The sequence below is a fragment of the Pseudomonas ficuserectae genome, from assembly GCF_024584585.1.
GTDB lineage: Bacteria > Pseudomonadota > Gammaproteobacteria > Pseudomonadales > Pseudomonadaceae > Aquipseudomonas > Aquipseudomonas amygdali.
Genome location: NZ_CP085684.1, coordinates 5,840,430 through 5,898,100, shown reverse-complemented (window position 1 = coordinate 5,898,100; position 57,671 = coordinate 5,840,430). Strand labels below are relative to the sequence as shown.

49 protein-coding genes and 3 pseudogenes (2 of these 52 cut by a window edge) are annotated in these 57,671 nt (G+C 58.1%); 37 read left to right on the top strand and 15 right to left on the bottom strand.

Annotation, left to right across the window (positions count from 1 at the left end; all coding sequences use genetic code 11):
- Together LJU29_RS26530 and LJU29_RS26525 are read left to right on the top strand one after the other, a co-directional pair.
- Positions 1 to 20, top strand: the end of a protein-coding gene (locus LJU29_RS26530; RefSeq protein ID WP_054078085.1) for an IS5-like element ISPsy2 family transposase. 961 nt of this gene lie to the left of the window's left edge; the window shows 20 of its 981 coding nt (coding positions 962-981); its start codon lies off the left edge, out of view; its stop codon occupies positions 18 to 20.
- Between the two features lie 78 nt (positions 21 to 98).
- Positions 99 to 434 carry a type II toxin-antitoxin system RelE family toxin gene (locus LJU29_RS26525; RefSeq protein WP_257111422.1) on the top strand — a complete coding sequence of 112 codons (336 nt, stop codon included), beginning with the start codon at positions 99 to 101 and terminating at the stop codon, positions 432 to 434.
- A gap of 225 nt (positions 435 to 659) precedes the next feature.
- Here the strand turns inward: LJU29_RS26525 and LJU29_RS26520 are convergent, their stop codons facing one another.
- Positions 660 to 914 carry a hypothetical protein gene (locus LJU29_RS26520; RefSeq protein WP_257111421.1) on the bottom strand — a complete coding sequence of 85 codons (255 nt, stop codon included), beginning with the start codon at positions 912 to 914 and terminating at the stop codon, positions 660 to 662.
- Between the two features lie 190 nt (positions 915 to 1,104).
- On the opposite strand from LJU29_RS26520, the gene LJU29_RS26515 reads away from it, so the two are divergent.
- Both LJU29_RS26515 and LJU29_RS26510 read left to right on the top strand, forming a co-directional pair.
- Positions 1,105 to 2,255 (top strand): IS3-like element ISPsy29 family transposase gene (locus LJU29_RS26515; protein ID WP_257111420.1). Its coding sequence is split into 2 segments (ribosomal slippage): positions 1,105 to 1,339 and positions 1,339 to 2,255, totalling 1,152 coding nucleotides; the frame shifts between segments, so codons are not numbered across the junction.
- Between the two features lie 420 nt (positions 2,256 to 2,675).
- Positions 2,676 to 3,413: a hypothetical protein gene (locus tag LJU29_RS26510; protein WP_005746662.1), complete on the top strand. Its 738-nt coding sequence runs from the start codon at positions 2,676 to 2,678 to the stop codon at positions 3,411 to 3,413.
- Positions 3,414 to 3,423: 10 nt separating this feature from the next.
- Here LJU29_RS26510 and LJU29_RS29800 read toward each other — a convergent pair.
- From LJU29_RS29800 to LJU29_RS26485, 5 genes and pseudogenes are all read right to left on the bottom strand, one after another.
- A pseudogene (locus tag LJU29_RS29800) lies at positions 3,424 to 3,533 on the bottom strand (GNAT family N-acetyltransferase); the annotation flags it as partial.
- A 112-nt stretch (positions 3,534 to 3,645) separates the two neighbouring features.
- Positions 3,646 to 3,936: a type II toxin-antitoxin system RelE family toxin gene (locus LJU29_RS26500; RefSeq protein ID WP_005747800.1), complete on the bottom strand. Its 291-nt coding sequence runs from the start codon at positions 3,934 to 3,936 to the stop codon at positions 3,646 to 3,648.
- Positions 3,926 to 4,165, bottom strand: coding sequence for a type II toxin-antitoxin system RelB/DinJ family antitoxin (locus LJU29_RS26495; protein WP_257111419.1), 240 nt, complete (start codon positions 4,163 to 4,165; stop codon positions 3,926 to 3,928). Before LJU29_RS26495 ends, LJU29_RS26500 begins: the two co-directional genes overlap by 11 nt.
- Before the next feature lie 143 nt (positions 4,166 to 4,308).
- Entirely contained in the window at positions 4,309 to 4,782 is a 474-nt protein-coding gene (locus LJU29_RS26490) for a GNAT family N-acetyltransferase (RefSeq protein WP_002551443.1), read from the bottom strand.
- A 100-nt stretch (positions 4,783 to 4,882) separates the two neighbouring features.
- Positions 4,883 to 5,431 (bottom strand): GNAT family N-acetyltransferase, encoded by a 549-nt coding sequence (locus tag LJU29_RS26485; RefSeq protein WP_016982663.1) that lies wholly within the window; start codon positions 5,429 to 5,431, stop codon positions 4,883 to 4,885.
- 159 nt (positions 5,432 to 5,590) lie between these two features.
- On the opposite strand from LJU29_RS26485, the gene LJU29_RS26480 reads away from it, so the two are divergent.
- Positions 5,591 to 6,085, top strand: coding sequence for a hypothetical protein (locus tag LJU29_RS26480; RefSeq protein WP_004667254.1), 495 nt, complete (start codon positions 5,591 to 5,593; stop codon positions 6,083 to 6,085).
- Positions 6,086 to 6,118: 33 nt separating this feature from the next.
- Here the strand turns inward: LJU29_RS26480 and LJU29_RS26475 are convergent, their stop codons facing one another.
- The 4 genes from LJU29_RS26475 to LJU29_RS26455 form a co-directional block, all read right to left on the bottom strand.
- Positions 6,119 to 7,393 (bottom strand): OprD family porin, encoded by a 1,275-nt coding sequence (locus tag LJU29_RS26475; protein WP_005759645.1) that lies wholly within the window; start codon positions 7,391 to 7,393, stop codon positions 6,119 to 6,121.
- A gap of 671 nt (positions 7,394 to 8,064) precedes the next feature.
- Positions 8,065 to 9,171: an agmatine deiminase gene (gene aguA / locus LJU29_RS26465; protein WP_005759649.1), complete on the bottom strand. Its 1,107-nt coding sequence runs from the start codon at positions 9,169 to 9,171 to the stop codon at positions 8,065 to 8,067.
- Between the two features lie 5 nt (positions 9,172 to 9,176).
- Positions 9,177 to 10,055, bottom strand: coding sequence for an N-carbamoylputrescine amidase (gene aguB / locus LJU29_RS26460; protein ID WP_004654103.1), 879 nt, complete (start codon positions 10,053 to 10,055; stop codon positions 9,177 to 9,179).
- 481 nt (positions 10,056 to 10,536) lie between these two features.
- Complete coding sequence (locus tag LJU29_RS26455; protein ID WP_257111418.1) at positions 10,537 to 13,449, bottom strand: aminotransferase; 2,913 nt, start codon at positions 13,447 to 13,449, stop codon at positions 10,537 to 10,539.
- A 240-nt stretch (positions 13,450 to 13,689) separates the two neighbouring features.
- On the opposite strand from LJU29_RS26455, the gene rfbB reads away from it, so the two are divergent.
- The 5 genes from rfbB (at position 13,690) to LJU29_RS26430 (ending at position 19,222) form a co-directional block, all read left to right on the top strand.
- Complete coding sequence (gene rfbB / locus LJU29_RS26450; protein WP_257111417.1) at positions 13,690 to 14,772, top strand: dTDP-glucose 4,6-dehydratase; 1,083 nt, start codon at positions 13,690 to 13,692, stop codon at positions 14,770 to 14,772.
- A gap of 80 nt (positions 14,773 to 14,852) precedes the next feature.
- Positions 14,853 to 15,398 (top strand): dTDP-4-dehydrorhamnose 3,5-epimerase, encoded by a 546-nt coding sequence (gene rfbC / locus LJU29_RS26445; RefSeq protein WP_004654097.1) that lies wholly within the window; start codon positions 14,853 to 14,855, stop codon positions 15,396 to 15,398.
- A 164-nt stretch (positions 15,399 to 15,562) separates the two neighbouring features.
- Positions 15,563 to 17,380 (top strand): sensor histidine kinase, encoded by a 1,818-nt coding sequence (locus LJU29_RS26440; protein WP_054996741.1) that lies wholly within the window; start codon positions 15,563 to 15,565, stop codon positions 17,378 to 17,380.
- A complete protein-coding gene (locus LJU29_RS26435) occupies positions 17,377 to 18,762 on the top strand; it encodes a sigma-54-dependent transcriptional regulator (protein ID WP_257111416.1) in 1,386 nt (461 codons plus the stop codon). Before LJU29_RS26440 ends, LJU29_RS26435 begins: the two co-directional genes overlap by 4 nt.
- Positions 18,749 to 19,222, top strand: a complete 474-nt coding sequence (locus tag LJU29_RS26430; protein ID WP_005759662.1) for a YiiD C-terminal domain-containing protein — start codon at positions 18,749 to 18,751, stop codon at positions 19,220 to 19,222. The genes LJU29_RS26435 and LJU29_RS26430 overlap by 14 nt, the downstream gene beginning before the upstream one ends.
- A gap of 169 nt (positions 19,223 to 19,391) precedes the next feature.
- On the opposite strand, the gene cysQ is transcribed toward LJU29_RS26430, so the two are convergent.
- Complete coding sequence (gene cysQ / locus LJU29_RS26425) at positions 19,392 to 20,234, bottom strand: 3'(2'),5'-bisphosphate nucleotidase CysQ (RefSeq protein ID WP_005759664.1); 843 nt, start codon at positions 20,232 to 20,234, stop codon at positions 19,392 to 19,394.
- The gene (gene nudE / locus LJU29_RS26420) at positions 20,231 to 20,797 is read right to left on the bottom strand and encodes an ADP compounds hydrolase NudE (RefSeq protein WP_003372295.1); all 567 of its coding nucleotides are present in this window, start codon (positions 20,795 to 20,797) and stop codon (positions 20,231 to 20,233) included. The genes cysQ and nudE overlap by 4 nt, the downstream gene beginning before the upstream one ends.
- Before the next feature lie 96 nt (positions 20,798 to 20,893).
- Here nudE and yrfG point away from each other — a divergent pair, with 96 nt between their 5' ends.
- From yrfG to LJU29_RS26395, 5 genes are all read left to right on the top strand, one after another.
- Complete coding sequence (yrfG, locus tag LJU29_RS26415; protein WP_257111415.1) at positions 20,894 to 21,571, top strand: GMP/IMP nucleotidase; 678 nt, start codon at positions 20,894 to 20,896, stop codon at positions 21,569 to 21,571.
- A gap of 41 nt (positions 21,572 to 21,612) precedes the next feature.
- On the top strand, positions 21,613 to 22,494 hold the full coding sequence (locus LJU29_RS26410) for a LysR family transcriptional regulator (RefSeq protein ID WP_054996740.1): 882 nt from the start codon (positions 21,613 to 21,615) through the stop codon (positions 22,492 to 22,494).
- 103 nt (positions 22,495 to 22,597) lie between these two features.
- Entirely contained in the window at positions 22,598 to 23,434 is an 837-nt protein-coding gene (fdhD, locus tag LJU29_RS26405; protein WP_257111414.1) for a formate dehydrogenase accessory sulfurtransferase FdhD, read from the top strand.
- Complete coding sequence (locus LJU29_RS26400; RefSeq protein WP_044310331.1) at positions 23,431 to 25,767, top strand: FdhF/YdeP family oxidoreductase; 2,337 nt, start codon at positions 23,431 to 23,433, stop codon at positions 25,765 to 25,767. Before fdhD ends, LJU29_RS26400 begins: the two co-directional genes overlap by 4 nt.
- Before the next feature lie 210 nt (positions 25,768 to 25,977).
- Positions 25,978 to 26,439, top strand: a complete 462-nt coding sequence (locus LJU29_RS26395) for a glycine zipper domain-containing protein (RefSeq protein WP_057423837.1) — start codon at positions 25,978 to 25,980, stop codon at positions 26,437 to 26,439.
- Between the two features lie 58 nt (positions 26,440 to 26,497).
- On the opposite strand, the gene LJU29_RS26390 is transcribed toward LJU29_RS26395, so the two are convergent.
- On the bottom strand, positions 26,498 to 28,426 hold the full coding sequence (locus LJU29_RS26390) for a RecQ family ATP-dependent DNA helicase (protein ID WP_057454588.1): 1,929 nt from the start codon (positions 28,424 to 28,426) through the stop codon (positions 26,498 to 26,500).
- A gap of 175 nt (positions 28,427 to 28,601) precedes the next feature.
- Here LJU29_RS26390 and LJU29_RS26385 point away from each other — a divergent pair, with 175 nt between their 5' ends.
- From LJU29_RS26385 to LJU29_RS26285, 21 genes and pseudogenes are all read left to right on the top strand, one after another.
- Complete coding sequence (locus LJU29_RS26385; RefSeq protein WP_057424285.1) at positions 28,602 to 29,423, top strand: hypothetical protein; 822 nt, start codon at positions 28,602 to 28,604, stop codon at positions 29,421 to 29,423.
- A 1,164-nt stretch (positions 29,424 to 30,587) separates the two neighbouring features.
- Positions 30,588 to 31,337, top strand: a complete 750-nt coding sequence (locus LJU29_RS26380; protein ID WP_003401916.1) for a hypothetical protein — start codon at positions 30,588 to 30,590, stop codon at positions 31,335 to 31,337.
- A gap of 68 nt (positions 31,338 to 31,405) precedes the next feature.
- Complete coding sequence (gene tssB, locus LJU29_RS26375) at positions 31,406 to 31,939, top strand: type VI secretion system contractile sheath small subunit (RefSeq protein WP_003318241.1); 534 nt, start codon at positions 31,406 to 31,408, stop codon at positions 31,937 to 31,939.
- A gap of 14 nt (positions 31,940 to 31,953) precedes the next feature.
- A complete protein-coding gene (gene tssC / locus LJU29_RS26370) occupies positions 31,954 to 33,456 on the top strand; it encodes a type VI secretion system contractile sheath large subunit (protein ID WP_003343625.1) in 1,503 nt (500 codons plus the stop codon).
- 25 nt (positions 33,457 to 33,481) lie between these two features.
- Positions 33,482 to 33,964, top strand: coding sequence for a type VI secretion system baseplate subunit TssE (tssE, locus tag LJU29_RS26365; protein WP_003420335.1), 483 nt, complete (start codon positions 33,482 to 33,484; stop codon positions 33,962 to 33,964).
- On the top strand, positions 33,964 to 35,796 hold the full coding sequence (tssF, locus tag LJU29_RS26360) for a type VI secretion system baseplate subunit TssF (RefSeq protein WP_057422458.1): 1,833 nt from the start codon (positions 33,964 to 33,966) through the stop codon (positions 35,794 to 35,796). The genes tssE and tssF overlap by 1 nt, the downstream gene beginning before the upstream one ends.
- Positions 35,760 to 36,830 carry a type VI secretion system baseplate subunit TssG gene (tssG, locus tag LJU29_RS26355; protein ID WP_257111413.1) on the top strand — a complete coding sequence of 357 codons (1,071 nt, stop codon included), beginning with the start codon at positions 35,760 to 35,762 and terminating at the stop codon, positions 36,828 to 36,830. Before tssF ends, tssG begins: the two co-directional genes overlap by 37 nt.
- Positions 36,827 to 39,430 carry a type VI secretion system ATPase TssH gene (gene tssH / locus LJU29_RS26350; RefSeq protein ID WP_257111412.1) on the top strand — a complete coding sequence of 868 codons (2,604 nt, stop codon included), beginning with the start codon at positions 36,827 to 36,829 and terminating at the stop codon, positions 39,428 to 39,430. The genes tssG and tssH overlap by 4 nt, the downstream gene beginning before the upstream one ends.
- A gap of 25 nt (positions 39,431 to 39,455) precedes the next feature.
- Positions 39,456 to 40,211 (top strand): type VI secretion system lipoprotein TssJ, encoded by a 756-nt coding sequence (gene tssJ / locus LJU29_RS26345; protein WP_122270795.1) that lies wholly within the window; start codon positions 39,456 to 39,458, stop codon positions 40,209 to 40,211.
- Positions 40,208 to 41,551: a type VI secretion system baseplate subunit TssK gene (gene tssK / locus LJU29_RS26340; RefSeq protein ID WP_005759700.1), complete on the top strand. Its 1,344-nt coding sequence runs from the start codon at positions 40,208 to 40,210 to the stop codon at positions 41,549 to 41,551. Before tssJ ends, tssK begins: the two co-directional genes overlap by 4 nt.
- Complete coding sequence (icmH, locus tag LJU29_RS26335) at positions 41,548 to 42,261, top strand: type IVB secretion system protein IcmH/DotU (RefSeq protein ID WP_002551418.1); 714 nt, start codon at positions 41,548 to 41,550, stop codon at positions 42,259 to 42,261. The genes tssK and icmH overlap by 4 nt, the downstream gene beginning before the upstream one ends.
- Before the next feature lie 38 nt (positions 42,262 to 42,299).
- Complete coding sequence (locus LJU29_RS26330; RefSeq protein ID WP_257111411.1) at positions 42,300 to 46,220, top strand: type VI secretion protein IcmF/TssM N-terminal domain-containing protein; 3,921 nt, start codon at positions 42,300 to 42,302, stop codon at positions 46,218 to 46,220.
- 31 nt (positions 46,221 to 46,251) lie between these two features.
- Positions 46,252 to 47,175 carry a type VI secretion system-associated protein TagF gene (tagF, locus tag LJU29_RS26325; protein WP_005759706.1) on the top strand — a complete coding sequence of 308 codons (924 nt, stop codon included), beginning with the start codon at positions 46,252 to 46,254 and terminating at the stop codon, positions 47,173 to 47,175.
- Positions 47,172 to 49,664, top strand: coding sequence for a type VI secretion system membrane subunit TssM (gene tssM, locus LJU29_RS26320; RefSeq protein WP_057401784.1), 2,493 nt, complete (start codon positions 47,172 to 47,174; stop codon positions 49,662 to 49,664). The genes tagF and tssM overlap by 4 nt, the downstream gene beginning before the upstream one ends.
- Positions 49,665 to 49,819: 155 nt before the next feature.
- Positions 49,820 to 50,338, top strand: a complete 519-nt coding sequence (locus tag LJU29_RS26315; RefSeq protein WP_002551414.1) for an Hcp family type VI secretion system effector — start codon at positions 49,820 to 49,822, stop codon at positions 50,336 to 50,338.
- 92 nt (positions 50,339 to 50,430) lie between these two features.
- Positions 50,431 to 51,528 (top strand): type VI secretion system protein TssA, encoded by a 1,098-nt coding sequence (tssA, locus tag LJU29_RS26310; protein WP_002551413.1) that lies wholly within the window; start codon positions 50,431 to 50,433, stop codon positions 51,526 to 51,528.
- 177 nt (positions 51,529 to 51,705) lie between these two features.
- Entirely contained in the window at positions 51,706 to 52,131 is a 426-nt protein-coding gene (locus LJU29_RS26305; protein ID WP_257111410.1) for a DUF2628 domain-containing protein, read from the top strand.
- Between the two features lie 152 nt (positions 52,132 to 52,283).
- A complete protein-coding gene (locus tag LJU29_RS26300; protein WP_257111409.1) occupies positions 52,284 to 52,616 on the top strand; it encodes a hypothetical protein in 333 nt (110 codons plus the stop codon).
- Positions 52,617 to 52,704: 88 nt separating this feature from the next.
- Positions 52,705 to 52,959, top strand: coding sequence for a PAAR domain-containing protein (locus tag LJU29_RS26295; RefSeq protein WP_257111408.1), 255 nt, complete (start codon positions 52,705 to 52,707; stop codon positions 52,957 to 52,959).
- 50 nt (positions 52,960 to 53,009) lie between these two features.
- A pseudogene (locus LJU29_RS26290) lies at positions 53,010 to 54,329 on the top strand (phospholipase D-like domain-containing protein); the annotation flags it as partial.
- 63 nt (positions 54,330 to 54,392) lie between these two features.
- Positions 54,393 to 55,373: an IS5-like element ISPsy2 family transposase gene (locus LJU29_RS26285; RefSeq protein WP_054078085.1), complete on the top strand. Its 981-nt coding sequence runs from the start codon at positions 54,393 to 54,395 to the stop codon at positions 55,371 to 55,373.
- A 394-nt stretch (positions 55,374 to 55,767) separates the two neighbouring features.
- Here the strand turns inward: LJU29_RS26285 and LJU29_RS29795 are convergent, their stop codons facing one another.
- Together LJU29_RS29795 and LJU29_RS29965 are read right to left on the bottom strand one after the other, a co-directional pair.
- Positions 55,768 to 55,899 carry a hypothetical protein gene (locus LJU29_RS29795; protein ID WP_495629045.1) on the bottom strand — a complete coding sequence of 44 codons (132 nt, stop codon included), beginning with the start codon at positions 55,897 to 55,899 and terminating at the stop codon, positions 55,768 to 55,770.
- A 635-nt stretch (positions 55,900 to 56,534) separates the two neighbouring features.
- Positions 56,535 to 56,848 (bottom strand): annotated as a pseudogene (locus tag LJU29_RS29965) (DUF6861 domain-containing protein); the annotation flags it as partial.
- 670 nt (positions 56,849 to 57,518) lie between these two features.
- Between LJU29_RS29965 and LJU29_RS26275 the strand changes: the two are divergent.
- Positions 57,519 to 57,671: the beginning of a DUF5118 domain-containing protein gene (locus tag LJU29_RS26275; RefSeq protein WP_257111407.1), read on the top strand. 669 nt of this gene lie beyond the right edge of the window; only the first 153 of its 822 coding nucleotides appear in the window; its start codon is at positions 57,519 to 57,521; its stop codon lies off the right edge, out of view.

The window sequence follows — 57,671 nt, the reverse complement described above, 5'->3', positions numbered from 1 at the left end:
CAGGAGAGGTGCGCGTGTAATGCAGGAAATGGTTACCGCAAAAGGCTTTGCAGCGGCCGAAAGAGCTAAAAAGCGAAGATAATTGAGCAAATTTCGACATGCATCGTTTTTTGAAAAGTGCTGAGGACTCGGTAGCCGGAAAACATCCGGCTACTTCAGACCTTCCCTTGGCCTGGACGATTGATTACACCGACACGGCCGCAACACAGTTGCGGAAGCTCGACAAGCAGTCAGCGAAGCGCATTCTTGACTTTATGGATGAGCGGGTGTCCAGCAGGGACGATCCTAGAACTACTGGCAAGGCGCTAACAGGCCCATTGGGTGGTTTGTGGCGGTATCGCGTAGGAGACTTCCGGGTAATCTGCGAGATACAGGACGGCGCCTTACGGATACTGGTTGTACAGCTTGGCAACCGTCGAGAAGTTTACCGCTGAAACCAACGTAACCCACTGTCGCGTCCAGTTGAAGTACACCTCAACCCGGCGTCAGGTCGCTCACCGGCACCGCTTCAGACTAGGGCGATTTACTGTATTTCCTGACGGATCGCCGTCAACGTCTATGACCTCAACCTGACAAAATTCACGCTAGCGTACGATTTTTTCCGTTTTCTCTATTCGCCCCTTAATACCCCACCAGCGATCGACAGCGGTGGTACGGCATTAGTGAACATGCTTGCCTCCGTGGCGACGCAAATGAGAAATCGTCTGATAGTTTGCGCGGAAAAGTCGTTCATGAAAGCCACCACCCCGCATCAGCTCTTCTCGATGCTCGGCTACAAATCCTAGCCTAGCTAGCTCAATATCATCACCGAAAGCCACAGCCCGATTAGCGGATCTCATCAATGCGTTAGCTTGCTGTAACCGCAGAATGTCAAACCGGTAATCCGGTGCGCGGATAAAATGAATAGCTCCCATGACTAACCTCCATATTTTACAATTTAACGCAATAACTCGGTTACTTACTGAGCCTTACGATTGCCGCTTTCACCTCAACAAGGATCTCTGCATATTCTTTTGAATGCATGCCACCGCTTTCCTTGAACTGAATCGCCCCGGGTTTCGTAGACACCTCCATGCCTTAAACTGAGGCCAATCAGGAGGTGCCATGAGCAACCCACGTTATTCCGAAGAATTCAAAATCCAAGCGGTCAATCAAGTGACCGAAAAGAAGCTGCCTGTCGCTGATGTGGCGGCGCGTCTTGGCGTGTCGACGCATAGCCTCTATGCCTGGATAAAGCGCTACAGCAAACCTCAGGCAGAACGGCAGCAAGACGATGATCAGCACGCTGAACTGCGTCGTCTGCGAGCGGAACTCAAGCGGGTCACTGAAGAGCGAGACATCTTAAAAAAGGCCGCCGCGTACTTTGCCAAGGAGTGCGGCTGAAGTACGCCTTTATCAAGCAGCGCGCGGGCGACTACTCCATTCGACGGCTTTGCCTGACGCTGAAAGTCCATCCCAGTGGTTATTACGCTTGGTTGTCTGAGCCGCAATCTGCACGCGCTAAAGACGACCAGCGATTGCTGGGTTTGATCAAGCACTCGTGGCTGGAGAGCGGCGGAGTTTATGGCTATCGCAAAATCCATGACGACCTGCGCGAGGTCGGTGAAGATTGTGGTCGGCATCGTGTGGCGAGGTTGATGCGTCTTGAAGGTCTGCGCTCTCAGACAGGGTATCGACGTCGCCCTGGAAAGTACGGCGGTAAGCCAGCGGTCGCCTCACCCAATTTACTGAAGCGCGAGTTCGATGTCGTGGAACCCAACAAGGTTTGGGTCACCGACATCACCTACATTCGTACGTATGAAGGCTGGCTGTATTTGGCGGTGGTGCTGGATCTGTTTTCTCGTCAGGTCGTTGGCTGGTCAATGAAGTCGCAGATGACCAGTGATTTGGCCATTGATGCGTTATTGATGGCGGTTTGGAGGCGAAAACCGAAACAAGAGGTGATGGTTCACTCCGACCAGGGCAGCCAGTACAGCAGCTCCGATTGGCGCAGTTTTTTGAAGGCAAACAATTTGGTTGCCAGCATGAGCCGCCGAGGCAATTGTCATGACAACGCCGTGGCTGAGAGCTTTTTCCAGCTTCTGAAACGGGAACGAATCAAGCGGAAAATCTACACCTCACGGCAAGATGCTCGTAGTGATGTGTTCGATTACATCGAGATGTTCTACAACCCAAAACGCCGCCATGGTTTCAACAATCAGCTGTCACCGGTAGAGTTTGAAAAACGTTACGCAATGAGCTTGCAAGGTGTCTAGAGAATCCGGGGCGATTCATACACAAGCATTTGAACAAGCCACATTCAGCGATGCCCCACTGTATGAGCGCACAGAAGATATTCCGATTGATGGCTACAAGATAAAGAGCCGTTGATCTTGCCTACGTGATCCGCTTGGTATGCATGTCATACCCCAAGCGCCTTACGAAAAGTGGATGCGCTCGGTGATGACGTCAGATTGCAGCAATCCACGTAATTCAAACCTCCCTTCAGCGTGACGGAGGTTTCCTGTAAGCATGGCCTTGAGCAGGTCACGATCCATCAAGGGCTATCGGGAAAGAAAAGCTAACGAGGCAAAGCTCACTGTAACAACCTGAACACATTACCCCAGCCATTACCCTAAAGCTCCCCCCCACTCCGTCGATACCCTCCTTACACCCCGCAATCATGGATCGATGAAATGGTTATCTCACTAACCCCCGGCAACAACACCTCTCCCACCATCACCCTGCCCAATTCCGGCATCACGCTCACGCCGCAGCCGCTCACCGACGCGCAGAAAGAAGCGCTGAAGAACGCTGCCGCTAACACGCCTGCCGTTGTTTACCACCCGAGTACCGAAGTGCCTGCAACCACTGAGCCGATGGAAGCAGTTGATACCTGGATAGGCCGTTCGCAGTCGCCTGACTTCCCGCAGAAGGCGGCGCAGCACAGTAACTCTACAGAGGCGTTGAAGACTTCGTACGAGGCGTTCAAGTCGACGCTGGCGTCTGTCTATCCGGATCTGGCCAGCAAGAAGTTTGGCTTCACGATTGAGGCAAACGGCAATCTGAAGGCGACCAACAGTTCCGGTGAGTTGAGCGATGCGGACACTCAGCAATTGAACACGCTGCTGAATGCGTCCAGTGGGCTGAAAGCTGCAGCCGCCACCTACCGGGAGACGGCTATCGATATGGTCGATGCCGATTCACCGTGGAGCGGCAGTTATCTGGGACGGTACAACCTGACCAAAGAGAACTTCGCCAGCTCGCTGGATCTGGGCGCGTTGTTTATTCCCAAGACGTCGACGCCATCGAAAGATCAGATCGACGGCATGTTCTTCAATCAACTGGCGTACAAAGGTGAGCTGCACACCCAGGAAACGGAAGCGGCGATGCTCGCTGCACGTGCGGCCAAAAAGGCCGCCACTGAGGGTTGATCAACACCAGTCAGCGACTGGTCAGCCGTTGCGGGCGGACATAGTAGTTATCCAACTCGCCGCTCTCAACGAGCTGAAAACCGTGCCGATGTAGAAGCGGTTGGAGTCGCTTTCTTCAAGGCGTCGGTGCGGAATCTTGATTCGGTTGCAACTGGCGAAGCATCAAAATGATGTAGGGACTATCCAGCGACAGGCGGCATGCTCAGTCAGGACGCAACAACGCGGCCCTGATTTACCTACCCAGCCGTTCCGTCGCCTTGCGATAAACCTCTTCCCGTTCACGCTTGTCTACCGCAACCACGAAGACCACAACCTCTTGGTCAATAACCTGATAAACCAGCCGATAGCCGCTACTGCGCAGTTTGATTTTGTAGCAGTCAGGCAATGCATGCAGACGATTGGCTTCAACACGCGGAGCAACCAGAATCGTAGCCAGCTTTTTCTTGAGCTGCTGACGCACGGTATCTCCTAATTTGTGCCATTCCTTTAGAGCCCGCGCATCGAATTCGAGGTTATAGGTCATCCAGTGAAACCTTGACCCGCTGCGGAGCTGCAAGGCGCTCGCGCACAGTTGCCAACAGCGCTTCGTCTTCCTCTGTCATCAGAACCGTCTTGAAGGGTAGCTGACCACGCTCAGCTACGTACTGCAGGGTTTGGCGCAGCAACTCCGAGGGGGTGACGCCAAGCTTTTCCAGCTCGAGGTAAGCACGCGCTTTGAGACCGTCGTCGATACGAACGTTGATAGACGCCATGTGGGCATCCTCCAGTGTAATGACATTTGTATTTACAGTGAGGCAAAGTGGCCATTTTTGCAAGCAGCTGTAAAGATCATTTAGATCCCTACGCTCTCGCTGATCAGCCAAAAACGACAACTGCGGATTAATATTCCAACCCGTCAGCACATCGGCAGACGTTGCGGGCGGAGGTAGTAGTTGTCGAACTCGCCGCTCTCAACGAGCTGAAAACCGTGGCGAATGTAGAAGCGGTTTGAGTCGCTGTCTTTCAAGGCGCCTACCCGTACTGTCGAGGCGGTTGCGTCTGCTTGCGCGAACACCTGCCGAAGCACTGCAGAACCAATGCCCTGCCCTTGAAAGGCGGGCTTGATGTATAGGTGATCCAGCAACAGGCCATCGCTGGTCGGTTTGACGACCATAAAGCCGACCTTGCTGCCGTCTACCTGGATGTAGTGTGTGCATGGCGCAGAAAACCCTTCACGAAAACGCTCTCGGGCGCGCACCGGGTCGAACCGGCCAACGCGCTCGAGGCTTTCGCGCATGGCTTCGATACGTATGGCCACCAAGGTTTCGAAGTCTTCGGGTTGGACCATTACCAGGGTAATGTCGGGCTCGGTCTTGCGGGTCAACGGCATTCGGGTCGCCCTCTGTTTATCGGGAATATCACTGGGCTCGTGGTTTTGGCAACAGATTAGTGCCCGGTCGGCCTCTACGTCAGATGTTCGAAGTGGCTGTTTACAGCCCCCGCGCCGACCACTCCTCCCGCGTCATCTCCCAGACTTCCACTTCGAACCGCCCGCTGACGAACTCACCCTCGTGCGTGCTCACTATGCGCATGCCTTCGTTGATCGAAATACGCCGCGAGGCCTCATTCGGGGCTGCTTTGGGTACCTGCATCACGGGCATACCCATTACTTCGAACCACTGTCGATTGACCACACGGCAGGCGTCTTTCATGTAGCCATTGCCTTGCCAGTCCGGGTGTAGCCAGAAGCCGCGGTTGTTGCCGCGGTGGGTCATGAGGGTAATGCTGCCGATGATCTCCTGGGGCGCGCTGTGTAGGCGGATCATCCAGTGCCACTCGGTGCCGCTTGCGATGGCTGGCAGCGCAACGTCCTGAATGTAGCGCAGCGCACCGTCCTCAGGGTAAGGCCAGGGAACGCGGTTGTTCAGGTACTGCACGATTTCCCATAGCGGGAAACGCTGCTGGACAGCTGGCGCATCCTCTAGCTTCAGGGGCGTCAGCAGTAGGCGGTCTGTGTACAGCGTGGGGGTGTTAGTCATGACTATGTCCCTCTCCGTCGAACAGTGCTCACAGGATGAATGGTCCCGTATGCCGGGGATTAAGTCGAACTGCTTGATGCACAAGGGAGTCTATCCAGCATCTTTTACAAATCGGTAACGCCAGTGCCCAGAATCATTACGGATCAGACACCCCAAAGCGTGGTGGATGAGCAGCAGGTCAAATTGTTTGGCTCGCCCAAGGAACGGCTGGATTTCTATCGACGCGAAATTCATTACGAAACCACCAATCTGTCCAACCGCACCAACGCCTATTTATCAGCACAGTCGTTTCTGGTGATTGCTTACGCGTCGTCCATGGCGAACATGAACACTGAATGGGGCGCGATGTTCACGCTGGTGGTGCCGCCGATGCTGGCCTTGCTGGGGCTGCTCAGCACGCTGTTCGCCTGGCCGGGTATTCGGGCGGCTTGCGACATCATCCAGCACTGGCATCACAAACAGTCTCAGTTGCTGCTCAGCGAGCCCGTCATCGGGCTGACCTATGACGACTCACCGCTGTTCAGCGACTGGGAATCCAGCGAAACAGGGCCGAAAAAGTCCTTGCTGTTCTCCAAGCGCAGCCCTTGGCTGTTCAGCTTTTTCTGGATATTCCTCGGCGGCTTCGCGGTGTTTGTGCAGTTGATTGCGGATTGAGGCGGCCTTTTTTGCCAGGCCGCCTCCCTCACATCAAAAAACGTTGATCGGGTAGTCGACGAAGATACGCGTCTCGTTGCCTTCGCTGTTGTACGCCAACGCATCATCCGAGACACGCAGGAACGAGTTGCGCAGGCGGATCGAGAGGTCCTTGGCCGGGCCGCTCTGAACCACGTAGGTCAGCTGACTGAAGATCTCGCGTTCGGTGCCATCGCCGCTTCCAGGCGTGCCGTCGTCGATATTGTCGCCGCGTACATAAGCCGCTTTGTAGCTCAGACCGGGCAGGACCAGGCCGGACAGGTCGACGCCGTAGGCAGCCTGCCAGGAGCGCTCGTCCTTGCCGTTGAAGTCGGACCAGTAGGAGTTGGCGAGGTAGATGGTGTTGCCGCCATCACCAAAGCCGCCATCGTTGCGATAGCCACCGTAGGCGTAGCCCATGTCGCCGGTGCTGCGCTGGTGTGCGAGGGTGAAGGAGTGGATGCCCACAGCCCAGGTAGCGGCCAGGCTCCAGATTTTGTTGTCACGCGCATCGCTGGTGGTGAAGTCCCTGTCCAGCTTGGTCTTGTAGCCGTTGAAGTCGAGGGTCAGCGACTGATCTTGCGGCAGAGCAAAGACGTAGTTCAGGTTGACGTACTGCTTCTTGAGCACGTCTTCGTTGTCAGAGGCGTAGAAAGCGGCACTGAATGCATCGGTGAACTTGTAGCTGGCACCGTAGACGTTGATGCTTTTCAGATCACCGCTGTCGCGACCCTCAGCACTTTTACGCGCCTCCTGGGTGAAACGCCCGGCAACCACTTCAAGCCCGTCGATCTCTTTAGAGGTGATCATGGTGCCGGTGTAGCTTTCCGGCAGCAGACGGGAATTGTCATAACTGAGTACCGGCAACTGAGGCATCTGGTCGCCGTACTTGATAACAGTATTGGAGATACGGGCCTTTACCGCCGCACCTGCACGGGACAGGTCATCGGCAGCAGCGCCGCTGTCACCCTGCTTGAAAAAGTCGATGCCGCCATTGCCGCTGCGACCCTTGCCGCCATCCAGACGGATGCCGTACAGGGCAAAGGCATCAACGCCGACGCCCACAGTGCCCTGAGTGAAACCGGACGCGAAGTTGCCCATGAAAGCCTGGCCCCATTCGGACTTGTCTTCACGGTCGTTCTTGTAGTCGCGATTGATGTAGGCGTTACGCAGATTGACGATCAGCCTGCTGTCTTCGACGAAACCCTTTGAGTCTGTCTGCCCTTCGGCCATGGCCTGACTGGCGCTGATGATGCCCAAAGCGAGCATGCCCATACGTTTGTTAAGCATCTTGTCTTCCTTTTCTGCGAATTGACACGCGCTGCAGCGACAGCCAATGGCTATCGGGGCCTCCAGCCTCTGAACAAGCAGTATAGAAGGCGACACGAATTCATCGCAGTGGACTGCTGATGCACGTACAGGATTGAGCCGCAGACGGTGGGACGCGAATCCTAGTCCCGACGCATGGGGGTGTCAAACACGCAGATGGCCGGCCTAGAGCGGCTCAGCCAAGTTTGCCGGAGCAATCAACACGCTCGGTCAACACGCGGAGCAACGCTTCGAGCTCGGCCTCGTTGAACAGGCCTGCCGGGTAACGCTGTAACAACATTGCGCGAACATCCGGTCTGGATTTCGCGGGCCTGGTCGTCCTTAACCAATCCGCCACTAGCTGGCGGGCCTCGTTACTGAGAGAAGCAGAAAAACCACGAGCACGCTGCTGGTTCATACCTGCGTTCATAACAAAAACCTCTTGATTTCATGAGGGGCTAAATCTACTCACGCCATATGACAGTCAAGCTAAGAAAACGAACGTTTACCAACCTGCTTCAGAGGTAGCGCTCTGCGCATCTGTTACAGGATGTTACTCGACAGGTAAAAACAAAAAGCCCATCGGGTGATGGGCTTGATACAGCAAGAACGGGACCAGTTGCCCCTTATCGGATGTTACTAGTTATTTCTAACTAGGCCTTGTGAGGGGCCGGTTGCTGCTGCGTCAGGCAGTGAATATTGCCGCCACCGAGCAGTAATTCGCGGCCAGGTGCCATCACCACTTCGTGCTCTGGAAACAGTGTTTGCAGGAGCTCCCGGGCCTTTTCGTCCATCGGATCGTCGAAACTCGGCGCAATGATGCCGCCATTGACGATCAGGAAGTTCACATAGGACCCGGCCAAACGCACTGAAGGGTTGCGTTCCTGACTGCCGTGCACCTGATCGACGCCTGCAGATTCTTCTTCTGTGGCGAACAATGGTCCGGGAATCGGCATTTTATGAACGATAAACGCGCGCCCCTTTGCATCCAGTGTGTTTTCCAAAATACTCAGCGCCGCATGGCAACGTGAATAGTTGGGGTCTTCGGGATCATCGGTCCAGGCCAGTAACACCTCACCCGGACGAATGTAGCAACAGAAGTTATCCACATGCCCATCGGTTTCATCGTTGAACAGACCATCTGGCAGCCAGACAACTTTATCCACAGCCAGATAATCACCGAGGATTGCTTCGATCTGTTCGCGGGTCAGGTGCGGGTTGCGGTTGCGATTGAGCAGGCACTCTTCGGTAGTAATCAGCGTGCCTTCGCCGTCGACGTGAATCGAGCCGCCTTCCAGCACGAAGCCTTCGGTGACGTAACGCGGGCAGCGCTCGATTTCCAGTACCTTCCTGCCCAGCTGAGAGTCCAGGTTCCACGGCGCATACAACCCGCCGTCGAAGCCACCCCAGGCATTGAATTCCCAGTTCACACCGCGCACTTCGCCACGGTCGTTGATGACGAACGTCGGGCCGCTATCGCGCACCCAGGCGTCGTTGCTGCTCATTTCCACAACCCGGATGTTCGGCATGTCCAACCGCGCACGAGCGTTGTCGTACTGCGCGGCAGACACGGCCACGGTAACCGGCTCAAAGCGGGCGATGGCCTTGGCGATCGCAACGTGGGCGGCCTGGGCGGGCTTGCCGCCCAGGCGCCAGTTGTCCGGGCGCTCGGGCCAGACCATCCAGACCTGGGTTTGCGGTGCCCATTCGGCCGGCATGTGGAAACCGTCGGCGCGTGGCGTGCTATTGAGCGTGGTCATGGCGATCAGGACTCCAGCGAACCGTCGAGGGTCTTCACCGCGCCGTACAGGTTCGGACGGCGATCACGGAACGTGCCCCACGCGCTACGGATGTGCTCCAGCTCGTCCAGGTCGAAGCTATGGACCAGCACGCCTTCTTCGGTTTCGTTGAGCTCGGCGACTTTTTCACCGAACTGGTTGGCGATGAACGACGAGCCGTAGAAGGTGATGTCGTAGCCATCCTGCTCTTCGTTGCCGATACGGTTGCTGGCGATCAGCGGCATCAGGTTCGCGCCGGCATGGCCTTGCTGCACGCGCTGCCAGTGATCGCGCGAGCTGATGGTTTTGTCGTGTGGCTCGCTGCCGATGGCGGTCGGGTAGAACAGAATTTCTGCGCCCTGCAACGCCATGCTGCGTGCGCACTCCGGGAACCACTGGTCCCAGCAGATGCCAACGCCGATTTTCGCGTAGCGGGTCTGCCAGACCTTGAAGCCGGTGTCGCCCGGGTTGAAGTAGTACTTTTCGTGGTAGCCGGGGCCGTCCGGGATGTGGCTCTTGCGGTAGATGCCCAGGTTGGTGCCGTCTGCGTCGATGATCGCAATGGTATTGAAACGTGCACGGCCGGCCAGCTCGAAGAAGCTGATCGGCAGTACAACTTGCAGCTCTTTGGCGAGCTTCTGGAAATGCTTGATTGCGACGTTGGATTCGATAGTAGTCGCCAACTGCAGATAGTCCGGGTTCGGCTTCTGGCAGAAGTACGGGGTTTCAAACAGTTCCTGAATCAGGATGATCTGTGCGCCCTTGGCGGCAGCTTCACGCACCAGCTTTTCAGCGGTCTCGATGTTGGCTTCCAGATCCCAGGAACAGGCCATCTGGGTAGCAGCGACAGAAACGATACGGCTCATGAAAATATCTCCAGGGGCGGATGCAAAGGACTTATCACCATAGCAGACGAGCGATGACGATCATGAACGCCTTTATAGCGGATAAAAATCGGTATTAAAAGCTAAAATTTTGTTACGCTCACTATATTTTATTATTTTTGCCGATATTAATCGACTTAAAATCCATCAAAGTGCCCATTCCCCAAGCTGAGTGTGACGCGGAGCGTCACGAACGGCATTCCCACGCTGGAGCGTGCGGAACGATGGGCCCCCGGGCACCACCTATCGTACCCATTCCCTCGCTGGTACATGCGGAACGATGGGTGCCCGGGCACCACCTATCGTGGCCATTCCCTCGCTGGTGCATGCGGAACGATGGGTGCCCGGGCACCACCTATCGTGGCCATTCCCCCGCTGGTGCGTGCGGAACGATGGCCCCCCAGGCACCACCTATCGTGCCCATGCTCCGCGTGGGTATGCCGTTCTGGACGCTCTGCGTCCTCTATTCCAGTTCGTGGAGCACCTTCGATACGTTATCGACGAAAAAATCCACGCTTTGCCAGGTGGTGCACATCGGGGGTTTGATTTTGAGGATGTTCAAGTGGTCGCCAGTCGGCTGCATGAAGATGCCCAGTTCACGCAGGCGCTCGCAAAGCTGCGCGGTTTCTTCCGTGGCAGGTTCCAGGGTCTGGCGGTCGCGGACCAACTCCATGCCCAGATAAAAACCCATGCCATGCACCGCGCCCACCAGCGGATGTTTGTCGGCCAGGGCCTGCAGCCGCGCCTTGAAGTGGTCGCCCACGATTCGCGCGTTGTCCCAGAGTTTCTCCTCCTCCATGACATCCAGCACCGCCATGCCGATTCGGCAACTAACCGGACTGCCACCGGATGACGAGAAGAAATAGCCCTCGGCCTCCAGCGCCTCGGCGATCTCACGACGGGTAATGACCGCGCCCAACGGATGGCCGTTGCCCATGCCCTTGGCCATGCTGATGATATCCGGCACCACGCCCTGCTCTTCGAAGCCCCAAAAGTAATGACCCAGACGGCCATAACCCACCTGCACCTCATCGGCAATGCACACGCCGCCCGCAGCGCGAATCTTCTGATACACCTGTTGCAGATAGCCGGCAGGCAAGGAAATCCCGCCCGCATTGCCATACACCGGCTCGCAGATGAAGCCCGCCACCTGCCGTTGCTGCTTTGCCAGCGTGACGAGTACCTGATCGATACTGCGTACATACTCCGGCGCACTGTCAGCGCCACGAAACGGCCCGCGATAGGTATTGGGTGCGGTGACCGGATGCACCCAGTCCGGGCGGGTACTGAGTGCCTGCGGGTTGTCGGCAATTGAGGTGGAAATGGCGTCAGTCGCCACCGACCAGCCGTGATACGCCTCCAGCACACTCAGCATGTCGCGGCCGCCGCTGTAGGCCCAGGCCAGCCTGATTGCCAGGTCGTTGGCCTCGGTGCCGCTGTTGACCAGAAACACGCGGTCCATGCCCTTGGGTGCCAGCTTGAGCAAGCGCTCGGAGAACTCGGCAATCGCCGCGTAATGAAAGCGCGAGTTGGTGTTGAGCAGCGACCACTGACGAGCCGCTTCATGGGCCATGCGCGGGTGGCCGTGGCCGAGGACCGCGACGTTATTGAGCATGTCCAGATAGGAACGGCCCTGCATGTCGATCAGGTGATTGCGCCAGCCACGCTCGATCTGCGGCGGAGCCTGATAGTAGTGTTTTTGCGAGCGGGCGAAGCTGGCATCACGCCGCGCCAGCAATTGCGCGGCGTCTGCGAGCGCTGGAGCGTCACAATCAAAACCGAGCAAGGTAGACGGCGACGGGCACACGGTGCGCCAGGCTGCCGCCCAGGCAGGTGTGGTGAACAGCGGCGGGCTGAGGTCTGCCGTGGTGCACAGTTGCAGCAACAGCGAACCACCGCCCTGCCCGATCAGCGCGCCTGCTGACACTTGATCAGCCAGTGAAGCATCCGGCAGCACGCCCCACAGCTTCAAACTTATACCCTCGCCGACCAGCAGCAATGCCGCATCTGCGGTCAGCCGCAGAGTGCCGTTGAACGGTGCATGCAGCGCCGTTTCGGCGGGCACATGCAATTCAACGTGCAGGGCGAAAGTTTCGGGCTCCTTCGCGCTGTCAGGCAAGGTGCGCGACAACCGGTATTCCCCAAAGCGGCTGGCCGCCAGGCCATCGTCACCCGCAGCCTGGGAGAGCAGGTATTCGTCAATGCCACTTTGCTCCCAGTTGCCTGCCACAAAGTGCTCACTGAGCACACCCAAATCCACCACTGTCGGCTTGAGCCCTTGTAGAGCGGGCAGCATCGGCTGGTAAGCGGGCTGTCCGGCAGGCGGAAACTCCACACCCACGGCCTGCAGAATCGCCGCTTCCATCAGCGCCATCGGCACCGAAGTGGCGACGTCGAAGATGTTCCATTCCCCGGCAAGGTTGGCCTGGATGTACGCGTTGTCCGACTCGATGCTGGCCTGCTGTTCGCTGCTGAGCACCAGCACTGCGGATCGAGCGACGATCAGCGGCCAGAGCGCCTGCAATTCTTCGGTTTTCAGCGGATTGAGGGCGTGGTAGGCGCGAATGGCTGGCAGGATGTACAGCGGGTCGCCGTCGGCATGGTGCAGCAGCGCCGCGCAGGTCACCGACAGGTCGGCCACTCGCCAGGTGCTGACCAGATCGCCGAAGTCGATCAACCCCTGCAATTGCCATTGGCGCTGTGCATCACGCAGCCAGACCACGTTGTGCTCGGTGATGTCCAGATGCACCGCCTGTATCGGCAGCGCTGCTATCAATGGCAACAAACGACGATGAGCCTGTTCATCAGCCTCGATGACACAGGCGCGAGCGTCGGCGTCCTTGATCACCGGCAGCAGGTGCTTGATCAGCGCGTGAGCGTGGCGCGGGTCCCATTGCAGAATGCGCTCCAGGCCAGGATGCTCGAAGCCTGCCAGTGCCAGATCTACACGGGCACACAGTTCGCCCAACCCGACCACCACCTCATGGCCCAGATGCCCGGCGTGCCCCGGTGACTGCCCATCAATGAATTCAAGCAAGCGCACGTGCATCGCCTGCCCGTCGATCCTGATGGATAACAATTGCCCGCCGTCATTGGCGCCAACCACGCCGGGCACGCCAACGGCGCTGTGGTTGCTCAGGTGTTGCAGCGCCGCGTGCTGGGCGTTCAGTTCAGTGCTCGAATAGGCCCCGTGGCAGATTTTCAGCACATAACGCCGCGTGTCGGTTTCAAGCAGAAAGTTGCGATCCTGTTGGCTGCCCAGCGCTTTCAGCGTGCCGCTCAAGCCGTAATGCTGCGCGAGCAATTGCAGCGCCTGATCCACGCTCACCTCGGGACAAGGCAGACTGGACCGGCGGATGAGCGTGGCAAGCGGCATGGAGAACCTCGATCTTGTTGGAAGGCCCGGGCTCGACGAGCAAGGCGTCATGGGCAGTCGCGCAACTATAAGGGCATTGACGGGGGATTGCTCTGCACTCCCCATCAGCACGAGTACTTCAGTGTTGGAAGCCCGCCAGAGTTTTATTCAACCGCCTGCTCGGGTTTAATGGCCTTATCTCGCCATATGCGCTCAAGCGCTATGCTGCTATTACGTCAAAACACACAAGAAGGTCAGTTAATGCGAATACTCGTTACCGGGGGCGCAGGTTTCATTGGTTCTGCACTGATCCGCCACCTGATAAACAACACCGAACACGAAGTTCTGAACTTCGACAAACTGACCTACGCGGGCAATCTTGAATCCCTGCAGTCGATTGCGACCGACACGCGCTATGAGTTCGTTCAGGCCGATATCTGCGATCAGGCCAGCGTCAGCGCGGTGCTGGAACGGTTTGCACCACAGGCGATCATGCACCTGGCGGCCGAGTCCCATGTCGACCGTTCCATTGATGGCCCGGCCGAGTTCATTCAGACCAACATCGTCGGCACCTACAGCCTGCTGGAAGCCACGCGCGCTTACTGGCTGAAACTGCCGGAAGCTGAACGTCAGGCGTTCCGTTTTCACCATATCTCTACCGATGAGGTGTATGGCGACCTGCACGGCGTCGATGATCTGTTTACCGAAACCACGCCCTATGCGCCCAGCTCGCCCTACTCGGCGAGCAAGGCGGCGTCGGATCATCTGGTGCGCGCCTGGCATCGCACCTACGGCCTGCTTGTCGTGGTAACCAACTGTTCCAACAACTACGGGCCGTTCCACTTTCCCGAAAAGCTCATCCCGCTGGTGATTCTCAACGCCCTGGCGGGCAAGCCGCTGCCGGTGTACGGCAATGGCCTGCAAGTGCGCGACTGGCTGTATGTCGAGGATCACGCACGAGCACTGCTCAAGGTCGTGACCGAAGGCAAAGTCGGCGAGACGTACAACATCGGCGGTCATAACGAGCAGAAAAACATCGACGTCGTCCGCGGTATCTGTGCGCTGCTCGATGAGCTGGCCCCGCAGCACCCGACGGGCGTCGCGCAATACAGCGACCTGATCACCTACGTGGTTGACCGTCCGGGCCACGACCAGCGCTATGCCATCGATGCCAGCAAAATCGACAACGACCTGGGCTGGACGCCCGAAGAGACCTTCGAGTCCGGGCTGCGCAAGACGGTGCAGTGGTATCTGGACAACCTGGACTGGTGCCGCAGGGTTCAGGACGGCAGTTATCAGGGCGAACGACTGGGTTTCACCGACCCAAAGGACCTGATTGCCTGATCACCCTACTTTTCGGCAGACGCGCGTGAGTGCAGACTGTCGAGCTGCCACCATTTATTGAAGATTGCAGGGGAAGCCACGTGAACGTAGTAGCGACAAAATTGCCGGAAGTCCTGATTCTGGAACCCAAGGTATTCGGTGATGAACGAGGCTTCTTCTATGAAAGCTTCAACGCCAGGGCTTTTCAGGCTGCTACTGGCCTGACCCGTGAGTTCGTGCAGGACAACCACTCGCGTTCGCAGCAAGGCGTGCTGCGCGGCCTGCATTACCAGATCGAAAACGCCCAAGGCAAACTGGTGCGCGTCACCGTTGGCAAGGTGCTGGATGTGGCCGTAGACATTCGCCGCAGTTCGCCGAACTTCGGTCAGTGGGTCGGCGTTGAGCTGTCCGCTGAAAACGCCAGGCAGCTGTGGGTGCCGGAAGGTTTTGCGCATGGGTTCGTAGTACTCAGCGAGCATGCCGAGTTTCTCTACAAGACCACCGACTACTACACGCCGTCAGCTGAGCGTTGCATCGCCTGGAACGACCCGGACCTGGCCATCGACTGGCAATTCGACGGCCAGCCCAATCTGTCGGCCAAAGACCAGCAAGGCAAACGCCTGAAAGAAGCCGATCTGTTTCCCTGAACACATGACCACAGGCCACCCGGCGCAATGTCCGGGTGCCTGACGAGTCGGCGGCGGGCATAATACGCGCCTGATGCCCACGTCAGGATCGACAGGGTGTTTCTGTTGCCTGTACCGGCCTTGTCGCCGGCAGGCATCGCCAACCCTTCGGCGACGGCCAATCGATGACCATGACTTCTGCTGCTCTGCCGCCCCGCCCTCGCTGGCGCAGCCTTGCCCTTCTGGCACTGTGCCTGGCACCGCTGCTGTGGCCGCTGGAGCATCTGGCCGAACGTTATTACCGCAGCGTGCTGGCCAACCAGAACCGCCAGACCCTGGACCTGTACGTCGCCAACCTGCTCGGCACCCTGCACCGTTATGAAACCCTGCCGCAGATTCTCGGCGACCTGCCCGCCTTGCGCGGCGCACTGGCCGCACCGAGCGACGTCACCACCCTGAAAAACGCCAATCGTCTGCTCAGCGAGATAACGCGCCAGACCGGTGCCGACGTCATGTACCTGATGGACGCCAACGGCCTGACCCTGGCCGCTTCGAACTCGGAGCAGAAGGACAGCTTCATCGGCCGAAACTTTTCCTTCAGACCCTATTTCATCGATGCGCTGGCAGGCAGAACCGGTCGCTTCTTCGGCCTTGGCACCACGTCGGCCAAGCGTGGCTACTTCTTCGCAGGCCCGGTGCGCGACGGTGATCGGGTGATCGGCGTGCTGGTGATCAAGGTCGACCTGGACCACACCGAAACACTGTGGGGCAAGACGCCCGAGCAATTGCTGCTGACCGATCAGAACGGCGTGGTAATCCTGACCTCCAACCCGGAGTGGCGCTTTCGGGCGACCCGCGACCTGACCGATGACGAGAAAAAGGCCATTGTCGCGATCCAGTCCTACCCGACCCGCGACCCGCGGCCTCTGAGGATTGATGAGCACGCCTGGCTGACCCAGACCCAGGCCATCGAAGAAACCGGCTGGAACGTGAACATTCTCGCGCCTCGCGCCCTTGTCGACCGCCAGGTACGCACGGTGGTGGCAATTGGCGGCGCAGCGCTTCTGGTGCTGATGTTGTTGCTGGGGCTGATGATGCAGCGTCGTCGCCATTATCTGGACCGAATCGCCTTCGAAGCCAAGGCACGTCGCGAGCTGGAAATGCGGGTTATCGAGCGCACCAGCGATCTGGAAGGGCTCAACAGTCGTCTGCGCCAGGAAGTGCTGGAGCGCGAACAGGCGCAGCAGGAACTGGTGCAGGCGCAGGACGAACTGGTGCAGACCAGCAAGCTGACCGCGCTGGGCACCATGTCGGCGAGCATCAGCCACGAATTGAATCAGCCCTTGGCCGCCATTCGCAGTTACGCCGAAAACGCCGAAGTGCTGCTTGATCATCAGCGTACCGAAGACGCGCGCGGCAACCTCAAGCTGATCAGCGAGCTGACCGGGCGCATGGCCTCGATCATTGCTCACTTGCGCGCTTTCGCCCGCCGAGACCGGCACGCCCCTGAAAGCGTGGCGCTACAACCGGCGCTGGACGATGCGCTGGCGTTGCTGGCCAAGCGGCGGCGCGCCATGGAAGTCGAGCTAATCCGAGACCTGCCGGACGCAACGCTGTGGGTACAGGCCGGTGAAACCCGTCTGCGTCAGGTGCTCGGCAATCTGATCGCCAACGCGCTGGACGCCCTCACCGAAAAAGGCCCGCCGCGCAGGCTGTGGATAAGTGCCGAGCAAACTGCCGAGGGCGTCAATCTGTACATTCGTGACAACGGCCCCGGATTTTCTCAGGAAGCACTGGCGCGGGCCCGCGAGCCATTCTTCACGACCAAGACCCGCACCCAGGGCCTTGGCCTGGGTCTGGCCATCTGCGATACGCTGATGCGCGCGCTGGGTGGCGAATTGCTGTTCGCCAACCATCCGAGCGGCGGCGCAGTGCTTACCCTGCGCCTGCGTGCCGGCGCTTCCGGGGCCAATCTTCAACCGCCAGAGGACCTTTCCGCATGAGTTCGGACACAGCCATCGACAGCCAGATTCAGGTGGTGCTGATCGACGACGACTCGCACCTGCGTCAGGCACTTCGCCAGACGCTGGACCTGGCTGGACTGAACGTTCTGTCGCTGTCCGAGGCAACCGGGCTGGCCGAACGCATCGGCCGCGACTGGCCAGGCGTGGTGGTCAGCGATATCCGTATGCAGGGCATGGATGGCCTGAAGCTGCTCGACCAGCTTCACGCACAGGACCCCGACCTGCCAGTGCTGCTGATCACCGGTCACGGCGATGTGCCGCTGGCGGTCAAAGCCATGCGCGCCGGAGCCTACGATTTTCTGGAAAAGCCCTTCGCCAGCGATGCCATGCTCGACAGCGTGCGCCGGGCTCTGGCGCTACGCCGTCTGGTGCTGGATAACCGCAGCCTGCGCCTGGCCCTGAGCGATCGCCAGCAATTGAGCACACGTCTGATCGGTCAGTCACCGTCGATCCTGCGTCTGCGTGAACAGATCGGAGCCTTGGCCGGGACTCGCGCTGACGTGTTGATCCTTGGCGAAACCGGTGCGGGCAAAGAAGTGGTGGCCCGCGCCCTGCACGATCTGTCCAACCGTCGCAGCGGCCCGTTCGTAGCGATCAACGCCGGCGCGCTGGCTGAATCGGTGGTGGAAAGCGAGTTGTTCGGCCATGAACCCGGTGCCTTTACCGGCGCGCAGAAGCGACGTATCGGCAAGTTCGAGTTTGCCAACGGCGGCACGCTGTTCCTCGATGAAATTGAAAGCATGAGCCTGGATGTCCAGGTCAAACTGCTGCGCCTGTTGCAGGAACGCGTGGTCGAGCGAATGGGCAGCAATCAGCAGATCCCGCTGGATATCCGCATCATCGCGGCGACCAAGGAGGACCTGCGTCAGGCAGCTGATCAGGGCCGCTTCCGGGCGGACTTGTATTACCGGTTGAACGTGGCCTCGCTGCGTATCCCGCCGTTGCGCGAACGTGGCGAAGACGCGCTGATGCTGTTCGAGCATTACGCTGATGCTGCGAGCATGCGCCACGGCATTCCCAAGCACGAACTCAAGCCCGGCCAGCGCGCGCTGTTGCTGCGTCATAACTGGCCGGGCAACGTCCGGGAACTGCAAAACGCCGCCGAACGCTTTGCGCTGGGTCTCGAGCTGGAGCTGGAGGGCGGCGATGCAGAGCAGGCGCCACCGCCGGGCGGCGGCTTGAGTGATCAGGTGGAAAGCTTCGAACGGGCCTTGATCGCCGCCGAGCTGGCTCGCCCGCACAGCTCGGTTCGCAGCCTGGCGGAAGCGCTGGGTGTGCCGCGCAAAACCCTGCACGACAAACTGCGTAAACACGGCCTGACGTTTGGCGACAGCAGCGGAGCTTCCGATGACAACGATTGAGCCTGAACATGACGCAGCCCGCGAACTTGAGCAGGTGCTGCACCACGACATTCCGCTGACCCGCGAAATGGGCATGCGCGTGATTGACTGGCACAACCAGACACTGCGCCTGCACCTGCCACTGGCACCCAACGTCAATCACAAGAACACGCTGTTCGGCGGCAGCCTGTATTGCGGCGCAGTGCTGGCGGGCTGGGGCTGGCTGCACCTGCGGCTACGCGAGGCCGGGATCAGCGATGGGCATATTGTGATTCAGGACGGGCAGATCAGTTATCCACTGCCGGTACGCACCGACGCCATCGCCCGCTGTGATGCGCCAGAGCTGGCGCTGTGGGACAAGTTCATCACCACCTACCAACGCCGAGGCCGCGCCCGCATGACCCTGCACACCAGCATTACCGCGCAGGACAGCGAAGAACAGGCTGTTCGTTTTGTCGGGCAGTTTGTATTGCACCGGTGAAGCTGCGCGCAGTGGATGCACTGGACGCAGACCTGTGGGAGCGAACTTGTTCGCGAAGGCGTCGTTTCAAGCACTGGATTTGCTGTGGATTCACCGGCCCTTTCGCGAGCAAGCGAAGCGTCGCCCGGTTCGCTCCTACGCTCGCCGGGCAGAGGCCTTGAAGCCGGCCTCAGGACTGCGCAAGCACCAGCAGTTTGTCGCGCCATTCGGCGTTGGCAGGCAACGCCAGGAAGAACGGATTGAGCAGCGATTCACGCGCCGGGTAGCTGAATGGCTGGCCGTCCAGTTGCAACACTTCGCCTCCTGCACCTTCAAGCACGCCCTGCGCCGCAGCGGTGTCCCATTGCGAGGTCGGAGCCAGGCGTGGGTAGCAGTCGGCGGCGCCCTCGGCCAGCAGGCAGAACTTCAATGAGCTGCCGATGTTGGTCAGTTGCAAATGGCCCAGCCCGTTCGACAGGCCGGCGAGCAAATGCTCCTGCTCCGGGCTGGAGTGGCGGCGGCTGGCGACCACGGTAAAGGTCTGCCCTTCGCCAGGCTGTGTGCGCACTGCGATCGGCTGGATGTGACCGACGCCATCGCTGCGCCAGGCACCCAGCCCGGCACCGCCGAAGTAGCAGCGGTTATTGGTGGGCATCGAGACCACGCCGAATACCACGCGGCCACGCTCGATCAGCGCGACATTGACGGTGAACTCTTCACTGCCGGAGATGAACTCCTTGGTACCATCCAGCGGATCGACCAGCCACCAGCGCTCCCATTTCGCTCGCTCGCTGAACGGGATGTCGGCGTCTTCTTCAGAGAGCACATGAATGCTCGGATCAAGCGCCTGCAAGCCCTCGACCAAAACCTGGTGGGCTGCCAGGTCGGCGGCGGTCACTGGCGAGTCGTCGGTCTTGGTGGTGACGGTGACATTGGCTCGCCAGAACGGCAGGATCACCTCGCCCGCCAGGCGGACCAGTTCAATCACCGGGGCGAGCAGCGGATGTGGCAGGTTGTGCAACGAATCGGTCATGGCTGAAATAATCCACGCTGGGTCAGCAGGTCACGTGTGAGGTATAGCGCGGCCAGCGCCCGGCCTTCGCTGAACTGGGCATTCTGGGCAAGGCTCGACAGCTCGCGCAGGTTGATCCGGTCAACCCGGATCGGCTCGGGCTCGTCGCCCTCCAGCCGCTCTTCGTATAGGTCGGTGGCCAGCACCACCTGAATTTTCTGGCTCATGTAGCCAGGGGACAGCGACAGCTCGGTCAACAGCTCCAGCTCACGCGCACCGAAACCGGCCTCCTCCTTGAGTTCACGGTTGGCAGCCGCCAGCACGTCTTCGCCCGGCTCGATCAGGCCCTTGGGCAGGGACAGCTCGTAGGCATCGGTGCCGCCGCAATATTCTTCGATCAGCACAGCGTGATCGGCATCGAGCATGGCCACGATCATCACCGCCCCGGGGCCCGTGCCTTTGCTGGCCAGACGCTCATAGGTCCGCTCGACGCCATTGGCAAAGCGCAATTGCAGCTCTTCAACGCGGAACAGACGACTACTGGCGACGATTGCGCGGGCAAGTACGGTAGGTTTCTGACGCATGACAGGCTCCTTTACATGAACGAGGTACTATACCGAGCTTTTCCCGATGTCTGTGTCGGATATGCTTACCCGCTCTCAACCCCTGACGAGGCCAGAATGCTTTCCATGCCCTGGAGCGAAATCGATACCGTCCTGCTGGATATGGACGGCACGTTGCTCGACCTGCATTACGACGAACACTTCTGGATGCAGCACCTGCCGCAGCACTACGCCGAACTGCACGGCGTCAGTTTCGCCATGGCCTGGCTGGAGTTAAAGCCGCTGTTCGAAAACAACGCGGGCACGCTCAATTGGTACTGCCTGGATTTCTGGAGCGCCGAGCTTAAACTGTCGGTTCGCGACCTGAAACGCGAAATTGCGCACATGATTGCACTGCGCCCGGACGCCGAGACCTTTCTCGCCGCCATCAAGCAAGCGGGCAAACGGGTGATCATGATCACCAACGCGCACCGCGATTCGTTGTCGCTGAAGATGGAGCGAATCGAGCTGGCGCCTTATTTCGAGCGCCTGATCAGCTCTCACGATTACGGCTTCCCCAAAGAGAGCCAGCATTTCTGGGACGCCTTGAAGGCCGACACCGCGTTTGACCCGGCACGCAGCCTGTTTATCGACGACACCTTGCCGATCCTGCGCAGCGCCCGCCACTTTGGTGTAGCCCATTTGCTGGCCGTCAGCCAGCCCAACAGCCAGAAAGGCCCCAAAGACACCGAAGAGTTCGCTGCGGTGGACGATTATCGGGAGCTGATCAAGGGCGTGCTCCATCCTTCAGCCTGAACGCGTAGAATCGGCTGTCTGGACGGCCCAGCGGAGTGAATATGGACATCAAGCAACTTAAGTTTCTGATCGCCCTCGATGAAACGAGGCACTTCGGCCAGGCGGCTGCGCGCTGCAACATCACCCAGCCGACGCTGTCGATGCGCCTGCGCAATCTGGAAGAAGAGCTTGGCTTGCCACTGGTCAATCGCGGCCAACGCTTCGAAGGCTTTACCGCACCAGGCGAACGCGTATTGGCCTGGGCACGCACGGTACTGGCTGCCTACGACGGTCTGCAGGCTGAAGCGGCCGCCTGCCGCGGTCATCTGGTCGGGACGTTGCGCCTGGGCGTGGTGCCGCTGTCGAGCTTCGATCCGCTGCCATTGCTGCACCGGCTGCACCAGCTGCACCCCAATCTGCGCTTCGAGCTGTCGTCACTCAGCTCCGAGCAAGTGCTGGAACAACTGGCAAGCAATCGTATCGATCTGGGCGTTTCGTACCTGGAACGGCTGGACACCGAACGCTTCGACTCGCTGACCCTGGACGACACGCGCATGGGGCTGCTGTATGACCGTCGGCACTTTACCTTTGGTGACGAACCGTTGAGCTGGGCCGATCTGGTCGAATTGCCGCTGGGCACTCTGACCAGCGGCATGCATTTTCGCCAATCGATCGATCACAACTTCCATAGCCGCGGCCTGCAACCCAATCCGCTGATACAAACCGATGCCGTTCATCAGTTGCTGCAAGCCGTCCATGGCGGTTTTTGCTGCGCGATCATGCCGCTGGATGGCGGTCTGGAAACGCTCACCGAACATTTGCGCCTGCATCCGATTGCCGACTCCCGGACTTTGGCCCGGCTGGGGTTGATCATGCGCCGCAGTGCGCCACGTTCGGCACTGGCTGAAGCCTGCTTTGCACTGGTAGCAGAAATACCGCGCTAGAGCGTTGATCGACGTCATCTATCGGGACATCAGCACTAGCGATTAGACGATTTCCAATAACGGGCCTAGTCTTGCAGATGTCATTCTGCCGGTATTTCAGCCCATGCCCGTTACACGCAAGGTCAGCTCGGCGTCCTTTGCTACGCCAGCCCCCGAAGCAAGCCAGTCTTACAGCTACTCGAATCTCGAGGGCACGGACTCTGCACGTAACGAACTTGCTGAAGAAGTGGCGCTGGCGATTGCCTACAACGGCATCAGCCAGGCGGTCATGCTGGTCAGCCCTACTGATCTGGAAGACTTTATCGTCGGCTTCAGCCTGGGCAGCGGCATCATTGCCTCGCATGACGAAATCTACGACTTCAAAATCAGTGGTTGCGGCTCGGCGATGCAGGCCGAGGTCGAGATCGCCAGCCGCGCCTTCTGGGAACTCAAGCAGCAGCGTCGGCAACTGGCTGGCACCAGCGGTTGCGGACTGTGTGGCGTTGAAGCCGTCGAGCAGGCACTGCCTGACCTGAAGGCGCTGCCCGGCGCGCCCCTGCCCCCGATCGAATGGCTGGAAGGCCTGCGTCAGCGCATCGGTGAGTTCCAGCCGCTCGGCCGCCATTGCGGCGCCGTACATGCGGCGGTGTTCATGGACGGTAACGGCCAGCTGTTGCTGGGACGTGAAGACATCGGCCGCCACAACGCGCTGGACAAGCTGATCGGCGCATTGATCCGTCAGGACATCCCCTTGGCAGGCGGCGTCGCCATCGTGACCAGCCGCTGCAGCCTGGAACTGATTCAGAAAGTATTGCGCGCCGGCATGCAGACCCTGGTCAGCCTGTCTTCGCCCACCGGCCTGGCCCTGCAATGGGCCCGCCGTCACAACCTCAATCTAATTCACCTGCCGCAGAAAAGTGCGCCGCGGGTCTATAGCCCTGCGATGGAGATTCAAGCGTGAGCACTCATCATCAAGCCGACAAGACACCAACCCCCCGCTACAAGCCGTACAAAGGTGCGGCAGGCGGCTGGGGCGCACTGATCAGCGTGACGCAACACTGGCTGGGCAGTGACAACGCGCTGAAGAACCTGCGCATGATGCTCAAGACCAACCAGAACGGCGGTTTCGACTGCCCGGGCTGTGCGTGGGGTGATTCGCCGGAAAGCGGCATGGTCAAGTTCTGCGAGAACGGCGCCAAGGCGGTGAACTGGGAAGCGACCAAGCGTCGTGTCGACCCGGCCTTCTTTGCCCGCTACAGCGTCAGCTCGTTGATGGAGCAGAGCGATTACTGGCTCGAGTATCAGGGCCGCCTGACCGAGCCGATGAGCTATGACGCGGAAACCGACCGTTACAAGCCGATCAGCTGGGACAACGCGTTTGCGCTGATCGCCAAGCACCTAAAGAACCTGCCCAGCCCGAACATGGCCGAGTTCTACACCTCCGGCCGCGCCAGCAACGAAGCGGCGTACCTGTATCAGCTGTTCGTGCGCGCTTATGGCACCAACAACTTCCCTGACTGCTCGAACATGTGCCACGAGGCCAGCGGCGTAGCGCTGTCGCAAAGCGTCGGTGTCGGCAAGGGCACCGTGACGTTCGAGGATTTCGAACACGCCGATGCCATCTTCGTCCTAGGTCAGAACCCCGGCACCAACCACCCGCGCATGCTCGAACCATTGCGTGAAGCGGTACAGCGCGGCGCCCAGGTGGTGTGCGTCAACCCGCTCAAAGAGCGTGGCCTGGAGCGTTTCCAGCATCCGCAACACCCGGTCGAAATGCTCACCAACGGCGACCGCCCGACCAACACCGCTTACTTCCGCCCTGCCCTGGGTGGCGACATGGCGCTGTTGCGCGGCATGGCCAAGTTCCTGCTGCAATGGGAGCGCGAGGCGCAGGCCAACAACGCACCTTCGGTGTTCGACCACGCGTTCCTCAACGAACACACCGAAGGCGTGCTCGAATACCTGGCCGCCATCGATGACACGTCCTGGGACGCCATCGTCGAGCAATCCGGTCTGCCGCTGAGCGACATCGAACAGTCGGCACGCATGTACGCCAAAGGCAAGAACGTAATCATGTGCTGGGCGATGGGGATTACCCAGCACCGTCACTCGGTGCCGACCATCCAGGAAATCGCCAACCTGATGCTGCTGCGCGGCAACATCGGCCGTCCGGGTGCCGGCCTGTGCCCGGTGCGCGGTCACAGTAACGTGCAGGGTGACCGCACCATGGGCATCAACGAGCGCCCACCGGTGTTCCTGCTCGATGCCCTGGAAAAACGCTTCCAGTTCAAAGTACCCCGCGAAAATGGTCACAACGTCGTCGAAGCCATTCACGCCATGGCCGAAGGTCGCGCCAAGGTGTTCATCGCGCTGGGCGGCAACTTCGCTCAGGCCACCCCGGACAGCCATCGCACTGCCGAAGCCCTCAGCAATTGCGACCTGACCGTACAGATCAGCACCAAGCTGAACCGCAGTCACCTGTTCCACGGCAAGGACGCGCTGATCCTGCCGTGCTTCGGCCGTACCGACATCGACATCCAGGCCAACGGCCCACAAGCCGTCACCGTGGAAGATTCGTTCAGCATGGTTCACGCTTCCAACGGCCAGTTGAAGCCGTCCTCGAAGCAAATGCGTTCCGAGCCTGCGATCATCGCCGGTATCGCCAACGCTACGCTGGGCAAGGCGCCTGTGGACTGGTTGTGGCTGGTCGAGGACTACAACCGTATTCGCGACCTGATCGCCGACACCATCCCCGGCTTCAAGGATTTCAACGAGCGCGTCAAGCACCCGGGCGGCTTCTACCTGGGTAACGCTGCTGGCGCACGTCGCTGGAACACTGCGTCGACCCGCGCCAACTTCAAGTCCAATGCGCTGCCGCTGACTCTGATCAATGAACACGTCAGTTCAACCGGGCAGATCCCGGACCTGATCATGCAATCCATGCGCTCACACGATCAGTACAACACCACCATCTATGGCCTGGACGACCGCTATCGCGGCGTCAAAGGTCAGCGTGACGTGCTGTTCGTCAACGAAGCCGACATCATCCGCCTGGGCTTCCAGCCGGGGCAGAAGGCGGACCTGATTTCGATCTGGAGCGATAACCGCGAGCGCCGCGTCAAAGGCTTCACGTTGCTGCCATTCGATATTCCGGCCGGTCAGGCTGCCGCCTACTACCCAGAGGTCAACCCGCTGGTGCCGCTGGAAAGCGTGGGCGATGGCAGCAGCACGCCGACCTCGAAGTTCGTTGCCATCCGCCTCGAGCGCTCTGCAGAGTCGGCACGCATCCTCTAACGTCCCTGAAAGACGCCCACAAAAAAAGCCCGTTTCTCTGGAAACGGGCCTTTCACAAGTAACCTCAGACTCTCATTTCCGACTTAAGTTCCTTAGCAAAAAACAATAACTTAGCAGTTTGTGTGGCAATCGTGTTACTCGTCGGAATTGCATTGCTACATTCTTCACTTGACACCAAGATCGCGCCGTCATCCCTATGAGATTCCATACATGAAGTATTCCTCGATACTGTTGTTGTCTCTTACCTTGATCAGCGGTGCAGCCTCTGCAGGCAACCTCGAATCAGGCGCAGGCGGAGCATTGGGTGGGGTACTAGGCTCGGTCGTCGGTCAACAGCTCGGCGGCAGCACCGGTTCAGCGATTGGCGCTGGCCTGGGTGGCGCAGCCGGCGGTGCGGTCGGTGCAGACCGTCGCAACCGTACAGAAGCAGCCATTGGCGGCGGTCTGGGCGCAGCAGGCGGTAACGTCGTAGGCCGCAGCGTTGGCGGCAGCACCGGCAGCCTGATCGGCTCGGCGGTAGGCGGCGGCGGTGGTGCCGTACTCGGCAACTACATGGGCAACGAAAGCCGCAGCGATGATCGTCGTTATCGCGGTGGCCGTGATGATCGCCGCTACTATCGCGATCATGACCGTCGTCCGAAGCACCACGGCCATCGTCGTCATCGCGACTGATACAGCCGTTATTTACTGATGAATCAAAACCGGCCGCTCTTGAGCGGCCGGTTTTGTTTTAGAGCATCGCCTGCACCCATGCCCTCACCTGCGCATACGGATAATCCTCCAGCAAGGCAAAACCGCTGGTGGCGCGAGCCTTGAGCCTGGTGAACAAGGGCACGCTGATACCGCACAAAAAGCGCGTCAGGCATTCGGCGCTGGGCGGCTGAGCAGTGAAGTCCTGGTGCTTGTGGATAAAATCACCGCACACCTGCTGAAAGTCCCGGTTATCCAGAGGTTCCAGCGCAGGTGGCTGTGGAAGATGGGCGATCTGGCCGTGGCAGACCGAGCAATGGCCGCATTGCTCGGGCGCATTGTAATCGCCGAAGTAGCGTGCCAACCGATGAGTCAGGCACTGATCACTGGAGAACACCTCAAGCATTGCATGAATGCGCGCAACTTCAGTGGCCTCGTGGTGGGCGAAATAATCGTGCAGCTCGACGCTCAGGGCCTGCGGGTCAAAGTCACTGCGCAACACGCTGTAGACCTCGGTCATCTGCTTACTTTCCAGCTCGATCCAGCCCTTTTCCTGAAAGTAATCCAGCGCCTTGACCACCCGCCCACGCTCGGCACCGTATTGCTGGTACATCGCGTCGAAGTTGACCGTGGCCCAGGTACGCGCCCGGCTGGACGTATCGATCAACGCCTGAACGAATTCGCGCCGCTCACCCTCGAAACGCGCCATCAGGTCGTGCGGCTGAAGCAGAAACTTGAAGCGGTACTCGGCGAAGTAAGCGTAACGCGGTGCGATGATTCCGCGCAGTTCCAGCTGCACCAGCAGGGTCTTCAACGGCAATTGACGGATATTGCTGAGATCAGCCAGCGGCCCGAGCAGAAACTCCCACTGCCCGTCATGGCGTGCATCGAGCAAATCCTCCAGCACACGGGCAATCCCCTCGCGCTCCGGCGTGTCGCCATACACAAAATTTTCCAGCACATTGAGGCTGTCGCGGTTGGCCAGCACCAGACAATCCGAGGCACCACCATCGCGCCCTGCCCGGCCGATTTCCTGGCTGTAGTTCTCGATGGATTTGGGCAGGTCGAAATGCACCACATTACGGATGTCGCTTTTGTCGATACCCATTCCGAACGCAATGGTCGCCACGATGCAGTTCAGGCTGCCGCCCATGAAACGCTTCTGAATCGACTCGCGCTGATCGTTGGGCAGCCCGGCATGGTAAGCACTGGCCGGCAGACCATTCTGTTCAAGGTGCACCGCGACATGCTCGGCGGTCTTTTGCAGCGTCACGTAAACGATTGTCGGTTGGCCGTGCCGCTCATTGAGCCACTCGACCAGCAGCCGCCTTTTGTCACGCCCGCTGACCGGCTTGACCCACAGGTGCAGGTTGGCGCGGTAGAAGCCGGTGGTGATGACATCCTCGGGGGCAATGGCGAATTTGTCCTGCATGTCGGTAATGACCTGCGGTGTCGCGGTCGCCGTCAGCAGCAGTGCCTGAGGGATGTTGAATTCGCGCTGGTAGTCCGGCAGCTTCAGATAATCAGGCCGAAAGTTATGCCCCCACTCCGAAATACAGTGCGCCTCGTCGACCACCAGCAAGGAAATCGGCACCTGGGCGATGAAGTTGCGGAAACGCTCGTTCTTGAGGCGCTCGACCGAGATCATCAGGATCTTCAGCTCTCCGGAACGCGCGCGAGCCATGACGTCGGCGACATCATCGCGGCTTTGTGCCGAATCAATGCTTGCTGCGGCAATGCCGTGGCGGTGCAAAAAGGCAAGCTGATCCTGGATCAGCGCCAGCAACGGCGAAACCACCAGCGTCAGATTGGGCAGCAGTAGCGCAGGCAATTGGTAACATAGCGACTTGCCTGAGCCCGTCGGGAAAATTGCCGCAGCCGAGCGTCCGGCCAGCACGGCGCTGATCGCTGCCTCCTGGCCTGGCCGGAACTGCGTGTAACCAAAAACCTGCTCAAGACGCTGGTGCATTCGCGGTTCATCCATCAGTCAAACAAAACGGTCCCAACCTTAGCGCGACAGGCCAAATGCATACACCACCAAAGCGTTACAGAAACACGGCGCGTGGCCGATAACGTTGAGATTTCATGCCTGCTGCGTCAGCAGGCGCGGCGCTCACCTTCATACCGCTTGATCTGGAGCAGGAATGGATTCCACACAGCAACCCGAAGACGACGGGATCATCCGCATTCAGCGCCTTGTGCCGGGCCAGGTCGATGTCGTTCTGGGCGCGCATCCAAGCCGTAAACTTAGCGCTCGACCGGGCAAGTCGCGGCCCTACTGGCTCTGGCTGGCAGGCCTTATCGTTGCGGGTTGCCTGGCCGGGCTGGTCGTGTCTCATGGGCGAAGCCCGAAGGTGGCACTGGCACCACCTGTCGAGCGACCTGCACCTGAACCAGAGACCACCGTGATCGACAGCGAACCGATAATGGTGGCAAGCCCCGCACCCGCGCCGTCGATCCATGCGCCTGACCTGTTACCTGTCGCCGCAACCCGGGAACAGCCAGCCGCCGTGCAGCCGCTGGATAACTGCATGAAAAGCGGCAATGTCATCGATGAGAGCGTATTGAACTGTCGCTTTGGCCAGGTTCCTCGACCCGCTCAGGCAGAACCGGCGAAAGGCATGGTGTCCGCAGACTACATGGCTGACTTCAAAGCCAACGCTGCTCGCAACCCTGCTCGCTCGGCCCGTCCCTACAGCGTTGCGACGGCCTCCATCCGTGAATGGGACGGCAGAAACCGCTATCGGGCGCAGTGGCGGGTTTACGGCAACACCATCGACGGCGACAGCGTCTGCGAAAACTTCGCCATTCGCTCATTCGAACGGCGCGAGTGTCGCAAGGCTGCGCAGGTCAACTTCAAGGAGGAATGCCGGGAGTGGACCAAACGTGCTGCCCGAAATCGCGACGAGGACAGTAAAAATGCCGAGCAGCGTTATTGTGAAGTGGCGGCGACTTTCTCGCCTTAGCAACACATTGAACCCCTCTGGAGCAACTGTTTCGCCGCTAAAACCGGTTTTTTGATGCGTACGTTCACGGCCATCCACATACAAAACCTTACACATGTATAGCCAAAGGCTTACACGCAATAGGGAAGGTTGGCTATTTTTCACCTGCTATCAGCGCCGTAAGATTGGATCCAACAACTGGCGAACAAGGAGTTCGCCAGGATCAGGGACGATCGACCATCGCCGGGAAGGCAGCCGACAGGGAGTTGGAATGGTCTTGGTACAAACCCGCTTCGGCGGGTTTTTTATTGCCTGCGATTTTTGCTGTCGGCGAACCTGTAGATGCAAAATCTTTCCTGACGCCAGAATTCCTGCCCCTCACCCCGCTGTTTGAGCATGAACACGTGAGGTATAGCGAAAGGCTTACACGCGGCGGGGGAACTTGGCTATTCCCGAACCTGAACGCGGCGCATAAGATTGGATCCATCAAGTGGTGAACAGGGAGTTCACTAGGATCAAGGATGATCGACCATCGCCTGGGAGGCGTCCGACAGGAAGTCGGGATGGTCTTGGAAAAACCCGCTTCGGCGGGTTTTTTATTTGCTGCAAGAAAATCCGGGGACGTTTATCAGCAAGCACCTTCCTCCTTGCGCTCGGCAAGAATCGGTGTGCGTTTCACTCACTCCCCTGTTGCCACCTGAACCACTCGTGGTGCCATCATCCCTCATCCGAGAAATATCCGCTCACAAGACGGCATCGTGATTTTATCGTCTTGAAGACGCAAACAGCGGGCAAATAAGTTCATCTTTTTAAGCTTAATTGCGTTCGAAATCGGATCCAGATAACGCTCCAAAGCCCTTATAAATCAAGGCTTACGGCTATATTGCTGCTGTAATATTAACCAGTAGTGGCTCATGGCAATCATTGCTTACTGTAACAAAACCGAGAAAATATCCACCGTCTGTAGGAACTTTCCTACTGAAAATAGTGCCATAGACCACACTGCTGGCTAGACGACATCTATATGCCAGCACCAAATCCTTCCTCATAGTGGCGGTGCGTTTTGCTTTACGCACATGGCAAAACCACTTCATGAGCAGGTGTGCAGTCGAGAAATTCGCAACTCTTCCCCGTCCCCGGTCTGATCCGGGAAGCGGTCGTGAAGGGTTCAAGGACGATGTACCGATGACTCAGACGTTCGATATAGAAGCATTGATCAAGCTGCGCAAGCAGACGCGCGCTATTTCCGACGCGCTCAAGGTGCAGGCGTCCGACTACCTGTCGACCCTCGCGTTGCTGATACGCCCGCAGACATTCTTCGGTGAATACCTGCAGGGCGCGCAACGCAGCAGCGGTCGAGAAACTCAGCACCATTTCAAAGAGCTCAAGGAGCTCTATGACCGCATTGCATCGGCAGAGCCGTTCAAGCTGGTCAATGAACTGGAAGTGCCGCTCAACCTGATCAGTACGACGCCCGAGCTGTTCCCGCTCGAATACGACATGGTGCTGTCACAAAGCGGGCAGACCATTCGCATCACCAGCCCGGTGCGTTGGGTGGTGGGCTTCAACTCCTTCGATCTGGCGCAGTTTCGCAAGGTCATCAAAGACCCGAACCGCAGCAGCGCCGAGCTGTATCGCTACGTTGTGCATTATCTGGTCCTGTTCTATTGCCTGAGCAAGTCACCGGGCATGAGCCGCCTTTTCGAAGGGTTGCGCTTCCCGGTCAGTTTCGAGCGCTTGAAAGACTTCGGCGATCTGCCGTTCTGCGTGATCAGCTCACCGGTGCGCTCCGAGCTGCCGGATGAGTCGGTCATTCGCAACAGCACGCAGATCGCAGGCAATACCAGCTTCGAAGAATTGGTCGGATACGAAAACATTCTGGAAATGAACGATGAAATCCGTCAGCGCCTTTTGCTGACGATTGAAGGACTCTAATCGCGCCTGGCCTGTCCAGGCCCGGTACGCAAACGACTTGCAGCGAGTTGCTCGCACAGGAGATGACGATGGCGAAGAAGGAAAGTACCCAGCACAAACTTGACCGCGTTCGCGCGCCTCGGGTCCATATCACTTACGACGTTGATATCGGCGACGCTCAGGAAAAGAAAGAGCTGCCATTCGTTGTAGGCGTTCTCGGCGATTTCTCCGGCAACCCCCTGGAGCCGCTGCCCAAGCTCAAGGATCGCAAGTTCATCTTCATCGATCGCGACAACTTCAACGGCGTCCTGAAAGGCATCAAGCCGCGCCTGGCGTATCGCGTCGACAACACCCTGGCAAAAGACGGCACCCAACTCGGTGTGGAGCTGAACTTCAATGCGCTGGAAGACTTCGAGCCGCAGAACGTCGTGCGTCAGGTCGAACCGCTGCGCAAGCTGCTGGAAGTGCGCAACAAGCTGGCTGACCTGCGTAACAAGATGGGTGGCAACGACAAGCTCGAAGAGCTGTTGATGGACGTGTTGCAGAACACTGAAAAGCTGAAAACCCTGGGCAAGGAATTCGGCCGTGAAGCCGCCGTTCCAGCCACCGACAGTAAAGAGTAAGGAGGAGCCTGACGATGACCGATAAGCAACCCGTGACTCAGCAGGACAGCGCTCTGGTTGAAGTTGAAAACTTCGCCCCGCAATCTTCCCTGCTCGACAGCATCATTTCCGAAAGCCGCGTTGCACGCTCCGAAACCGAGCGCACCCGTACCCGCGATCTGATCGGTGAGCTGGTAGCTCAGGTACTTGAAGGCGAGATGACGCCGAGCAAAGACCTGATCGCCGTGCTCGACGCGCGCATCGCCGAGATCGATTCGATGCTCTCCGAGCAGATGAACGAAATCATGCACGCCCGTGAATTCCAGCAACTGGAAGCGTCCTGGCGCGGCCTGAAATATCAGGTTGACCAGACCGAGACCAGCACCACGCTGAAGATTCACCTGCTCAATGCGTCGAAAAAAGACCTCGTGCGTGACCTCAAGGCCTCGTCCGAATTCGACCAGAGCGCACTGTTCAAGAAGATCTACGAAGAAGAGTACGGCACCTTCGGTGGTGCGCCGTTCGGCATGTTGCTGGGGGACTACGAGTTCAACCGCAGCCCGGAAGACATGTACCTGCTCGAGGAGATCTCCCACGTTGCAGCCGCCGCCCACGCGCCGTTCATTTCCGCGGCATCGGCTGAGCTGTTCGGTTGGGACTCGTTCACCGACATGGCCGGCCCTCGCGATCTGGCGAAAATCTTCGATACCGTCGAATACGCCAAATGGAAGTCGTTCCGCGCCTCTGAAGACTCCCGCTATGTCGGCCTGACCCTGCCGCACGTGCTGGGTCGCCTGCCATATGGCCCGGATACCACGCCAGTCGAAGAATTCAACTTTGTCGAAAGCGTCGACGGCCGTGACCACAACAAATACCTGTGGATGAACGCTGCCTACGCACTGGGCACTCGCGTGACCGATGCATTCTCCCGCTACGGCTGGTGTGTGGCGATCCGTGGTGTGGAAGGCGGCGGTCTGGTCGAAGGCCTGCCGACCCACACCTTCAAGACTGATGACGGCGAAATCGCGCTGAAATGCCCGACTGAAATTGCCATCACCGACCGTCGCGAAAAAGAGCTGTCGGACCTGGGGTTCATTCCTCTGGTGCACTGCAAAGGTACCGACTACGCCGCATTCTTCGGCACTCAGTCGACCCAGAAGCAGAAGCAGTACAACACCGACATTGCCAACGCCAACGCGCGTCTGTCGGCGCAACTGCAATACATCTTCGCGACCTCGCGTATCGCTCACTACATGAAAGCGATCATGCGCGACAAGATCGGCAGTTTCGCATCGCGCAAGGATGTCGAGTTGTTCCTCAACAAGTGGCTGTCCAGCTACGTGTTGCTGGATGACACCGCCAGTCAGGAAGCCAAGGCCAAGTTCCCGTTGCGCGAAGCGCGTGCCGAAGTGTTTGAAGTGCCTGGCAAGCCTGGCGTCTACAAGGCCGTGACTTACCTGCGTCCGCATTACCAACTGGATGAACTGACCGCATCGTTGCGTCTGGTCGCCGAATTGCCGCAATCGACTCGCGGCTGATCCATCACTTAGCCAGGGAGGCAACATGAGTAGTCAACACAAGCTGTTGCCTTCATTGCTGGATCGGTTGCTCGACGATCGTCCGCATCAGTCCGTGGAATCGTCATCGCAACGGTTGAGTTCGCTGGCCGATTACAAGGCCAGCATCGTTCGTGACCTGGAGATTCTGGTGAACACTCGCCAGTCTCTGGTCGCTAACGAGCTGGAGGGTTTCGCCAATCTGAGCGGCACCATCCTCGATTACGGTATGCCCGACTTCACCAGTAGAAGCGTGCTCGACCCACAGGACCGTCTTTTGATTCAGCGCCAGCTGGAAAAGGCAATTTCTGTCGGTGACCGACGTTTCCGCAGCGTGAAAGTCCAGTTGCTTGCACAACAGACCGGCCAGCGCATGCTGACTTTTCGTGTGGACGCAGTACTGCGTCTGCAGGACATTTCGCGTCAGGTTTCCTTTGACGCCGTGCTGCAGGTCAACACTCAGGAATACAAAGTGCAGAACCTCAACTGATGCTCGACGATCTGCTGCCCTATTACGAGAAGGAACTCTCGCACCTGCGCTTTCTGGGCCAGGAATTTGCCGCTCAATATCCGAAGATCGCTTCGCGATTACTGATTGAGGGCGACAACTGCGAAGACCCGCACACCGAGCGCCTTATCGAGGCGTTCTCGTTCCTGTCGGCGCGCGTACACAAGAAACTCGACGATGAGTTTCCTGAAATCGTCGAGTCGTTTCTGGAGGTGCTGTACCCGCACTACCTGCGCCCTACCCCTTCGATGTCCATCGTCGAGTTCAACATGGGCAAGCAGGAAAAGGTCACCGAATCCTATCGCGTAGCCCGGCACACCGAGCTGCATGCCACACCGATAGACGGAATAGTGTGCAAGTTTCGTACATGCTACCCGGTCGAACTGTGGCCAGTGGCAGTGCAAAGTGCTTCGTTCATTGAAATGGAGCGTTCGGCGTTCAACGGCCACAGTGCAGACCTGATTGCGCGCTTGCGCATCGGCCTGGGTGCGACCTCCCACGTCCTGTTCGGCAAGATGGAACTGGACCGACTGCGCTTTTTCCTTGATGGCGAAAGCACGCTGATGCATCAACTGTATGAGCTGCTGTTCAACAACCTGGCCAAAGCGACCCTGTCGTTCGAAGACAAAGGGCGCATTCGTGAAGTGGTACTGCCCGCCGACGCCCTGAAGTCTGTCGGTTATGGTCTGGATGAAGGGCTGGTGGATTACTCGGAGCGTTCGTTTCTGGGTTATCGACTGCTGCACGAATACTTCACCTTCCCTGACAAGTTCATGTTCTTCGACCTGTCAGGCTTTGCCCGTATTCTGGCTGGCAAAGAAATCGCCAAAGTGGAAATCAATTTCTACTTTTCCGACTACGACCTGACGGATCGTCTGGCACGCCTGACCCAGAACATCGGCCGTAACAATTTCAAGCTCAACTGCACGCCCATCATCAACCTGTTCCGCCAGCAGGCCGAGCCGATCAAGCTGACCCACGTCCAGCATGAATACGCGGTAACACCGGATGTGCGCCTGCAAAGCTCTGCCGAAGTGGTCTCTATCGATCGCGTGCGGCGGGTGAAGAAGATCAATGGCAACGATCAGGTCGGCACCTGCCATCCGTTCTTTGAACCACGCGGCGATCAAGGCCCCGGTCAGAGTTTCTGGATAGCCCGGAGACGTCCGACGCAGAGTCGACAAAGCGATGGCTCGAACATGTTCATCCGCGTCGTGGATCGGGATCTGGAATTGATTGATTCCAACAACGACACACTCAGTATCCGCCTGACGTGCAGCAACCGCGATTTACCACTGATGCTGCCTTTTGGCGGCGAGCGCGGGGACTTCAACATTCCCTCCAACTCGGTGATCAAGGACATCCGCTGCCTGCGCAAACCGACGGCGACGGTGCGCGTGCCGCTGGGCAACGGCGTGATCTGGCGGCTCATCTCGCACCTGTCGCTGAACCACATGTCGCTGGTTTCGAAGGGTCGCGAAGTGCTGTTGGAACTACTGTCGCTTTACAACTACCGCAACGTGTCGGCGATTCGCAAACAGATCAACGGGATCGTTTCGGTGAGCAGCGAGCCGGTCGTGGCACGCATCGGCCATCCGCGGCCGAACTTTGTGCGCGGCGTCGGTATTACGCTGAAGTTCGATGAAAGCCAGTACACCGGCAGCGGCGTGTTCCTGTTCGGCATGGTCCTTGACCACTTCTTTGGTCAGTACTGCTCGATGAACAGCTTTACCCAATTAACCCTTCGCACCGTGCAGCGCGAAAAGAGAGTGGTCCAATGGCCCCCGCGAACAGGCGATCAACCCCTGGTCTGATTGACCAGGCAAGGGCTGAGCCGCACCGATTCGAATTTTTTCAGTTGGTGCGTTTGCTTCGCCTGCATTACAGCAGGAATGGGCGCATGGACCTGGAAACCAGGCCGCATGAGGACCCTCTGCGCTTTCGTTCGCAGCTGTCGCTGAACTTTCCGGCCAGTGAAGTCAGCGACCTGCAGTTCGAACGCGAAGGCAAGCTCTCGGCGGCCGGTTTGCCGCTGTCCGAGGTGCAGGTCACGTTCATGGGCTTGGTCGGCCCATCAGGCGTGCTGCCGCGCCCGTACACCGAGCTGCTCATCGATAGGCATATTCAGTACCGAGACGACGCTGCGCATGCGTTTCTGGATATTTTTTCGCATCGCATGACCACGCTGTTTTACGAGGCCTGGCAGAAGTACAAGTTTTATATCGAGTACGAGCGTAACGGCACGTCGAACTTTGATCGTTATTTGCTCAACCTGGTGGGTTTCGGCCCCGAAGCGTTGAAGCAAAAGTTCGACAAGGGCGAGTCGCCATTGCGCCGCGAACTGTTTAGCTACTTCTCGGGGATGTTCGCCCAGAAGCCGCGCAACGCCCTGAACCTTGAAGTCATGCTGAGTTTTTATTTCTCGCTGCCGTTCAAGATCCAGCAGTTCGCCGGGCGCTGGCTGAAGCTCGACAGCAGCCAGTGCACGCAGTTGGGCCGCAAGAACGCCGTGCTAGGGCAGAGCGCCGTGGCTGGCAATCGCGTCTGGGATTACCAGTCGTGCGTACGTATCGAAATGGGGCCTCTGGAACTGGCTGACTACCAGCGCTTTCAGCCGGGCACCGAGGATTACCAGAAGCTTGTTGAGCTGGTGCGTTTTTACATCGGCGCCGAACTGGACTTCCAGATTGCGCCGAAGCTCAAGCGCGAAGCTGTACCCGTGGCCCGCCTGGGTCGCCAAGGCAATGTATCGCTGGGCTGGCTTGGCTGGCTCAAACGCCCCGGTGTCGACGTGGAGCTCTCCCGTTGCGCTGTTTTCCATATTCCTTTTGATGGGGTCTCCCTGTGAACCTGAAGTCCCTGTTCGCCAAGCTGAACGAAACGAGCCGCACTGCCACTGAAAGCGCTGCTGCACTGTGCCTGTCGGAGAACCACTACGACGTTGAAGTCGAGCACTTGCTGCTGCAATTGCTCGACAACAACGATAACGACCTGCCGGTGATCCTGCGCCACTACGACGTAGTGCCTGATCGCCTGCAAGCACAGCTGGTCACCGCGCTGGGGACGTTCAAGAAAGGCAACACACGGACGCCTGCGCTCTCGCCGCACATCACGCGCATGATTGAGCAGGCCTGGGTACTGGCGTCGATCGAATTCGGTCAGTCGCAGATCCGCACCGGCCACCTGATTCAGGCCTTGCTGGATGACGATGCCCTGCGCCGCGTGGTCATCGGTTCGGCACCGGAACTGGAGAAAATCAACGCTGACGACCTGCGCCTGAACATGAGCGCGCTGGTCGAAGGCAGCCCGGAGACCAAACTGAGCAAGCCTCTGGCCAACGCCGACGCAAGCACGGGCGCAACCACCAAGGGCAACGGCAAGACCCCTGCCCTGGACCAGTACACAGTCAACCTGACCCAGAGCGCCCGCGATGGTCGTATCGATCCGGTACTGGGACGCGAGTTCGAAGTGCGGCAGATGGTCGACATCCTGACCCGCCGCCGTCAGAACAACCCGATCCTGACCGGTGAAGCGGGTGTGGGTAAAACAGCCGTGGTTGAAGGTCTGGCGCTGCGCATCGTGCAGGGCGACGTGCCTTCGGTGCTCAAGGGCGTCGCCATTCACACCCTGGATCTGGGCCTGTTGCAGGCCGGTGCAGGGGTCAAAGGCGAGTTCGAAAACCGCCTCAAGTCGGTCATTGAAGAAACCAAGCGCAGCCTGCACCCGATCATTCTGTTCATCGACGAAGCCCACACTCTGATCGGCTCGGGTGGCCAGGCCGGGCAGAACGACGCAGCGAACCTGCTCAAGCCTGCCTTGGCGCGTGGCGAGCTGCGCACCATCGCCGCCACCACATGGGCAGAATACAAAAAGTATTTCGAAAAAGACGCCGCATTGGCTCGTCGTTTCCAGGTCGTGAAAGTCGAAGAGCCTGACGAAGACAAGGCCATCCACATGCTTCGTGGGCTGCTGGCGAAGATGCAGGAGCACCACAAGGTCACGGTGATGGACGAAGCGCTGGTGCAGGCCGTACGCCTGTCCAACCGCTACATCACCGGCCGCCAACTGCCGGACAAAGCCGTCAGCGTGCTCGACACCGCTTGCGCACGCGTTGCTCTGGGCCAATCGGCACAGCCGGGAGCGCTGGAAGACTGCAAGCGTCACATCGACAACCTGAACGCGGAAATCGCCGTACTGGAGCAGGAAACCGCCAAGGGCAGCGACCACGCTCGCCGTCTGACGGCCCTGCACGAGGAGCTGAAAGCCGAACAGGAGACCCGCGAGTCGCTGGAGCAACAGTGGAAGCGCGAGCTGGAACTGGTCGAAAAGCTTGGCGCACTCAGCGTTCCGGAAAGCGGCGAGCCTGATGCCGGGCAGATTGCCGCCGTACGCGCCGAACTGGCCAGCGTGCAAGGCGAGCAACCGCTAGTCCACGCACTGGTCGATGGCGGCACGATTGGCGAAGTGATTTCCGGCTGGACCGGCATTCCGCTGGGCAAGATGCTGCGCGACGAAATCGACACCGTGCAAAGCCTGCCCGCGCTGCTGGGCGAACGCGTGCTAGGTCAGGACCACGCACTCGAAGAGATCGGTAAGCGCATCAAGATTTCCCGTGCCCGCATGGAAGACCCGAACAAGCCGATCGGTGTGTTCCTGCTGCTGGGCCCGAGCGGTGTCGGCAAGACCGAAACGGCACTGGCCCTGGCTGACACGCTGTATGGCGGCGAACGTAACGTCATCACCATCAACATGTCCGAATACCAGGAAGCACACACGGTCTCCAGCCTCAAAGGCTCTCCGCCGGGCTACGTCGGTTATGGCGAAGGTGGCGTGCTGACCGAAGCCGTGCGCCGCAAGCCTTACAGCGTGGTACTGCTCGACGAGGTGGAGAAAGCCCACCCGGACGTGCTCGAGCTGTTTTTCCAGGTCTTCGACAAAGGCGTGCTGGACGATGGCGAAGGTCGCGAGATCAACTTCCGCAATACCGTGATCATTCTCACCTCCAACACCGGTACCGATCGCATCATGCAGTGGTGCCTGAACACCGAGCAGAAGCCGACCCCCGATGACATCGTGGAAGGCCTGCGCGACGAGCTGAACCAGGTGTTCAAACCGGCGTTCCTCGGTCGCTTGACCATCGTGCCGTACTACCCGGTTCAAGACGCGATTCTGGAACGCATCGTCGGCCTGAAACTGGAGCGCATCCGCAAGCGTTTCGAGCGCAATCACCAGGCGGTGCTGCGTTACGACGAAGCGCTGATCAAGGCTATCGCGTCGCGCTGCACGGAAGTCGACAGTGGCGCACGCAATATCGACAACGTCCTGTCCAAGACCCTCATGCCGGAGCTCGCTCAGCGGGTGCTGGAGCGGATGGCGCAGGACAAGCCGATTCAGAGCCTGACCATCGACCTGGGCAGCGATGGCGACTTCGCTTACACACTGACCTGATCGATCACCCCATAGGTAAGACGTGATGAATAAAAGACTTCAAGGCAATTGTTCCTCGAAGCCAGCCTTGGCAAGGTGCCTGGCTGTTCTGGCAATGATGTTGGCTCTGTCCGCCTGTGGCGTGACGGACCGTGTCGCCAAGCGCATGGATGACACCTGGGCTGGCGACATGATGTTTGGTGACAACGAAAAGGTCATCCTGACGACTGACGGCGGTAATCAGCTCAACCCCGATGAGTACGGCAAACCGCTCTCGGTGGTGGTGCGCGTTTATCAACTGGCCTCTCTGGAGCGCTTCGAGTCGATCAACGCCGACACCCTCTGGGATGATCCGCAAAAGGCTCTGGGCAACACACTGGTCGAAAGCAGAGAGCTGATTCTGTTGCCTGGCATAGGCGAGACCGATCAATGGCCGCTGAACCCGAATGCCTCGTATGTGGGCATCGCGGCGTTCTTCCGCACCGACGTCGACAGCCGCTGGAAGGTCGCGTTCGACGCCAACACGCTGCGCAAGGACGGTATCTGGTTCTCGTCCGACGGTGTGCGCGTGCTGGTGGACAACAACTACATCCTCGCCGTTCGTGGCGTGGATGTGCTGAACAGGCTCAAGACTGAAGAGCAGTTCACTAAATCCAATTCGATGCCCGAACAACCCGCCGGCAAAGGTATTACCGAGCGTGTGCAGGACGCCGCTGTCCAGCAGGTTCAGGACTCGGCCGGCAGTGCTGCGAAAAAGGCAGCGGACTCACAATTCAATTCTCTGTTGGAAGGCGCCAAATGAGTAAACAAAGCCGCGTGATGTGGTCGGAAGGCATGTTCCTTTTGCCACAACATTTCCAATATCAGGATGAGTTTCACCAGCATCAGCTTGCTGAGTCGACACTGCGTTCCACGCCTTTCCATTGGGGCGTGCAAACGCTGGAAGTCGACGTCGAGGCATTGGCCACAGGCTCGTTGCAACTGAAGCGCCTGAAGCTGGTGTTCCCTGACGGCAGCCTTTACGACGCGCCGCAGCACGACCCGCTGCCCGCCGCCCGCGACCTGAAAAATCTGATCAAGGGTGGAGAAATCAAGGTCTATGCGGCGCTCAAGCTGCCCGAGCCCTTTGGCCTGAACTACGTTGAAGATGGCCAGGAACAGAAGAGCGCCCGGCGCTTTCGCAAACAGTTCGACACCCTGCCTGACCTCAACGAAGGCGATCTGGAAAACGAGATCACCAGCCTGCGTCTGAACGTCGTGATGCTGGTCGATGGCGACACTCTGGATGGCTACAGTTATTGCCCGATTGCCCGACTGGCACGCAATAGCATCGGCGGTTTCAACCTTGACGCGCATTTTGTGCACCCTACGTTGCACGTGGGCACCCACGAGACGCTGGTTGGCCTTGGCAGACGCCTGATCAGCGTGCTGCAAGCCAAGAGCAAGGCACTTTCAGGCCGCCGCCGCGAGCGTGCCGACCAGATCGCCGAGTTCGGTTCCAGCGACGTTACGTTGTTCTGGCTGCTGAATACGGTCAACCGCGCCTACCCGCAACTGGCCCACCTGCTGGCGCACCCACGCCTGCATCCAGAGCGGCTGTATCTGTTTCTCGCGGAACTGGCGGGCGGTTTGCTGACGTTCTCGCTGGACACCCAGCTCACTGACATCCCCGATTACGATCATCAGGACCCGGCGGCCTCGCTGGTGAAGCTCGACGAACTGGTTCGTCTGCTGCTTGAGAACGTGATTCCGAACCAGTGCATCGTCATCAATCTGACCCAGGTCCGGCCTTCGTACTGGCAGGGCCAATTGCTCGACCCACGCCTTACCGAAGCGGATTTCTATATTTCAGTGCATGCCGACATGCCCGGCTCCAGCCTGCTGGAACTGGTGCCGCGTGCGTTCAAGGTCGGCTCGCCGGAAGACATCGAGGTGGTCGTCAACAGCGCCATGCCGGGCGTCACCCTGAACCACTCGACACGCCTGCCAAACGCCATTCCGGTGCGCCTGGACAACCATTACTTCTCCATCGAGCCGCATGGCCGGGTTTACGAACGCATGATGGAAGCCCAGGCCATTTCCTTCTACGCGCCCAGCGCGTTTACCAATCTCAAGCTTGAACTGTTGGCGGTGCTTAAATGACTGAAGCCGTGATGCAAGGTGCCGCTGCGGCCGCAACCGAAAAACCTACGCTCAAAGACCTGGTACGTGACTTCATCACCATGGCGCTGATTGTCCGTCGCGGCCGCCAAGCGATCTCGGTCACCGCGTTCGAAGCCAGCGTCGATACTTTCTTCGCCAACCTGGAGCGTCAGGCGCGCAGCGCCAATTACAGCGTCGAACAGGTAAAAGACGCGCAGTACGCACTGTGCGCATTCCTTGATGAGAGCGTGCTGCGTTCGGGCGACAACGATATGCGTCGCCACTTCGAAATGGAGCCGTTGCAGTTCCGTTATTTCGGGGTTCACCTGGCGGGCGAAGGCTTCTTCGAGAAAATCGAACTGCTGCGCGCCGATGTGAAAAAGAACCTGGATGTGCTTGAGGTGTACCACCTGTGCCTGGCGCTGGGTTTCGAGGGCAAATTCGGGCTGGGTCAGAAGGACCAGTTGCGCTACCTGGCCAACACGCTGGGCCAGGACATCGCACGCTACCGCAAGACGCCAAAGGCGCTGTCGCCTGACTGGGCACTGCCTGATCAGGTGTCGCAAATGCTTCGCCATGAAGTTCCGGTATGGCTTTACCTGGTGCTCATCGCCCTCGTGTGCCTGGGTGTCTATCTGACGCTTGACTGGTTGCTGGGCAAAGACGTGGCCGCATTGGCCGAACAAATCAGCCAACTGTTCAATGCTTGAGTCCCGATCAGGTAACCGAGTCAGGAAGACATGAAGACATGAAGACATTACTGCGCCTGTTAAAAAGTTTCTGGTTCCTGGTCCCGATACTGTGGCTGATCAGCCTGGCTGTCTGCTGGTTTTTCGCCCCCAGGATCAGTTGGCTGCAAGGCTATACGCTCGAAGCGATGGCGATCATCAGCGCCTTCTATTTGCTGTTGATCGTACTGCGCCAATACCGACGGATTCGTACCGAACACAACCTCGAAAATCTGGTTCAGATCGAAGTTGACCGCTCGCTGAAATCCACCGGTGAGTTCCGTGATCAGCAAGTGCTGCGCGACCGCCTCAAGCATGCCATTGCCATGCTGCGCACCGATCGCTCGGCAGGCGGTGGCGGCTCCTCGGCGCTCTACGATCTGCCCTGGTATCTGGTCATCGGCATGTCGGCGGCAGGCAAGACCTCCTTGCTGACCCGCTCCGGCCTGTCGGCCAGCATTGCCAGTAGCGCCAATGACACGGAAAGCGGCACCCAGCATTGCGACTGGTACTTCAGCCCTGAAGCAGTGATGATCGACACCGCGGGTCGCTACCTGCGTGACGATCAGTCTGCCAGCGAATTCGCTGCGTTCCTGCGTATGCTCAAAAAGCAGCGCAGCAAGGCCGCCGTCAATGGTCTGGTGCTGGTGGTCAGCCTGCCAGAGTTATTGGCTGCCTCTGCCGCCGAGCGCAACGAGATGGGTGCGCGCCTGGTCACGCGCATCGAGGAATATACCGATTGCCTGGACGCCAACCCGCCTATTTATCTGATGCTGACCAAGACCGACCAACTGCCCGGCTTCAACCAGGCTTTCGACGGTATGGACCTGCATGAGCGCCAGCAGCCGCTGGGCATGACGTTCGGTCTGACAGAGATCACCACAGAAAGCCTGCGTTCGGTGCTCGATCGCAAACTGGCGAACCTGCAAGCGCATGTCAGTCGCCACGTCGATGCACAGATGATCGCGCTGGGTGCCGACGCCAACAGCGCCCTGCTCAACTTCCCCAACTACTTTGCCGAGCTGTCGGCGATACTCGAACAGTTCCTGCAGCATTTCGCGCGCAGTAACGTCAACGGTACCCAGTTGTTGCTGCGCGGCCTGTATTTCACCAGTGCCCTGCAAACCGACAAGCAGCTGACACCGGTGTATGAAGACGAGCTTTCAGAGTCGTTCGTCTTGCGGCCAGCGACCGCACCCGATGCGCTGGAAGAGGACGAACAACGGAAAATCAGTGATCGCAGTTACTTCATCACCGATACCTTCCGCCGCGTCATATTCCCCGACCGTGACCTGACCCTGTACCAGTCACGTCATGGCCGCGACAAATCACTGGGGCCGATTGTCATCGCTCTGGCGCTGTTCGCCGGGCTGGCCTTCATCGGCTGGCAGGCCCTGTCGTTCCAGAAAAACCGCGAGTGGCTGGCCGCGATCAGCCAACAGTTGACCGAACTGGAACAGTCCCCGGACCGTGCCCAGCGCCTCGCCTCCGGCCAAGGCCTGGAATTGCTGCGCAACCAGCTGGCTGCCATCGAGAAATACCGCACCAAGGGCGTGCCTCTTCAGCTCAGTGGCGGCCTGTACCGTGGCGACGATATCTACTTCGCCACCCAGACTGCCTACCTGCAGCAACTGCGTACCCAGGCGCTGGAACCGATCACGCTGAAACTGCAATTGCAGATGCGTGAATTCAACGAGTTCGCCAAAACCATGGACCCGCAATATGGCTTCGGGGCTGCACCCGCGGGTTCGGAAACCAAAACGGGCAAGGTACGCGCTCAAGGTCAGAAACTGCTGGACCGCGGCGCGCGCAACGTCGCTGCGGGCCGTCCGACCAGCCTGAGCAGCATCCCGCGCAGCACCGGCGAGGTTGCCAATCGCCTGACCGGCGCAGCAAGAGGCACCGCCAGCCAGACGCGCAGCGAAGCGATTGCCGCGCTACGCAACCCGGCCACTGCCAACGATGCTGCCGAGCTTTCAGCCACAACAGGCGGCTTGTCGTTGTCGGAAGAGATGCTCGGGCGACTCGATGAACGGCAGGTGGCGTCCATCATCGAGTCATACAACGCCCTCAAGCTCTATCTGATTCTGACTCAGCCGACCACGCATCCGGAAACCGAGTTCGTCAACGCAGCGTTGCCGGTGGCCTGGGCGGGCATTTCCAGCGAGACCAATCCGATCAGCGACGACGTCATCGAGGACAACTCGCCGGTCTACGTACAGCTGCTCAAGAATGGTGACGCGCCGGCCATGCCACGCAATGAGCAACTGATCGACGAGACCCGCAAGAGCCTGAAGTTTTTCATGATCTCCAGCTCGCTGGTGGACCGTGAATACCTGCGCCTGCAACTGGAATCCAGCCGTCAGTTCCCGGCAATCGGCCTGAATGATCTGGTACCTATGCCGGGTCGCCAGTTGCTCTACGGTTCGGAGGCTGTACCTGCGATTTTCACCCGCCAGGGCTGGGAAGAGTTCGTGAAACCCGAGTTGATCAAGCTGGTGTCCGGCAACCTGCGTAACGAGTCGGACTGGGTTCTGGATGGCGAAGGCGGCGACAGCGTGGTGCAGAAAGCCAACTTCGTTCGTGAATTCATGGCCCGCTACAAGCGCGACTACACGCAGGTCTGGTACACCATGATCGACAGCGTCGGTGTGCGCCGCTTCAGCGACATGGCCAACGCCACGCAGCAGTTGTCATTGCTCAGCGACGTACGCAATTCGCCGGTCAAACTGCTGCTGTCTGCCGTCAACGACAACACGCAATGGGACGTGCCTGCACCTCGCGAAGCGCAACAGACCGGCGTCAAACGCGACGATGGCTTCTGGGGCAAGGTCAGCGGTATCTTCGACAACAAGGAAGCTGCAGCCAGCGTACTGATCTCGCCATTGCCTGCGGTAGATGACGGCAGTCTGGCCAAACGCTTCGAACCTGTATCAAGGGTTTTCGCAGCGCAGAATGCCGAGGGCGCTGACAGCACCATCATGGATCGCTACCTGGCAGCGCTGCGTAAACTCAAAGTGCGGATGAACAACATCCAGCGCTCGCAGGATGTCGGCAAGAGCAGCAAGCAGTTGATCAGCGAAACCCTTGAAGGGCAGCCGAGCGAAGTCACCAACGTGCGTAACTACGTTGAAACCACGGTCGATACCAGTCAGGGCGGGCTCTCCACCTCGCTGCAAAGCCTGTTCAGCCTGCCGATCCAGTTCGCCTGGGAAACGCTGCGCGATCCGGCCGGCGAACAGATCGCCAAAGCCTGGGCCAAACAGGTCGCCAAACCTTGGGAACAGGTCATGGCGCATCGTTACCCGATTGCTGCGGACAGCCGCAACGAGGCATCGGTGAAAGACCTGCAACGCTTCGTCGACCCGGAATCCGGCCTGCTACCGAACTTCAAGCGCAACGAAATCGGCAACCTGTCCGATGGCGAAGGCCTGGGTATGGGCAGCGGGTCCAAGGCTGCGCCGCTGGTCAATCCGAAAATGGTCAGCAACATTGACAAGGCCAGTTCGCTGGGCGAGGTCATCGCCAGCCTCTCGGATCGCGACAATGGTTTCGAGATCATGCTGGAGCCGTCGGCCTACTTCACTGACATTATCTTCACGCTGGATGGCCAGGAGCAGCATTACCGCAACGGCAAAACCAGCTGGAGCCGCTTCTCATGGCCGGGCACCACGACAGCACCGGGCGCACGCCTGGATGTGGTCACGCTGACCGGCGAGCGCATCACCGTGTTCGACTACACCGGGCGCTGGGGACTGCTGCGCATGAACGACAGCGCACGGGTCGCCGACCTGGACGGTATTCAGCAGCGTTTCAGCTGGAACACGGCCAAGGGGCCGGTCAGTCTGGTAGTGCGCAACTATGGTGGCGTGAAGCTGACCGACCTGGCCAACGTCAAGGCGCTGAGCGCGCTTAACGCAACAGATGGGCGGACCAAGTGAGGATGCACATGCTCGATCTGGAGGGCGGTCGATGATTGGCTGCTTCGGAAAAGTGCCCGCGAGCGCAGATTTCGTCAGCCTGCATGGCGCCAGCGACGATGTCTGCGAGTTCGATGCCTGGCTGCAAGGCGCACTCGCCGACATGCAGCAGCGCGACGACTGGCGCACGTTGTTCGACCAGTTGCCCGTGTGTTTTTTCAGCTATCGGGCACGCAGCGGCAACTGGCTGGTAGGCGGTTTGATCAGCTCGCGGGACTCGAGTGCACGGCGTTATCCGTTCTTCATCTTTCAAACGGTGAAGTCCAGCGACGCCGGTGTGTTTGTGAACCCGTTTACCCTGAGCGAGCTGTTCGCCGGGCAGATCAAACCGCTGCTGCACATGGCCGCACAGGGCGAAGGCACCTCAGTGCTGTTCGAGCGCATCAGGGCCCTGCGCCCGCTGCAAGGACAGGACTTCGAACTGTTCCGGCGTGTGCATGAGAAGTTTCTGGTGAACTTCACTCTGCGTGACATTGCGACTTCGCTGGAAAGCTCATACCCCGAGTTCATTAGCAATGCCGTGCTCACCCGGCTGCAAGCGCTGGGTCGCCCGTCGTACAGGGCACCGATAGGTATTTCGCTGCCACTGCCTGCCGAGCGAGGCTTGAAGAACCCGACAGCAGATCTGTGGGTCAATTGGCTGACACGCATTGACCCGAACAAGGCAGTGCCGCAAATCAGCATTCTGGCGGACGACTTCATGCGCCCCCGACTGTTCTGCTTCCCGTCGCGCAGCACCTCAGGCGTGTACCGCGTGGTGACGGGCGTGGGCGAGCATTCGGAGAACTATGACGTGCTGGCACCCTTTGATGCGTTCGACGAACACCACCGAGGCCATGTGTTTCCAGACATTGACCGCCCTCTTTATGACGTTATCGACCGCTTTGTCGATGTGCTGGATTTGAAGTCCGTATGAACAAGATCAAATACTACTTTTTGCGCTACCAGCCCTATGTTCTCGGGGTCTGTTTTTTTCTGTCGATCTTCATCATCTGGAGCATCGGTCGTGCCCTGGGCTTCAGTTCGATGAACAGCCTGCTGACGGGGATAGGCCTGTTCCTGCTGCTGTCGGCGGCGTATGTGCTGTTGCTGTACCGGGGCGTATCACAGCATCAGAACCTGGAGGGTCTGCTGCGTGATGACGCCGATCAGGCCGTGCTCAACGCCAGCCCGGCGGATCGCGAAGAGGTCAGCCTGCTGCGTGAGCGCTTGCTGCAAAGCATCGAACGGTTGCAGAGCAACAAGCCGAACGGCAGCAACGCCAAGGACGCGCTTTACGCCCTGCCCTGGTATCTGGTGGTGGGTCAGCCCGCAGCGGGCAAAAGCACCATGCTGTATCAGTCGGGCCTCAACTTCCCCTACGCCGAGCGCGAAGGCGCACGCGTCGCCGGGCTAGGCGGCACGCGCAATTGCGACTGGTTCTTCAGCTCGGAAGCCGTGCTGCTGGATACCGCTGGCCGCTACATGAATGATCAGCAGGAAGCCGGCAAATGGCGCGCCTTTCTGCAATTACTGCGTCAGCACCGCCAGCGCAGACCGCTAAACGGCCTGATTGTCACGGTCAGCATTCATGACATCCTGCAATCCTCGGTGGAGGATCAGGAGCGCATCGCCAAACGTCTGCGCGAGCGAATCCAGGAAACCCACGCGCTGCTGGAAGTGCGTCTGCCGGTGTATCTGGTGTTCACCAAGTGTGACCTGGTACCGGGCTTTGTCCCCTTCTACCGCCAGCTGGATGATGTGGCGCGTGGCGAAGTGATGGGCAAGACCTTCCCGCACAAGGGCTTCGAGCAAGCTGACTGGGGCCAGCGCTTCGGTGTGGCGATGGACGAGCTGATCAATTACTGGAAAGAGATCGCCAACCAACAGCTGGTGCTTCAGGACATCCAGATCACGCGTCAGGACACCGCGGTGTATCGCTTCCCGCTGGAACTGGAAGCCTTGAAACCGCGCCTGCTGATGTTCGTCGATGCCCTGCTGCGCGCCAACCCGTATCAAAGTGCCGAGATGCTGCGCGGTTTCTACTTCACCAGCGCACTGGACGCCGACCAGCCCGAAATGGGCGGACACACCCGTCAGGTGACCGAGCGCTTCCAGCTGGAAAGCGAGCAGGACCTGGTCGACGGCAATGCGCAGCCGCATCCGCTGTTCATCAACAGCCTGTTCCGCAAGGTGATCATTCCCGATCAGCATCTGGTGGCGCTGTACACCACCAACCATCGCGAGCGTCGCCGCAAGGCTGCGTGGATTGGCGGTGCCAGTCTTGTTGCCCTGTTGATCTGCAGCCTGTGGGGCTGGTCGTACTGGAACAACAAGGACAACATCCAGTCCATTTCCACCGAACTCGCCCAGGCTGCAGCCGATGACAGCAAAGCCACCGGTCAGTACACCGAGTGGCAAACGCTGGATCGCATGCGCTTTTGGACTTCGCTTTACTACGATCGTCATCACGACGAAGGCGTACCGCTGCGCTTGCGCCTGGGTCTTTACCGGGGCTATGACGTCGAGCCGTTGCTGCGCACGCGCTACTTCAACCGTCTGGAAACGGTGATGCTCAAGCCGACCGCAGACAACCTGACGCGCTCGCTTTACCTGCTGACCACCATCAAGGTCTACCAGCGCAATGCCAAGGACCTGATGCCGGTCACCGGCGTCGACAGCGTCGAACCCAAGGCACTGCCGCCGGATAACCGTGCGCAGTCCATCGCGGCCTTCGGCAAGGCGACGCTGGATACTTACGTCATGTTGTCGCGAGCGCAGCGCGAGAAGGCTGACCCGGCCTTCCTGAAAGCGAAGATGCCTGATTACTGGTACCCGGCCATCGCGCGCCAGACCGGCAAGACCATCACTGCGAACGCCGAGGCAGGCTCCAATCAGGATTACGAGTACGCCAGCCGCCAGATCAACTTCTACAGCGATCAGATTCACGAACTGGACGTGCCGAGAATTCTCGACAACGCATTCCTGACATCCAGTTCGCGTAATTACATCAACAGCCTGTTGACGCAGTCGTTGAAGGCTATCGAAACCATCACGCTGGAATCGGACACCCTGTTTGCCTTTGGTCGTGCCGACTTCCAGAGCCTGAAAACCGAAGGTCAAAACCAGTTGAGTGCGATCGCCGGCAAGCTGTTGAGCACACCGAACATCGGCAAGATCGTGATTGCAGGTCACGCCGACCAGCTGGGCGACCCGCAAAGCAACATGCAGGTGTCCAGGCAGCGTGCGCAGACCATCAAGACTTACTTGGTCGGCAAGGGCGTGCCCGCCGAGCTGGTGGACGCGGTCGGCGAAGGCAGCGAGAAACCCTTGGTCAAATGCGATATGCAGCAGCCGAGGGCTCAGTTGATTCAGTGCCTTGAGCCGAATCGACGCGTAGAGATCGAAGTGCGCGCGCTCAATTGATCGCGCAGTGCAAGCAAACCGAAGCCCGGGTTGTCCACATGAGACCAGGGCCGTGGCAAGAGAACCTTTCTTGATCGTTTCAAGAAGGTTAATCAAAAGGGTCGTGTTCTGTCTTTAGACACCACAACCTTAAATGAAGAAAGGAGACGCAGAAAATGGCATTTGACGCATACATCCAAATCGACGGCATCCCGGGCGAGGTTCTGGACGACAAGCACAAAGACTGGATCGAAGTGCTCGGCTACGAGTTCGGCGCTACCCAGGCCACCTCCGCCACCGCCAGCTCGTCGGGCGGTGCTTCGTCCGAGCGCGTTGCACTGAGCGACTTCAGCATCCGCAAATCTGTGGACAAGGCTTCTGCCAAGCTGTTCGAAGCGTGCTGCAAAGGCACTCACATCGCCAAGATCCAGCTGAACGTCAACCGTGCTGGCGGCGACAAGCTGACCTACCTGACCATCAACCTGGAAGAAGTCGTTGTGTCTTCCGTGAAGGCTGTAGCAGGCGGCAACCAGAAAGGCGAAGACAACGCCGTCAGCGATCTGCCGATTGAAGAAATCAGCTTCAACTTTGCTCGCATCAAGACTACCTACACCCAACAGAGCCGTTCCGATGGCCAGGGTGGAGGTAACGTCACTGGCGGCTGGGACCGCACTGCGAACAAAGTATTCGCATAAGTCTGTGACACCTCGGGTCGCGCAAGCGGCCCGTCTTCAGCACCGTGTCTGCCCAGGCACGGTGTTCTTTTATCCTCTGATCAGAGTTGACTATGTCTGAATTTCTCAACGACCTTTCGCTTGCCGATCTGACGGCGCCCATCAACGGGGGCAGCGGCGAAGACCTGAGCTTTTCCACCCTGTTCGATCAGGTCAAGGAAGCTCGTCGAGCAGACCCCGATTACCTCACCCAAGGTGACTGGCAAACCGATCTGAAGTCCTCGGACTGGGATCAGACCATCACGTTGGCCGCACAGGGCCTTGCTGAACAAAGCAAGGACCTGATGCTCGTCGCCTGGCTCAGTGAAGCCCTGGCGCACAAATACCACTTTGTCGGCATTACCTTCGGCCTGACCGTGGCCGAGCGGATCCTGCAAAATTTCTGGGACGATCTGTACCCGTCGCTGGAAGACGGCGTAGAAGAACGCGCCGCCCGCCTGGCCTGGCTGAAAACCACGCTGACCGAAGTCGTTGGCGGGCTGCCGATCACCCAGGGGCAGAACTTTGGCCTGTTGCGCTACGACGAATCGCGCCACGTGGAAAACCTCGCCCTGCAAAACCCCAAGGCCATGCAGGCTGCTGTTGACGAAGGCAAGATCAACGCCGAAATCTTCCAGCGCTCCGTGGTGCTGACCGACTCGGACCACCTGCGCCTCAAGGCCAGCGAAATCGCTGCCAGCCTGTACGCCTGCCAGCAGCTCCAGGCCACTGCCGACACCCTGTTCGGCCGCGACGCGCCCAGCCTCGTCACCCTGAGCGACATCCTGCAACGCGCCGGGCAACTGACCGAAAAGCTGCTCAAGGACCGAGGAATAGAACTGAGCCCTGCCCCGGCAGCCGCCGCTCAGACCGCACCCGAAATCGCCATCGACCAACCCGCAGGTGCCGCGATGACCCAGACCACCCAGGACAGCGCATCCGCACCACTGCGCACCACCCCGGCCACTCGCGACGAAGCCTTCACCATGCTCGCCGGCATTGCACAGTTCTTCAAAAACACCGAGCCGCAAAGCCCCGTCCCGTACCTCATCGAACGCGCCATCAAGTGGGGCAACATGCCGCTGGAAGGCTGGCTGAACGACGTCATCAAAGACAGCAACGTCGTGGACAGCATTCGCGATGTGCTGGGTACGAAAGAGCCTAAGCAGTAAGGGCGATCTGGTGGATCGGTCTGTATGAAGGTGCGTACAGACCGCCGGGAAATGCACCACAGGATGAGTCCGTCTGTATGACTGACGTGCTCTCGATTTACCCGTATTTTGCGTCTTACCCGGTGCAGCAAAAGGGAAAGACCATTCACATGACTCACACACATCAGGGATTAGAGAATGAGCACGTCAGACCCGGTAAAAGCATCAGGCCACTACAGCGACAAATGGAAAGAACGCTTCGCCTTTTTTGCAGCGCATGGCGGCCCGAACGCACCAGGGTTCAGACCCGCGCTCAAGCAACTGCCCTTTCTGAAAAAAGTGAAAATCAACTTCAATTTCTTCGCGTTCTTTTTTGGGCCGGTTTACCTGTTCATCCTGGGGCTGTGGAAGAAGAACCTGTGCTTTATCGCAATGATCGTGGTGGTCTCTATCGCGCTGGACATGGTGATGGACATGTTTGAGTTCCGCTATGCCAAGGAGGCGAGTTCTGCGCTGGGGTTTGCGTTTAATTCGCTGTATGGCCAGTTGACCAATAACGCGTATTACCTGAAGGAAGTGAGAGGCGAGCAGGGCTGGAATCCGTTTGAGGGGTTGCGTTGGTGAGGCGCGAAGCGCGTCAGCTGAAGGGTAACGCCGAGTGTGCTGGTTTCTCATCTGCAGGCTTCCGTGGTGGCTTTATGGATGTTCCAGCGCAAGCCGTCGCGAAAATAGAGTCCCGTATCTATGAGCTCGCAAAAAATGCATAGGAAAATGACATGTATAAAAATCCAGCGATCATAATCGAGATTCTAGCGCTAGTTTCATTAGCCTTTTTTACTGCTTATGCACCTGTCAAAACGCTGTTTTTATTAGCCACAGGTAAGAATCCTCTCGATAACGTCGCTCGCGTCTCTTACGTAGCGTCTGCCTGCTTATCGTTTGGCGGAGGTGTCTACGCATTACTGTTTGCCATGGTTCTAAATTCCGATGACTCCAAGTATGTGGGCGCATTCCCTTGGATAGCGAGCTACCTGTTTCTCCAGGCCTTGGTAATGGCGATTTTGATCCGTTTAACAAGAGCCACTTCTAAAATGGACAAATACATATGACCGCTCAGCTTTTGCTAGTCCACTCTTGACTTAGCTGTATCGCACTCACTCAACACGGCATGAAGCCATCACTTACAGGGAAGCCAGTATGCGACCAATCATCGTGATCAACGACCCCACCTCTGACGCAGGTCAGGTCCTCGAGGGATCGCCAAGCACGTTCATTAACGGTTTGGCCGTGGCAAGGGTCGGGGACCGAGTGTCTTGCCCACATGGTATCGGGACCATCGTTAGCGGAGACGAAACCCTGCTGGTGGACGGGCGCCCTGTGGCCCGGGATGGCGATTTCATTTCCTGCGGTGCGCGGCTGATGGCAACGCAGCAGGACACCGTGGACCTCTAAGGAACAGAGATGAACACAACACTCAGCATCAACGCGCCGGGAGCTTGACCATGACCACACCTTCAATCACCACTCCGGTCGCTACCAGCAAAAATATGTCGTGCAATATCAACCTCCCGTGGTTTGTACAGGGCACCGAGTATTGCCCGACAGAGGCTACGTTTGAGCCGCTGGTCAATGGAGAGCGCGCATTCGGCGCGGTGTACGACGCGATCATGGCTGCCAAACAGAGTGTTGAGATCATCTGCTGGGGGTTTCAGCCCTCAATGTATTTCAAACGTGGCGATAGCTGCTCGTTATGTATTGGTGAGCTTCTGGCACTGAAAGCCCAGGAGGGGGTTCAGGTCAAAGTCCTCTGCTGGTATGACTCGACCCATATGGCCCAAGCTATGGAGAACCCCACACCCGGCGATAACGTCAGCAACTGGGCATCCGGCCTTGATGATTTTTTCCACGCTACCTCTATTTCAAAAGAGTTAGGCTTTGATCGCGTGAACAAAAAGCTTGAAGAATTGCGCGCTAAAGGCGAACAGAATCGCAACAAAGACCAAATCGAGATCGACAAGTTGTGGTACCGCCACGTTCGCCTCGCCTACACAGGCGCTGAAACCGGTCCTATCGAATTAGGTCAACGCTTTTTTCGCGTGATGGGATGGGCCGATGAAGAATCTATCAAAGACACGACTTTACAGTTCGTCACACGCGACTTCTCTGTCACTGACCGGGTGGAAATTGCATGGCGATTAGCGATGGAAGCACTTGATCAAGATCGCAGTAAAACAAATAAAGTAATGAGCACCACGGCTATGTTTCTCGCACCGACTCACCACCAAAAAATGGTGCTGGTAGATTACGAGAAGCCCGAGCTCGCGGTTGGCTTCGTGATGGGGCACAACACACTGGATGCTTACTGGGACAAGGACGACCATGCCTATGAGCGAATGGCCGCGCAGAAAGGCCGAAACGGGGCGACACCTCGACAGGATATTTCGAGCCGTGTCACCGGTCCCATTCTTGAATATCTGAATCAGAATTTTTGTGAGGCTTGGGAGAAGGAAACCCATATCAATTTACTTCCCGCTCGCAAGCACATTGTTGATCAGCTAAAGGCTCGCCAAGCCTATGGCACGCCACTCATGGCGCAGATCCTGAGAACTCGCAGCCAAAGCAACGTGAGGGATATTGAAAAGCTTTACCTGAAGGCGGTAAACAATACGACCCAGTTTATCTACATTGAGAATCAATATTTCCGCTGGCCGCCGCTCGCGGAGAAGATCAAAAGCGTTGTCCAGAACCTTCTGGATGGTGGTCGTGATCTGGAAGTAGACGGTCCCGTATACCTATTCGTTGTTACGAACTCGTCTAAGGAAACTCTGAAAAAGACTTCCTAATTTGGCAAAATCTCCGGACACCAGTCGCCGAGCTTTTCGATGATGAAACAGATGACCTTCGCCGACGCCGAGTATGCCGGCAAGCGCAAGCAGACCCGTAAGGAATTGTTCCTGATCGAGATGGATCAGGTGGTGCCCTGGAAAGGTTTGATTGCCCTGATTGAGCCCTATTATCCAAAAGGAGAAGGTGGCCGGCCCGCCTACCCACTGATGGCGATGCTGCGTGTTCATCTGATGCAGAACTGGTTCGGCTACAGCGATCCGGCGATGGAAGAAGCGCTGTATGAGACGACCATCCTGCGTCAGTTTTCAGGCCTGAGCCTGGAGCGAATTCCAGACGAAACCACCATTCTCAACTTCCGTCGTCTGCTGGAAAAGCACGAGTTGGCGACCGGGATTCTCGGCGTAATTAATGGTTATCTGGGCGACCGTGGCTTGTCGTTGCGTCAAGGCACCATCGTCGATGCCACGCTGATTCACGCGCCCAGTTCGACCAAGAACAAGGATGGCAAACGCGATCCTGAGATGCATCAAACCAAGAAAGGTAACCAGTACTATTTCGGCGCCAAGGCTCACATCGGCGCCGACGACGAGTCAGGCCTGGTGCACAGCGTGGTAGTAACAGCGGCCAATGTGGCAGACGTCACGCAGGTTGCCAAACTGCTGCACGGCGAGGAAAACGTAGTCTGCGCCGACGCAGGTTACACCGGGGTCGAGAAGCGCGAAGAACACGCTGGGCGCAAGGTCATTTGGCAGATTGCCGCCCGCCGCAGCACTTACAAAAAGCATGGAAAACGCAGTATTTTGTACAAGGCGATCCGCAAAATCGAGAAGGCCAAGGCCCAGGTTCGCGCCAAGGTCGAGCATCCGTTTCGGGTCATCAAACGCCAGTTTGGCTATGAAAAAGTGCGCTTTCGGGGCTTGGCCAAGAACACCGCGCAGATGGTGACGTTGTTCGCCCTGTCAAACCTGTGGATGGCCCGTCGACATTTGTTGGCGAGCGCAGGAGAGGTGCGCGTGTAATGCAGGAAATGGTTACCGCAAAAGGCTTTGCAGCGGCCGAAAGAGCTAAAAAGCGAAGATAATTGAGCAAATTTCGACATGCATCGTTTTTTGAAAAGTGCTGAGGACTCGGTAGCCGGAAAACATCCGGCTACTTCAGACCTTCCTTAATATTTCCTCTAATATTCTTGCTGAAGAGCTCAATTTTTCCATGTTAATTTTTAGCACCTCATGATTTAAACTGTCACAGCCAGGAAAAAATTTATTCGACCCCCTGTCCCTGCTAGCAATACGTTCCTGCATTTGTATGTCAAACCACCGCTAGGGCCGAGGCCCTCGGGTTTCGGACCATCGTCAGCGCGCTAGACACCCGCGAAGCTTACTTGTAAGGTAGTATGTTATTAACACATTGTAGCTAATTTGCACCAGAGCACAAGCCATACAGCTTAGAAAGTAACTCATGCAAAATATTATTCTCTTCAAATAAAACCTTTCCATTATCGTACAAAATTATGTCACTTATCGACCCTGCACCACCATATAACAATACAATTCTATGTAACGCATAATCTATATCATCAAAAATTAAGCCTGCGCATTCATCAATGCTTATCAGCCCACTCCTCTCTATTATATTGCCTTAATAGAGACGACAGTTTTTCAGCAAGAAAAATTATTTCTTTTAATTTCTTCATTTCAAAGGACCTAAACTCATCACTTCTATACCTTTAATTGCCCATGGTTCAACAACAACTATTTGCTCCGCACCACCTACATAGAACCTCCCTAGAGATCCACCCCCCTATATACTTTAGATCGCGCTGGGATTTTTATGTTAAAAACTGTATCGATAGGAGACTTTTCACCAGTCGGCCACGCAGGCAATATAGCTCGATCAATACGGGATTTTACAACCCCATCAGGAGTACATCTGCTAAAAAACTGCCCAAGCTTTTGCTCAGCAGTACCCACTCTGTTAAGTACGGTGTCGCGCTCCAATTTAACTAATTTATATCTACCTCCCGCAAATGTTGCTCCAAGATCCGGGTGTAATGGACCCGGATCTAGCGTGGAGTAAGTACCTATTATTTCACCAAGCTCGTGACGCTCAGTTTTCTCGATCTTCGGATTTAATTGAGGTTTCTTTTCCTGAGCTTCAGGCTGAGGATCCTGGCCTTTATTCAGCGGCGCAGGCTCATTAACCCGCAACTCCGGCTGAGCCGACAACTCCTGCTGATTACGCGCCAACCAATTCGCGGACCGCTTGTTCGAAATCTCCGCCTGAAGCTTGGTCCTACGCGCAGCGATGATATCCATGCTGCCCATAAGGCCTGCCTTGACCCGTCCACGTGTCCAGTACGTCACGATGGCGGTGAAGAGCAGCAGTACGAGTTGCTCCTGACCTTTGGCCAGTTGCTGAGCCGCACGATCAATGCGCTCCTGCATTGCGTATGCGGAGCCACCTTAGGGTCAAGGCCGCCTAGTTCCAGCCCCTCCCAGCGTCCAGGCAGCGAGCCGCTCAGTTTTCAGTTGTGCGATGGACTGCAATAGCCTAGAGAAAGTGCTAGTTTTCTACAGCTAGTGGCACTTTTGCCTTTCCGGATGGTCTGAACGGCTAATTCGTCAGAGGCCTAGCGCGACGGCTGTAGTGCGTCTCCTACAAGATCTTAGGAGGTCTCACACTTCTCGAATCGGCGCCAAGCATAGAAAAATATTTCAAAACGAAATATTTTACAGACAGTCCGAAGGCATCAGCTTCGGCTAGCATTCCTCCGCGGTAGCAGTCTTAGGTACATTCAAGGATATCTGTATGACCATGGATAAAGCCAAACCACCACAGCCTAGCCGCTGGCCTCAGGAATCTGGGCATCCCACTTTTATCTTCCAGATCCTGAGCTTGCGCCTCGCGTGCCAGTTCAACGAACGACGTGATCTGGTAGCCACGGAGACGCACGGGTGAACAAATTTTTGTCCCCGCCCACCTCTGCAGCCTTACGGTGCGAACGTAGGCAATCCGGCCTTCTGGGCGGAGGTCATCAGACATTCCCCAGCGGATCGGCTAGCAGTTTTTATATGTCCTTAGCTCCTTTCGCCGGCACCTATGAGACTAACGACTATAACGCCGCCTTGTACTTGGTATATCAATTATCGTCACCCGACGAGCAGATGAGCCCAGATACCTATAAAAGCAAAGCGCTTTTGTTATATAAACTAATTCAAAATTTGAAATATGCAACTGATGTATCAGTTGAAGCGCTACAAGCTTTACAGGAGGCTGCTGCAAACATTCTGGGGATCGGTTCATTAATGTTTTCCGGC

Excerpts from the sequence above, each read along its gene's own strand:
- LJU29_RS26525 (WP_257111422.1), top strand. The coding sequence starts at position 99 with ATGCATCGTTTTTTGAAAAGTGCTGAGGACTCGGTAGCCGGAAAACAT.
- LJU29_RS26520 (WP_257111421.1), bottom strand. The coding sequence starts at position 914 with ATGGGAGCTATTCATTTTATCCGCGCACCGGATTACCGGTTTGACATT.
- LJU29_RS26510 (WP_005746662.1), top strand. The coding sequence starts at position 2,676 with ATGGTTATCTCACTAACCCCCGGCAACAACACCTCTCCCACCATCACC.
- LJU29_RS26500 (WP_005747800.1), bottom strand. The coding sequence starts at position 3,936 with ATGACCTATAACCTCGAATTCGATGCGCGGGCTCTAAAGGAATGGCAC.
- LJU29_RS26495 (WP_257111419.1), bottom strand. The coding sequence starts at position 4,165 with ATGGCGTCTATCAACGTTCGTATCGACGACGGTCTCAAAGCGCGTGCT.
- LJU29_RS26490 (WP_002551443.1), bottom strand. The coding sequence starts at position 4,782 with ATGCCGTTGACCCGCAAGACCGAGCCCGACATTACCCTGGTAATGGTC.
- LJU29_RS26485 (WP_016982663.1), bottom strand. The coding sequence starts at position 5,431 with ATGACTAACACCCCCACGCTGTACACAGACCGCCTACTGCTGACGCCC.
- LJU29_RS26475 (WP_005759645.1), bottom strand. The coding sequence starts at position 7,393 with ATGCTTAACAAACGTATGGGCATGCTCGCTTTGGGCATCATCAGCGCC.
- aguA (WP_005759649.1), bottom strand. The coding sequence starts at position 9,171 with ATGACCACGCTCAATAGCACGCCACGCGCCGACGGTTTCCACATGCCG.
- aguB (WP_004654103.1), bottom strand. The coding sequence starts at position 10,055 with ATGAGCCGTATCGTTTCTGTCGCTGCTACCCAGATGGCCTGTTCCTGG.
- LJU29_RS26455 (WP_257111418.1), bottom strand. The coding sequence starts at position 13,449 with ATGCCGCTTGCCACGCTCATCCGCCGGTCCAGTCTGCCTTGTCCCGAG.
- rfbB (WP_257111417.1), top strand. The coding sequence starts at position 13,690 with ATGCGAATACTCGTTACCGGGGGCGCAGGTTTCATTGGTTCTGCACTG.
- LJU29_RS26440 (WP_054996741.1), top strand. The coding sequence starts at position 15,563 with ATGACCATGACTTCTGCTGCTCTGCCGCCCCGCCCTCGCTGGCGCAGC.
- LJU29_RS26435 (WP_257111416.1), top strand. The coding sequence starts at position 17,377 with ATGAGTTCGGACACAGCCATCGACAGCCAGATTCAGGTGGTGCTGATC.
- LJU29_RS26430 (WP_005759662.1), top strand. The coding sequence starts at position 18,749 with ATGACAACGATTGAGCCTGAACATGACGCAGCCCGCGAACTTGAGCAG.
- cysQ (WP_005759664.1), bottom strand. The coding sequence starts at position 20,234 with ATGACCGATTCGTTGCACAACCTGCCACATCCGCTGCTCGCCCCGGTG.
- nudE (WP_003372295.1), bottom strand. The coding sequence starts at position 20,797 with ATGCGTCAGAAACCTACCGTACTTGCCCGCGCAATCGTCGCCAGTAGT.
- yrfG (WP_257111415.1), top strand. The coding sequence starts at position 20,894 with ATGCTTTCCATGCCCTGGAGCGAAATCGATACCGTCCTGCTGGATATG.
- LJU29_RS26410 (WP_054996740.1), top strand. The coding sequence starts at position 21,613 with ATGGACATCAAGCAACTTAAGTTTCTGATCGCCCTCGATGAAACGAGG.
- fdhD (WP_257111414.1), top strand. The coding sequence starts at position 22,598 with ATGCCCGTTACACGCAAGGTCAGCTCGGCGTCCTTTGCTACGCCAGCC.
- LJU29_RS26395 (WP_057423837.1), top strand. The coding sequence starts at position 25,978 with ATGAAGTATTCCTCGATACTGTTGTTGTCTCTTACCTTGATCAGCGGT.
- LJU29_RS26390 (WP_057454588.1), bottom strand. The coding sequence starts at position 28,426 with ATGCACCAGCGTCTTGAGCAGGTTTTTGGTTACACGCAGTTCCGGCCA.
- LJU29_RS26385 (WP_057424285.1), top strand. The coding sequence starts at position 28,602 with ATGGATTCCACACAGCAACCCGAAGACGACGGGATCATCCGCATTCAG.
- LJU29_RS26380 (WP_003401916.1), top strand. The coding sequence starts at position 30,588 with ATGACTCAGACGTTCGATATAGAAGCATTGATCAAGCTGCGCAAGCAG.
- tssB (WP_003318241.1), top strand. The coding sequence starts at position 31,406 with ATGGCGAAGAAGGAAAGTACCCAGCACAAACTTGACCGCGTTCGCGCG.
- tssC (WP_003343625.1), top strand. The coding sequence starts at position 31,954 with ATGACCGATAAGCAACCCGTGACTCAGCAGGACAGCGCTCTGGTTGAA.
- tssE (WP_003420335.1), top strand. The coding sequence starts at position 33,482 with ATGAGTAGTCAACACAAGCTGTTGCCTTCATTGCTGGATCGGTTGCTC.
- tssF (WP_057422458.1), top strand. The coding sequence starts at position 33,964 with ATGCTCGACGATCTGCTGCCCTATTACGAGAAGGAACTCTCGCACCTG.
- tssG (WP_257111413.1), top strand. The coding sequence starts at position 35,760 with ATGGCCCCCGCGAACAGGCGATCAACCCCTGGTCTGATTGACCAGGCA.
- tssJ (WP_122270795.1), top strand. The coding sequence starts at position 39,456 with ATGAATAAAAGACTTCAAGGCAATTGTTCCTCGAAGCCAGCCTTGGCA.
- tssK (WP_005759700.1), top strand. The coding sequence starts at position 40,208 with ATGAGTAAACAAAGCCGCGTGATGTGGTCGGAAGGCATGTTCCTTTTG.
- icmH (WP_002551418.1), top strand. The coding sequence starts at position 41,548 with ATGACTGAAGCCGTGATGCAAGGTGCCGCTGCGGCCGCAACCGAAAAA.
- LJU29_RS26330 (WP_257111411.1), top strand. The coding sequence starts at position 42,300 with ATGAAGACATTACTGCGCCTGTTAAAAAGTTTCTGGTTCCTGGTCCCG.
- tagF (WP_005759706.1), top strand. The coding sequence starts at position 46,252 with ATGATTGGCTGCTTCGGAAAAGTGCCCGCGAGCGCAGATTTCGTCAGC.
- tssM (WP_057401784.1), top strand. The coding sequence starts at position 47,172 with ATGAACAAGATCAAATACTACTTTTTGCGCTACCAGCCCTATGTTCTC.
- LJU29_RS26315 (WP_002551414.1), top strand. The coding sequence starts at position 49,820 with ATGGCATTTGACGCATACATCCAAATCGACGGCATCCCGGGCGAGGTT.
- tssA (WP_002551413.1), top strand. The coding sequence starts at position 50,431 with ATGTCTGAATTTCTCAACGACCTTTCGCTTGCCGATCTGACGGCGCCC.
- LJU29_RS26305 (WP_257111410.1), top strand. The coding sequence starts at position 51,706 with ATGAGCACGTCAGACCCGGTAAAAGCATCAGGCCACTACAGCGACAAA.
- LJU29_RS26300 (WP_257111409.1), top strand. The coding sequence starts at position 52,284 with ATGTATAAAAATCCAGCGATCATAATCGAGATTCTAGCGCTAGTTTCA.
- LJU29_RS26295 (WP_257111408.1), top strand. The coding sequence starts at position 52,705 with ATGCGACCAATCATCGTGATCAACGACCCCACCTCTGACGCAGGTCAG.
- LJU29_RS26285 (WP_054078085.1), top strand. The coding sequence starts at position 54,393 with ATGAAACAGATGACCTTCGCCGACGCCGAGTATGCCGGCAAGCGCAAG.